General features: G+C 70.3%; 53 protein-coding genes and 2 pseudogenes (1 of these 55 cut by a window edge). 22 read left to right on the top strand and 33 right to left on the bottom strand.

The features are described 5' to 3' along the window. The 8 genes from QCN29_RS29060 to QCN29_RS29025 form a co-directional block, all read right to left on the bottom strand. Positions 1-792 carry the 5' portion of a type VI secretion protein gene (locus tag QCN29_RS29060; RefSeq protein WP_279931897.1) on the bottom strand. The gene continues 900 nt to the left of window position 1, outside the view, so 792 of the gene's 1,692 nt are visible here — the first part of the coding sequence; its start codon is at positions 790-792; its stop codon lies beyond the left edge, outside the window. 1 nt (position 793) lies between these two features. Further along, complete coding sequence (locus QCN29_RS29055) at positions 794-2,218, bottom strand: ATP-binding protein (protein WP_279931895.1); 1,425 nt, start codon at positions 2,216-2,218, stop codon at positions 794-796. Positions 2,219-2,228: 10 nt separating this feature from the next. Further along, positions 2,229-3,785, bottom strand: a complete 1,557-nt coding sequence (locus tag QCN29_RS29050) for an SCO6880 family protein (protein WP_240139249.1) — start codon at positions 3,783-3,785, stop codon at positions 2,229-2,231. Continuing rightward, a complete protein-coding gene (locus tag QCN29_RS29045) occupies positions 3,782-5,191 on the bottom strand; it encodes a hypothetical protein (protein WP_279931894.1) in 1,410 nt (469 codons plus the stop codon). Before QCN29_RS29045 ends, QCN29_RS29050 begins: the two co-directional genes overlap by 4 nt. After that, on the bottom strand, positions 5,181-6,032 hold the full coding sequence (locus tag QCN29_RS29040) for a hypothetical protein (RefSeq protein WP_279931891.1): 852 nt from the start codon (positions 6,030-6,032) through the stop codon (positions 5,181-5,183). The genes QCN29_RS29045 and QCN29_RS29040 overlap by 11 nt, the downstream gene beginning before the upstream one ends. A gap of 182 nt (positions 6,033-6,214) precedes the next feature. Beyond that, positions 6,215-6,523, bottom strand: a complete 309-nt coding sequence (locus QCN29_RS29035) for a hypothetical protein (protein WP_240139251.1) — start codon at positions 6,521-6,523, stop codon at positions 6,215-6,217. 420 nt (positions 6,524-6,943) lie between these two features. Next, positions 6,944-7,405, bottom strand: a complete 462-nt coding sequence (locus QCN29_RS29030) for a hypothetical protein (protein ID WP_279931890.1) — start codon at positions 7,403-7,405, stop codon at positions 6,944-6,946. A 98-nt stretch (positions 7,406-7,503) separates the two neighbouring features. Beyond that, complete coding sequence (locus QCN29_RS29025; RefSeq protein ID WP_279931889.1) at positions 7,504-7,869, bottom strand: hypothetical protein; 366 nt, start codon at positions 7,867-7,869, stop codon at positions 7,504-7,506. 27 nt (positions 7,870-7,896) lie between these two features. On the opposite strand from QCN29_RS29025, the gene QCN29_RS29020 reads away from it, so the two are divergent. The 5 genes from QCN29_RS29020 to QCN29_RS29000 all read left to right on the top strand — a co-directional run bounded on the left by QCN29_RS29020 (position 7,897) and on the right by QCN29_RS29000 (position 16,647). Further along, entirely contained in the window at positions 7,897-8,745 is an 849-nt protein-coding gene (locus tag QCN29_RS29020) for an SAM-dependent methyltransferase (protein ID WP_279931887.1), read from the top strand. A gap of 85 nt (positions 8,746-8,830) precedes the next feature. Then, on the top strand, positions 8,831-9,427 hold the full coding sequence (locus tag QCN29_RS29015; RefSeq protein WP_279931885.1) for an SseB family protein: 597 nt from the start codon (positions 8,831-8,833) through the stop codon (positions 9,425-9,427). Next, positions 9,424-10,068: a hypothetical protein gene (locus QCN29_RS29010; protein ID WP_279931883.1), complete on the top strand. Its 645-nt coding sequence runs from the start codon at positions 9,424-9,426 to the stop codon at positions 10,066-10,068. The genes QCN29_RS29015 and QCN29_RS29010 overlap by 4 nt, the downstream gene beginning before the upstream one ends. Further along, positions 10,068-14,840 carry a putative T7SS-secreted protein gene (locus QCN29_RS29005; protein ID WP_279931882.1) on the top strand — a complete coding sequence of 1,591 codons (4,773 nt, stop codon included), beginning with the start codon at positions 10,068-10,070 and terminating at the stop codon, positions 14,838-14,840. Before QCN29_RS29010 ends, QCN29_RS29005 begins: the two co-directional genes overlap by 1 nt. Positions 14,841-16,029: 1,189 nt before the next feature. Then, entirely contained in the window at positions 16,030-16,647 is a 618-nt protein-coding gene (locus tag QCN29_RS29000; RefSeq protein ID WP_279931881.1) for a hypothetical protein, read from the top strand. A gap of 279 nt (positions 16,648-16,926) precedes the next feature. On the opposite strand, the gene QCN29_RS28995 is transcribed toward QCN29_RS29000, so the two are convergent. The 6 genes from QCN29_RS28995 to QCN29_RS28970 all read right to left on the bottom strand — a co-directional run bounded on the left by QCN29_RS28995 (position 16,927) and on the right by QCN29_RS28970 (position 19,740). Beyond that, positions 16,927-17,823 carry a PDDEXK nuclease domain-containing protein gene (locus QCN29_RS28995; RefSeq protein ID WP_279931880.1) on the bottom strand — a complete coding sequence of 299 codons (897 nt, stop codon included), beginning with the start codon at positions 17,821-17,823 and terminating at the stop codon, positions 16,927-16,929. 115 nt (positions 17,824-17,938) lie between these two features. Next, positions 17,939-18,103 (bottom strand): hypothetical protein, encoded by a 165-nt coding sequence (locus QCN29_RS28990; protein ID WP_279931879.1) that lies wholly within the window; start codon positions 18,101-18,103, stop codon positions 17,939-17,941. A gap of 151 nt (positions 18,104-18,254) precedes the next feature. Further along, a complete protein-coding gene (locus tag QCN29_RS28985; protein WP_279931877.1) occupies positions 18,255-18,473 on the bottom strand; it encodes a DUF397 domain-containing protein in 219 nt (72 codons plus the stop codon). Continuing rightward, positions 18,466-18,654 carry a DUF397 domain-containing protein gene (locus QCN29_RS28980; RefSeq protein ID WP_279931875.1) on the bottom strand — a complete coding sequence of 63 codons (189 nt, stop codon included), beginning with the start codon at positions 18,652-18,654 and terminating at the stop codon, positions 18,466-18,468. The genes QCN29_RS28985 and QCN29_RS28980 overlap by 8 nt, the downstream gene beginning before the upstream one ends. Before the next feature lie 31 nt (positions 18,655-18,685). Then, on the bottom strand, positions 18,686-18,877 hold the full coding sequence (locus QCN29_RS28975; protein ID WP_279931874.1) for a DUF397 domain-containing protein: 192 nt from the start codon (positions 18,875-18,877) through the stop codon (positions 18,686-18,688). Positions 18,878-18,888: 11 nt separating this feature from the next. Next, positions 18,889-19,740 carry a helix-turn-helix domain-containing protein gene (locus QCN29_RS28970; RefSeq protein WP_279931873.1) on the bottom strand — a complete coding sequence of 284 codons (852 nt, stop codon included), beginning with the start codon at positions 19,738-19,740 and terminating at the stop codon, positions 18,889-18,891. A gap of 147 nt (positions 19,741-19,887) precedes the next feature. Here QCN29_RS28970 and QCN29_RS28965 point away from each other — a divergent pair, with 147 nt between their 5' ends. The 4 genes from QCN29_RS28965 (at position 19,888) to QCN29_RS28950 (ending at position 22,899) form a co-directional block, all read left to right on the top strand. Further along, positions 19,888-20,328 (top strand): ATP-binding protein, encoded by a 441-nt coding sequence (locus tag QCN29_RS28965; protein ID WP_279931872.1) that lies wholly within the window; start codon positions 19,888-19,890, stop codon positions 20,326-20,328. A gap of 57 nt (positions 20,329-20,385) precedes the next feature. Next, the gene (locus QCN29_RS28960; RefSeq protein WP_279931871.1) at positions 20,386-20,829 is read left to right on the top strand and encodes a Uma2 family endonuclease; all 444 of its coding nucleotides are present in this window, start codon (positions 20,386-20,388) and stop codon (positions 20,827-20,829) included. A gap of 173 nt (positions 20,830-21,002) precedes the next feature. After that, positions 21,003-22,028 carry a C40 family peptidase gene (locus QCN29_RS28955; RefSeq protein ID WP_279931870.1) on the top strand — a complete coding sequence of 342 codons (1,026 nt, stop codon included), beginning with the start codon at positions 21,003-21,005 and terminating at the stop codon, positions 22,026-22,028. A gap of 145 nt (positions 22,029-22,173) precedes the next feature. Further along, positions 22,174-22,899: a phosphatase PAP2 family protein gene (locus QCN29_RS28950; protein ID WP_279931868.1), complete on the top strand. Its 726-nt coding sequence runs from the start codon at positions 22,174-22,176 to the stop codon at positions 22,897-22,899. A 68-nt stretch (positions 22,900-22,967) separates the two neighbouring features. Here the strand turns inward: QCN29_RS28950 and QCN29_RS28945 are convergent, their stop codons facing one another. After that, positions 22,968-24,518, bottom strand: coding sequence for an FAD-binding oxidoreductase (locus QCN29_RS28945; protein WP_279931866.1), 1,551 nt, complete (start codon positions 24,516-24,518; stop codon positions 22,968-22,970). A gap of 430 nt (positions 24,519-24,948) precedes the next feature. Between QCN29_RS28945 and QCN29_RS28940 the strand changes: the two genes are divergently transcribed. Both QCN29_RS28940 and QCN29_RS28935 read left to right on the top strand, forming a co-directional pair. Then, positions 24,949-25,809 carry a hypothetical protein gene (locus QCN29_RS28940; protein ID WP_279931865.1) on the top strand — a complete coding sequence of 287 codons (861 nt, stop codon included), beginning with the start codon at positions 24,949-24,951 and terminating at the stop codon, positions 25,807-25,809. 195 nt (positions 25,810-26,004) lie between these two features. Then, entirely contained in the window at positions 26,005-26,184 is a 180-nt protein-coding gene (locus QCN29_RS28935) for a hypothetical protein (protein ID WP_240139271.1), read from the top strand. Positions 26,185-26,279: 95 nt separating this feature from the next. Here the strand turns inward: QCN29_RS28935 and QCN29_RS28930 are convergent, their stop codons facing one another. Beyond that, entirely contained in the window at positions 26,280-26,699 is a 420-nt protein-coding gene (locus QCN29_RS28930) for a metal-sensitive transcriptional regulator (protein ID WP_279931864.1), read from the bottom strand. 194 nt (positions 26,700-26,893) lie between these two features. On the opposite strand from QCN29_RS28930, the gene QCN29_RS28925 reads away from it, so the two are divergent. Both QCN29_RS28925 and QCN29_RS28920 read left to right on the top strand, forming a co-directional pair. Further along, positions 26,894-27,514 (top strand): DUF47 domain-containing protein, encoded by a 621-nt coding sequence (locus QCN29_RS28925; protein ID WP_240139272.1) that lies wholly within the window; start codon positions 26,894-26,896, stop codon positions 27,512-27,514. Between the two features lie 6 nt (positions 27,515-27,520). Next, a complete protein-coding gene (locus QCN29_RS28920; RefSeq protein WP_279931863.1) occupies positions 27,521-28,522 on the top strand; it encodes an inorganic phosphate transporter in 1,002 nt (333 codons plus the stop codon). A gap of 365 nt (positions 28,523-28,887) precedes the next feature. Here QCN29_RS28920 and pstB read toward each other — a convergent pair whose 3' ends face one another. The 9 genes and pseudogenes from pstB to mshD all read right to left on the bottom strand — a co-directional run bounded on the left by pstB (position 28,888) and on the right by mshD (position 39,180). Beyond that, entirely contained in the window at positions 28,888-29,664 is a 777-nt protein-coding gene (pstB, locus tag QCN29_RS28915; RefSeq protein ID WP_240139274.1) for a phosphate ABC transporter ATP-binding protein PstB, read from the bottom strand. 21 nt (positions 29,665-29,685) lie between these two features. Next, positions 29,686-30,762 carry a phosphate ABC transporter permease PstA gene (gene pstA / locus QCN29_RS28910; RefSeq protein ID WP_240139288.1) on the bottom strand — a complete coding sequence of 359 codons (1,077 nt, stop codon included), beginning with the start codon at positions 30,760-30,762 and terminating at the stop codon, positions 29,686-29,688. Beyond that, positions 30,762-31,760: a phosphate ABC transporter permease subunit PstC gene (gene pstC, locus QCN29_RS28905; protein ID WP_279931861.1), complete on the bottom strand. Its 999-nt coding sequence runs from the start codon at positions 31,758-31,760 to the stop codon at positions 30,762-30,764. The genes pstA and pstC overlap by 1 nt, the downstream gene beginning before the upstream one ends. A 110-nt stretch (positions 31,761-31,870) precedes the next feature. Then, positions 31,871-33,016 (bottom strand): phosphate ABC transporter substrate-binding protein PstS, encoded by a 1,146-nt coding sequence (gene pstS / locus QCN29_RS28900; RefSeq protein ID WP_279931860.1) that lies wholly within the window; start codon positions 33,014-33,016, stop codon positions 31,871-31,873. Positions 33,017-33,362: 346 nt separating this feature from the next. Continuing rightward, positions 33,363-33,866 (bottom strand): NUDIX hydrolase, encoded by a 504-nt coding sequence (locus QCN29_RS28895; RefSeq protein ID WP_279931858.1) that lies wholly within the window; start codon positions 33,864-33,866, stop codon positions 33,363-33,365. Further along, positions 33,863-35,077 carry a CHAD domain-containing protein gene (locus QCN29_RS28890; RefSeq protein ID WP_450170217.1) on the bottom strand — a complete coding sequence of 405 codons (1,215 nt, stop codon included), beginning with the start codon at positions 35,075-35,077 and terminating at the stop codon, positions 33,863-33,865. The genes QCN29_RS28895 and QCN29_RS28890 overlap by 4 nt, the downstream gene beginning before the upstream one ends. A gap of 66 nt (positions 35,078-35,143) precedes the next feature. Further along, positions 35,144-35,527: pseudogene (locus QCN29_RS37355) on the bottom strand (CHAD domain-containing protein); the annotation flags it as partial. After that, complete coding sequence (locus QCN29_RS28885; protein ID WP_279931856.1) at positions 35,475-37,727, bottom strand: RNA degradosome polyphosphate kinase; 2,253 nt, start codon at positions 37,725-37,727, stop codon at positions 35,475-35,477. The gene QCN29_RS28885 and the pseudogene QCN29_RS37355, both read right to left, overlap by 53 nt. Positions 37,728-38,256: 529 nt before the next feature. After that, positions 38,257-39,180 carry a mycothiol synthase gene (gene mshD / locus QCN29_RS28880; protein ID WP_279931854.1) on the bottom strand — a complete coding sequence of 308 codons (924 nt, stop codon included), beginning with the start codon at positions 39,178-39,180 and terminating at the stop codon, positions 38,257-38,259. A 124-nt stretch (positions 39,181-39,304) separates the two neighbouring features. Between mshD and QCN29_RS28875 the strand changes: the two genes are divergently transcribed. Further along, positions 39,305-41,245, top strand: a complete 1,941-nt coding sequence (locus QCN29_RS28875) for a bifunctional metallophosphatase/5'-nucleotidase (protein WP_279931852.1) — start codon at positions 39,305-39,307, stop codon at positions 41,243-41,245. On the opposite strand, the gene QCN29_RS28870 is transcribed toward QCN29_RS28875, so the two are convergent. Beyond that, positions 41,235-42,848: an isocitrate lyase/phosphoenolpyruvate mutase family protein gene (locus QCN29_RS28870; RefSeq protein WP_279931850.1), complete on the bottom strand. Its 1,614-nt coding sequence runs from the start codon at positions 42,846-42,848 to the stop codon at positions 41,235-41,237. The two genes, QCN29_RS28875 and QCN29_RS28870, sit on opposite strands and share 11 nt — an antisense overlap. 65 nt (positions 42,849-42,913) lie before the next feature. Here QCN29_RS28870 and QCN29_RS28865 point away from each other — a divergent pair, with 65 nt between their 5' ends. Next, positions 42,914-43,588 carry a winged helix-turn-helix domain-containing protein gene (locus QCN29_RS28865; protein WP_279931848.1) on the top strand — a complete coding sequence of 225 codons (675 nt, stop codon included), beginning with the start codon at positions 42,914-42,916 and terminating at the stop codon, positions 43,586-43,588. Between the two features lie 37 nt (positions 43,589-43,625). Here QCN29_RS28865 and QCN29_RS28860 read toward each other — a convergent pair whose 3' ends face one another. After that, on the bottom strand, positions 43,626-43,766 hold the full coding sequence (locus QCN29_RS28860; protein ID WP_240139284.1) for a hypothetical protein: 141 nt from the start codon (positions 43,764-43,766) through the stop codon (positions 43,626-43,628). Positions 43,767-43,783: 17 nt separating this feature from the next. On the opposite strand from QCN29_RS28860, the gene QCN29_RS28855 reads away from it, so the two are divergent. Next, on the top strand, positions 43,784-44,695 hold the full coding sequence (locus tag QCN29_RS28855; protein ID WP_398860168.1) for a phosphatidylinositol-specific phospholipase C: 912 nt from the start codon (positions 43,784-43,786) through the stop codon (positions 44,693-44,695). A gap of 166 nt (positions 44,696-44,861) precedes the next feature. Here QCN29_RS28855 and QCN29_RS28850 read toward each other — a convergent pair whose 3' ends face one another. The 4 genes from QCN29_RS28850 to QCN29_RS28835 all read right to left on the bottom strand — a co-directional run bounded on the left by QCN29_RS28850 (position 44,862) and on the right by QCN29_RS28835 (position 50,008). Next, positions 44,862-46,283, bottom strand: a complete 1,422-nt coding sequence (locus QCN29_RS28850) for a sensor histidine kinase (protein WP_279931846.1) — start codon at positions 46,281-46,283, stop codon at positions 44,862-44,864. Further along, positions 46,280-47,005: a response regulator transcription factor gene (locus QCN29_RS28845; protein ID WP_279931845.1), complete on the bottom strand. Its 726-nt coding sequence runs from the start codon at positions 47,003-47,005 to the stop codon at positions 46,280-46,282. The genes QCN29_RS28850 and QCN29_RS28845 overlap by 4 nt, the downstream gene beginning before the upstream one ends. 30 nt (positions 47,006-47,035) lie before the next feature. Then, positions 47,036-48,220 (bottom strand): S1C family serine protease, encoded by a 1,185-nt coding sequence (locus QCN29_RS28840; RefSeq protein WP_279931844.1) that lies wholly within the window; start codon positions 48,218-48,220, stop codon positions 47,036-47,038. Positions 48,221-48,787: 567 nt separating this feature from the next. After that, positions 48,788-50,008, bottom strand: coding sequence for a helix-turn-helix domain-containing protein (locus tag QCN29_RS28835; protein WP_279931842.1), 1,221 nt, complete (start codon positions 50,006-50,008; stop codon positions 48,788-48,790). Between the two features lie 294 nt (positions 50,009-50,302). Here QCN29_RS28835 and mihF point away from each other — a divergent pair, with 294 nt between their 5' ends. After that, a complete protein-coding gene (gene mihF, locus QCN29_RS28830) occupies positions 50,303-50,614 on the top strand; it encodes an integration host factor, actinobacterial type (RefSeq protein ID WP_240140235.1) in 312 nt (103 codons plus the stop codon). A gap of 353 nt (positions 50,615-50,967) precedes the next feature. Here the strand turns inward: mihF and QCN29_RS28825 are convergent, their stop codons facing one another. Together QCN29_RS28825 and QCN29_RS28820 are read right to left on the bottom strand one after the other, a co-directional pair. Beyond that, positions 50,968-51,993, bottom strand: a complete 1,026-nt coding sequence (locus QCN29_RS28825; RefSeq protein WP_279931839.1) for a LacI family DNA-binding transcriptional regulator — start codon at positions 51,991-51,993, stop codon at positions 50,968-50,970. 24 nt (positions 51,994-52,017) lie between these two features. After that, complete coding sequence (locus QCN29_RS28820) at positions 52,018-52,800, bottom strand: winged helix-turn-helix transcriptional regulator (protein WP_279931838.1); 783 nt, start codon at positions 52,798-52,800, stop codon at positions 52,018-52,020. A 544-nt stretch (positions 52,801-53,344) separates the two neighbouring features. Here QCN29_RS28820 and QCN29_RS28815 point away from each other — a divergent pair. From QCN29_RS28815 to QCN29_RS28800, 5 genes and pseudogenes are all read left to right on the top strand, one after another. Beyond that, positions 53,345-53,599 carry a MoaD/ThiS family protein gene (locus tag QCN29_RS28815; protein WP_279931836.1) on the top strand — a complete coding sequence of 85 codons (255 nt, stop codon included), beginning with the start codon at positions 53,345-53,347 and terminating at the stop codon, positions 53,597-53,599. Between the two features lie 11 nt (positions 53,600-53,610). After that, positions 53,611-54,990, top strand: coding sequence for a hypothetical protein (locus QCN29_RS28810; protein WP_279931835.1), 1,380 nt, complete (start codon positions 53,611-53,613; stop codon positions 54,988-54,990). Positions 54,991-55,206: 216 nt separating this feature from the next. Further along, positions 55,207-55,896, top strand: a complete 690-nt coding sequence (locus tag QCN29_RS28805; protein WP_240140231.1) for an LmeA family phospholipid-binding protein — start codon at positions 55,207-55,209, stop codon at positions 55,894-55,896. Between the two features lie 346 nt (positions 55,897-56,242). After that, entirely contained in the window at positions 56,243-56,326 is an 84-nt protein-coding gene (locus tag QCN29_RS37210; protein WP_350807544.1) for a putative leader peptide, read from the top strand. A 233-nt stretch (positions 56,327-56,559) separates the two neighbouring features. Further along, positions 56,560-56,662, top strand: a pseudogene (locus tag QCN29_RS28800) (sulfurtransferase); the annotation flags it as partial.

Here is a 56,662-nt window from a genome sequence, read left to right as displayed (position 1 = left end):
GCCGTAGAGGACGCGGGGGGTTCGGGGGCCCGGGACGGTGGGGAGGGGTGCGGGCGTCACCTGCCCGGCGGAGCCCGCCGGCTGGCGGTGCTGACCGGCCGGACCGGGCTCGTCTGCCTGGACCGGGCCGGGCGGGTCTGCGGTCGCGCCGTCCGGCGGGCGGTCGGACGGCGTGGCGGTCGCCGACGGCGGCGCTGCGGAGTTGCTCGCGCCGGCGGGAGCAACCTCGGAGGCGACTTCGGACGGAGATTCGAGGGCGGTCCCGGTCACGGGTTCGGCTGCGGATTTCGGTACGGGTTTGGCCGCTGGTCCTGCCGCTGGTCCTGCCGCTGGTTTGGCCGCCGGGTCGGCCTCGTACGCACCATGGGCCCCGGTCACCTCCCGCTCGTACATCTTCCGCTTCTTCGCCTGGCGGACCGCCCGCCAGCGGGCCGCCGTCCCCAGGACGAAGACGGACAGCACCACCAGCACCATCAGCTCGCCGACGGCCAGGCCCCAGAACAGCCCGTACCCGGAGAGCTGCTCCGGCGGAGTGTCGGGCCAGGCGCCGGGCAGGTCGCGCGGGTCCGAGGCCAGGGCTCGCATCGCCAGCGGCGTACGGGTGAAGGCGACCCCGCTCGGCCAGGCGCCGTGGGCGAACAGGCCGGCCAGGCCCGTCGCCGTCCACACCAGCAGTGTCAGGCCAAGGAGGAAGGCGAGCAGGCCGACCAGCAGGCCGTCGGGGATGCCCCGTTCGCCGGGGCGTGCATAGCCCGCACGCCGGGCTTCGTACTCGTCGTGCCGGTCGGGCATATCACGCCACCGTTGATTCCGAGGACTCGTCCAGTTCCAGCTGCTGTCGCTCGATGAGTGCCGCGCGGCGCTCGGCCTCCCATTCCGCGGCCTGGACGTCTTCGGGCAGCGAGCGGTTCTCCGCGGCTGATTCGGTCATCGCGCGGTCGGTGAAGACGATCGGCCTTTCGGCCTCCGTCACCAGGTGCTTGACGACCTGCACATTGCCGTTGACGTCCCAGACGGCGATGCCCGGGGTGAGGGTCGGGATGATCTCGACCGCCCAGCGGGGCAGCCCGAGAACCCGGCCCGTGGCGCGCGCCTCGTCGGCCTTCTGCGCGTAGACGGTCCTGGTGGAGGCCATCTTCAGGATGGCGGCGGCTTCACGGGCCGCCGCACCGTCCACGACGTCCGACAGATGGTGGACGACGGCGACGAAGGACAGTCCGAGACGTCGCCCGAACTTGAGCAGCCGCTGGAAGAGCTGGGCGACAAAGGGGCTGTTGATGATGTGCCAGGCCTCCTCGACCAGGAAGATGCGCTTCTTCCGGTCGGGGCGGATCCAGGTGTGCTCCAGCCAGACTCCGACGATGGCCATGAGGATGGGCATGGCGATGGAGTTGCGGTCGATATGAGAGAGGTCGAAGACGATCAGCGGGGCGTCCAGGTCGATGCCGACGGTCGTCGGCCCGTCGAACATGCCGCGCAGATCGCCGTCGACGAGACGGTCGAGGACGAGGGCGACGTCGAGCCCCCAGGCCCGTACATCGTCTATGTCGACGTTCATGGCCTCCGCGGACTCCGGCTCGGGGTGGCGGAGCTGTTCGACGATGTCCGTCAGCACGGGCTGGCGGCCGGTGATGGTGGCGTTGACATAGGCGTGCGCGACCTTGAGCGCGAAGCCGGCGCGCTCGTCGAGGCCGTGGCCCATCGCGACCTCGATGATCGTACGGAGCAGCGCGAGCTGGCCCGTGGTGGTGATCGCCGGGTCGAGGGGGTTGAGCCGGATGCCGCCGTCGAGCGCGGTCATCGGGTCCAGGCGGATGGGCGTTATCCCCAGCTCCTGTGCGATGAGGTTCCACTCGCCGACGCCGTCCTCGCCCTGGGCGTCGAGGACGACGACCTGGCGGTCGCGGAAGCGGAGCTGGCGCAGGACGTAGGTCTTCTCCAGCGCCGACTTGCCGTTGCCGGACTCGCCGAGGACCAGCCAGTGGGGTGCGGGGAGCTGCTGCCCGTACAGCTGGAAGGGGTCGTAGACATAGCCCTTGCCGCTGTATACCTCACGGCCGATGATCACGCCCGAGTCGCCCAGTCCGGGGGCCGCGGTGGGCAGATACACGGCCTGGGCCTGGCCGGTTGAGGTGCGCACGGGCGGGCGGGTCGTCTCCACCTTGCCGAAGACGAAGGAGGTGAAGGCGTCGGTGAGGACGGACAGCGGATCTCGCATGGCTGGGCCCCTATCGGCGGATGCCGGTCGCGAACGGCAGCGTGTTCACAAAGGCCCGGTGGTGCTCGCGGTCACACCACTCCAGCTTGAGGTAGGACTTGCCGGCTGAGGCCCTGATCGTGCGCTTGTCCTTGGCCAGGGCCTCGGGGGAGCGCGCCGACACGGTGATGTACCCGACGAGGTTGACGCCCGCCGCCCCGCTGGCGAGATCTTCACCCCGCTGGTCGAGTCGGCCGTGGGCGGCGATGTCGCGCGGGTCGACCGTGCGGTTCAGCTTGGCGGCGCGGCTGGCGTCCGCCTCGTCGTTGGTCTTCTCGGTGAGCATGCGCTCGATGGCGACCTCGGTGGGCTCCAAGTCCATGCAGACGGCGACCGTACGGATGACGTCGGGGGTGTGGACGAGCAGCGGGGCGAGGAAGTTGACGCCGACGGGCGTGAGCGGCCACTCCTTGACCCAGGCGGTGGCATGGCACCAGGGGGCGCGGGTGGCGGACTCGCGGGTCTTGGCCTGGAGGTAGGTGGGCTCCATGGCGTCGAGTTCGGCGGGCCAGGCGTTGCGCCTGGTCATGGCCTGGATGTGGTCGATGGGGTGGTCGGGGTCGTACATCGAGTGCACGAGGGAGGCGAGGCGGCTCTGGCCGAGCGGCTGGCGTACGCGGATGTCGGCTTCGGCGAGCCGGGCGCAGATGTCGGTGAGTTCGCGGGCCATGACGACGGCGAGGCCCGCGTCCTTGTCGAGTTTGCGGGTGCCGGTGGCCTGGCGGGCGGCGCGGGCCATGGCGTTCGCCTCGGCGGCCAGCTCGCGGGTGTAGTGCATACAGGCGACAAGATAGGCGCGGTGCTGCTCGCTGGAGGTGGAGACCATCGACTGGAGCTGGTCGTACGAGTCGCGCAGCCAGGCCGGGGCCCGTGCGTCGCCGCGCTGGGCGACGTCCTTGGCGTGGGCGTCGGGGTCGGCGGGGAGGGTGCGGGCGAGCATCTGGAGGCGGGTGACGAAGCCGTCTCCGTTGGCGACATGCTTCAGAAGCGTGCCGAAACGGTCCACCAGGGCTTCCTGGTCCTCGCTGTCGCGCAGTCCGACGCCCGGACCCTCGATCTCGATGGCGGCGGTGACGGTGCGGCGGTCCGCGTGGAGGAGTACGGCGATCTCGTCGGGCCCGAAGGGGGCGGCGAGCCAGTTGATCCGGCCGATGCCGGGGGGCGGTCCGATCTCGACCTCGCGGCCGTCGAGGCGGGTGCCGGACTCTGCGGCGGCGGAGCGGTAGACCGCGACGCCGCTGCGGACGGTACGGCGGTAGCTGCGGCTGATCTCGAACCACTTGTAGAAGGTGCGGCCCTTGAAGGGGACGTAGACGGCGGCGAGGGCGAGCATCGGAAAGCCCATCAGCAGCACGATGCGCAGGGAGAGGAGGGGGACCAGCAGTCCGCTCATCATGCCGAGGAACGCGCCGGCGATGATCAGGGCGATCTCGCCGGTCTCGCGGTTCTTGCCGATGATCGCGTTCGGCCGGGAGCGGCCGATGAGATACGTACGGCGGGGCGTGATGGGTTGGGACTGGGTCGTCAACGCCCTCCACCTCCTGTGCCTGTGCCGGTGCCTGTGGTGCTTCCGGCGCCGGTGGCGCCGAATGTGCCGTGTGTGCCTGAGCCGCCGGCCCTACGGCTGGAGTGCGGGGTGCTGCCGGACGGGCCCGAGCCCGCGCTGCGGGGCGGAGGCGCCGCCGGCGACGCACCGCCGCCGCGGGAGCTGTGGGCGGCGACGCCGCCGCTGACGGGGTTGGCGGGGCGGGCCGCGCTGCCGCCCGCGCCGTTGGAGCTGTCGCCCGCGGGGTTGCCCCGGGCGCTGTGGGTCTTGATGCCCTGGGAGACCAGGGCGGCGGGAGAGCTGATGACGGCGGCCGCGGCGTTCTCTGCGCCGTTCTGGAGACGGTTGTTGCGGGAGGCGGCGATCTCGTCGCCGAAGCCCGGTACGAAGCGGTAGATCATCACGGAGGCGAAGATGGCCAGGATGATGATGGCGAGCCCGGAGACGACGGCGGAGAAGGAGTCGGGGCCGTCCTCGGAGGCGAGCGCTCCGGCGAGACCCAGCACGATGACGATGATGGGCTTCACCAGGATCACCGCGATCATGATCCCGGCCCAGCGACGAACGTGCCCCCACATGTTCTTGTCGACGAGCCCCGAGTAGACGACGACACCCAGCAGCGCGCCGACGTACAGGAGCACCGCCCGGATGAACAGCTCCAGATAGAGGACGCCGGCGGCGAGGATCGTGACAAGCGAGACGACGATCAGCATGATCGGCCCGCCGCCGATGTCGGTGCCCTTGGTGAGCGCGGCGGAGAAGTTCCCGAAGAACATGTCCGTCTGGCCGCTGCTGCCGCCCGCGATGACTTCGGTGACGCCGTCGGTGGCGGAGACGAGGGTGTAGAGGATCAGCGGGGTGAAGGCGCAGGCGAGGACGGTCAGCCAGAGGAAGCCGACGGCCTCGGAGATCGCGGTGGTGAGAGGGACGCCGCGGATGGCGCGCTTGGCGACGGCGAGGAGCCAGAGCACGAGGGTGAGGACGGTGGCGGCGGCGAAGACGATGGCGTACTGGGCCAGGAAGGTGGTGTTGGTGAAGTCCACGGTGGCCGTGGACTTCACCGCCTTGGAGAGCGTGTCGACGGTCCAGGCGGCGGCGTCGGCGCAGCCGCGGGCGAGCGAGGAGAGCGGGTCGAGCGCGTCGGCCGGGTCGGTGACGCCGCCGGTGCGCGAGCCGCTGCCGGCGCCTTCGCCGTTCTCGCAGTAGTCGCGGGCGGGGCCGGCGATGAGCCCGCAGGGGTCGTTGCTCTCGCTGGGGCTGGGCGTCGGGGTAGGTGTGGCCGTGGGTGTCGGCTCTGCTGTGGAGCGGGCTGCGTACAGGAATCCCGTGGAGTGGATCGCCACTAGAGCGGTGAGCACGGTGCGGGCGCGACGAGGGCTACCGGGCATAGGTGAACCCTCCGAATTCGTTGACCGCGTCCGCGATTTCGTTCGACCCGGAAACGGCGTTGTCACCGGTGACCGGTGTCGGACCGGTCTTCTGGCTGGTCGCCAGAACCTTCCAGTCGGAGCCGTTCCACTTCAGCTTCACCGTTACGGTGAACCAGCCACTCGTCACCGGTTTGGTGGACTTCTCCCCGGTGAGCCCGAAGAGGCCCATGCACCACACGTCGACGTCTGCGGCGCCCTCGGTGTACTTCTGAACCTTGGTGCCCGCGGGGATGGTGCGGTTGACGAACGTCGTGTCTGCGGGGGCGGTGCCGTCTGCTTTCAACCCGAGCTGTTCGAGGAACTCGGACGAGTAGTCGGAGTCGAACCCGGACTGCAGGGTCGCGAGGGTACTGGAGTCTGCGACCGCCTCCACAATGCTGCGGCGGCGTTCCTTGTTGAACATCCCGTCAGAGCCGAGTGCCACCGCGTAGTTCGCCGCCGCGCTCTGCGCCCCCTGCTCGTCGTGGGCGTAGCCGGAAGGGATGTTTCCGGTCCCCGACCTTCCCGTCACCGGTTTGACGCCCGTGGCCGCCGTGGGGCCTGCCCCTGCCCCTGCGCCGTTGCCGCCGCGGGCGGAGGAGGAGCCGCCGTCGCCGTCCCCGCCCCGGTTGGCGAAGGCGATCGCGGCGATCAGGAGGACGACGACGCCGACCACCGCGACCAGGGAGCGTGAGCTGCGGGACGGGCGGCGGGCGCCGCCGTAGACGTCGGGGGTCGGGGCGCCCGGGAGGCGGGTGCGGGTCTGGCGCGAGGCGTCTGCCTGCTCGCCGCGGTAGCCCTGCTCGTCGCCGAGGCTCATGGTGCGTACGCCCCCTCACTCGTCTGCTGTTCCGCGTGGTACGCCGAAGCCACCGTGGGGGTGTCGTACGACGGTGGCCGTGCTGTTCTCCGCGCAGTCGCGGTGTGGTGACTCGACATCAGGGGACGCAACCTCAATGTGGCCGGGCCCGGACGCGTGGCCCGGCGATGACTGACGGGCGGTTAAACAGCCATCCCGTAGACGATGGTGAACAAGGTCCCCAGCGATCCGATGATGAAGACGCCGGTCAGTCCGGCGACGATCAGGCCCTTGCCCTGTTCCGCGCTGAACGTGTCGCGCAGTGCCGTCGCTCCGATGCGCTGCTTCGCCGCGCCCCAGATCGCGATGGCCAGGCAGAGGAGGATGGCGATCGCCATCACGACCTCGATCATCACGCGGGCTTCGTTACCCAGACTTCCGAAAGGTCCCCAGTTTGGGGCGATTCCTCCGATGATGGTGGTGATGTCGCCCTTTTCGGCTGCCAGGATCATGTAACTCACCGCCCCTGTCGGGTTGTTCGGTGCCCCTGCCCCGTGGCATGGGCCGTCGCTCTATCTTCGCTGATGAAACCGTCCGCGTACGCCGACTTGGCTGGTCTCTTTACCCGATCTCCGCACGTATGACCGACTGCATCCGCCCTGACCTGCGACGGCAGGGGTCGGGGCGGGGCGCAGGCAGGTCTATCGTCACTCTGTGTATCACGGTGCGTGACTCCGGGCAATGACTGTCGTTGTCCCACATTTGGGGCGCTGCGAAGCGCGGTGGACGGCGGGATGCCGGAGCTGCGGGCTGACGGGGGCAGTCGAAGCGTGCGCGGGGCGCAGCCGCGCGCAGGGTCGGGCGCACGTTCGAGAGGGGCGGCGGTGAGGTGAGCGGCCGTCAGCCGCCCCCTCGCCGGTACCCGGTGGACATCAGTAGACGCCGTTGAGGTCGGTGCCCTCGGGGGCGCGGAAGCAGCCGGAGACCACGTACACCGTGATACGAGGGGCTTCATCGGCCGGCCCCCCGACGTTGAGCGTCGCATTGATGGAGTACCGGTCCTTCTCGGAGTCGGCAGTCAGCTCAAGCGTCTTTGCCTTGCTGTTGTTCGGGCCGTACTCGACGATCTTCCAGCCGTTCTTCGGCAGGTTCTCTCGGAGCCTCTGGAAACCTTGCTTCAGTTCATCCTGCGAGACCTGGTAGACGGACCACGGGTGCCGTGACGTGAACAGGTGCTCTGGGTCCTCCTCGCAGGTGGAGATCCCGGGTCCCGGCTCCGTCGTCTTGCCGCCCTTGATGCCGATCACGTCGTGGATCTGACTGGAGACGGACCTCGTCCGGGATCGCAGTTCGTCGACCGCCAGCGTGGTGGGGGTGTATCCAAGGTCGTACACGTCTTTCGAGCATCCTGTCGTGAGGGCTGTCATGGCCAGGAGGGGGCGAGCGCCGCTAGAACTCGGCGTCGGCCGCCACCGTGGGTGCGTGTTGTCACTCAGTCGTCCTCTTCCACCCTGTGGTAATCCCCGACCACGATCACGGCCTGGTTGCGCAGACTCAGTGAGTCGCGCTTCCAGTAGTAGCTGTGCCCGGAGGTGTCGACATCCATCCGGTGCGCGCCGAAGGCCTCGTCCGAGGGGGCCGTCTGGACGTATCCGGCGTTGTAGGGGATGCCGTTCCAGGTGTGTACGTCCCACTTCCAGCCGCCGAGCCTGGCCAGCTTGCCTCCAGTGGGGACGAAGTCGTCGCCAGCGGCCGCGGACCAGACATGGCCCTTGGGTACGTCGAGGTCGTCCGCCTCGGCGACCATCATGCCGGGGCGGCAGGAGGTGCGTCCAGCGCGTGCCGAATGGCGCAGCAACTCCCCTTTCTTATAGGGGTTTTGGCTATGGTGTCGAAGGTGACCGAATACGCTGATGACAGCGCTCGAATCCTTTCCAGGATCGACACCTCACGACCGCATACCGCCCGAATCTGGAATTACTGGACAGGCGGCAAGGACAACTACCCCGTGGACCGCGAGGCCGGGGACCAGATCCGCAATCTGCATCCGGGCATCGTCGACTACGCCATGGCGGACCGGCACTTTCTGGGGCGTTCGGTTCATCATCTGGCGGGCGAGGCGGGGATACGCCAGTTCCTGGACATCGGCACGGGGCTGCCGAGCGCCGACAACACGCATGAGGTGGCCCAGCGGGTCGCGCCCGACGCGCGGGTCGTCTACGTGGACAACGACCCGCTCGTCCTCGCGCACGCCCGCGCGCTGCTCACCAGTTCCCCCGAGGGCCGTACGGACTACCTCGACGCGGACCTCAGGGACGTCGACTCCATCCTGGAACAGGCGGCCAAGACGCTCGATCTGAGCGAGCCGGTCGCGCTGATGCTGCTGGGCGTCGTCATCTTCATCGGGGACGACGAGGAGTCGCGCCGGATCGTCCGCCGGCTGATGGACGCCCTGCCGTCCGGCAGTCATCTGGTGCTCTCCCACACCATCACCAGCCCGGCGATGCCGGAAGTGGACCAGGCCGTCGCCTTCTGGAACGAACACGGCACGCCGAAGCTCACGCAGCGGACGCCCGAGCAGATCGTCCGCTACTTCGACGGGCTGGAGCTGCTGGAGCCGGGCCTCGTCAGCTGCACGCGGTGGCGGCCGGAGCCGGGAGAGGGCCCGGAGCCGGGAGAGGGCCTGGAGCCGGAGGAAGTGGCGATGTACTGCGGGGTTGCGCGCAAGCCGTGACGGAGGTCATGACGCAAGCCGTGACGGTATGACACGCCCGTGAATTCCGACAGAAAGGCAACCCGATCATGTGACGATATGCGCCATGGGTGAGAACGGGGACCGGGGTGGGGACCAGGACGGGATAACCGGCGAGCCGGAACGTCCGCTGCGACTCGCGGACTTGGCCGCAGCGCCTTCGAAGGCGGCGCCACCGCCCCCTGTCCAGCAGACAGCCTCCAAGGGCGAGGCGGGGACAGAGGCGGAGACAGAGGCTGGGACAGAGGCTGGGGCCGGGGCCGGGGCCGGGGCGGGGGCCGGGGCGGGGGCCGAAGCCGAAGCCGAGGCTCGACGCCGCGAGTTCGCCGCCTTGCTGGGGGAGTTCCGCCGTACGGCAGTACTGGTGCCGCTCGACGCGCACGGCAGCCTCTGGTCGGCCGAACAGGGCGGCGTGCGCTGGATCTGCGCCTTCTCGGACGAGGCGGCGCTCGCCCGGTTCGCGTACGCGCAGGGCGACCCCGGCCGCGAGTGGGAGTACCGCACCGTGCTGGGCGCGCGGCTGCTCGATGTGATGGTGCCGATGCTGGGGGTCCCGGCGGGTGTGGCGCTGGACGCGGGCAGTGAGGACGGAATGTTGTTCCCGCCGGTCGCCGGGGTGGTCCCGGACGCGGCGGCGGTCGACCTCGGGGGAGAGCAGCGGTGAGCGGGAACGATCCGGATCTGGCCGCGCCCCCGGGGGCGCTGGAGCAGATAGCCAAGGGCATCAACGGCGCGTACGCGGAGCTCAAGGATCTCGGCATGATCGGGGACGCGTCGGCCGGCCGGGGCTTCTCGGATCTGGCGCTCAGCGGCCTGGAGCTGAGCCATGCGGGCCTGACGGGGGAGTTCGAGACGTTCTGTGAGCGCTGGGAGTGGGGCGTGCGGGCGCTGATGCAGCGGGGCGCCGGGTTCGCGAGCGCGGTCGGGCTGTCGGCGGGCGCGATCCATGAGCAGGAGCAGTACGTCAAGGACACCTTCAAGATCGCTGCGAACTCCCTGAACGGAAACCCCCATCTGTCGGAGGAGGAGGTCAAGGCCAAGTCCTGGCAGGACATCAGCACTCAGAGCGTGTTCGACGACGCCGACTGGAGCGCCGAATCGTTCCAGCAGGCGCATACCGAGGTGAAGCAGACCTGGAAGGACACGGCGTACGACGTCGAGGACGCGCTGCTGGACTCCATGGAGACCTCGGGCGCACTCGATCCGAAGCTGCGCGATGCGGTCGACGAGCAGATGAAGGAGACGCTCGACCCGACCGACGAGGCGGTGCAGCGGGCTGAGGAGCCGGGCTGGGGCGGACGCTGATGGGCGGCCTCGACGATCTCGGGAACCTCGTCGGCGCCGGATACGACAAGTTCCGGGACGGCGTCGACTGGGGCAAGGAGAAGCTCGGCCAGGGCATCGACGCCGCCACCGACAAGATCGGCGACGGCCTGGAGTACGTCGGCGCGGAAGGCATCGCGGACAAGGTCGAGGACTGGGGCGACCGTACGGCCTCCTCGCTCGGCGCCCAGGTGGGAGAACAGCAGCTCGGTGAGACCGAGGACGCGGACGAGCTGATCCACGGCAACCCCTCGAAGATCACAGCGGCCGTGAAGAACCTGCGCGACTTCCGCGACGCCTTCAACAACGTCGGCCGCGGCATGAAGGGCCTGGACTCCAGCCACTGGAAGGGGGAAGCGGCCGACGCGTTCCGCGAGAAGTTCGCCACGCACCCCGGCGAGTGGATGAAGGCCGCCGACGCCTTCGACGACGCGGCCAAGGCGCTCGACTCGTACGCCTCCACCGTGCGGTGGGCACAGGGCCAGGCGAAGGAGGCGATCGCCCTCTACAAGAAGGGCCAGGAAGCCTCCAAGACCGCGGCGGACGCGTACAACGAGAAGGTCGACGCGTACAACGCCGCCCGCAACGGCCCCGATCCGCTGCCCAGGCCCGCCGCCTTCACCGACCCGGGCAACGCGCAGCGCGAGCGCGCCCACGAGATCCTCAACGAGGCCCGCCGCCAGCGCAACGAGGCCGGCGACACGGCCAAGTCCGCGGTCACGGCGGCGCTGGCGCACGCGCCGAAGGAGCCGACGGGCCTGGAGCGCGCCAAGTTCGACCTGGCGGACTTCGGCGTCGCACAGGGCGTGGAGATGATGCACTTCGGCGGCGGCATCGTGAAGGGCACCGCGGGAATCATCAACTTCGTCCGCAGCGTCAACCCGATCGACGGGTACAACCTGACGCACCCGGCGGAGTACTACAAGAGCGTCAACATGACCCTGGCGGGCCTCGCCTCCACGGCCGCCAACCCGGACCGGGCGCTGAAGAACGCCTGGGAGGCGTTCCAGGCCGACGGCTCCGAGTCTCTTGGACGTCTCATCCCGGAACTCATCGGCACCAAGGGCGCCGGCAGCATCAGAACCCTCGCCCGCGCGGGCGCCCGCAACGGCCTCAAGGAAGGCGTCGAGTCCGCCGCCCGCAAGGGAGTCGGCGACGACCCGGCCAAGCCCTCGCGCCAGTCCGATGCGGTGGAGAACGGCCCGTCGGACCCCATCGACCTGGCCACCGGCGCGATGTATCTGCCGCAGACGGACGTCACGCTGCCCGGCACGCTCCCGCTGGTCTTCCGGCGTCGCGTGGCCTCCGACTACCGGGCGGGCCGCTGGTTCGGTCCTTCCTGGTCCTCCACCGCCGACCAGCGGCTGGAAATCGACTCCCAGGGCGTCGTCTTCGTCTGCGAGGACGGGCTGCTGCTGTCCTATCCGCATCCCGCGCCGGGCGTTCCCGTGCTGCCCAGCCACGGCCCGCGCTGGCCCCTCGACCGGGACCCCGACGGCGACTACACCGTCACGGACCCGGACACCGGCCGAGTCTGGCACTTCACCCCGGCCGTCCTCCCGGATGTCTCTCCGCCCGTCACCCCGAGCGGCGTGGAACTGGCGTTGCTGGCGCAGGTCGACGACCGCAACGGCAACTGGATCACGTACGAGTACGACCCCGACACCGGCGCCCCGACCTCGATCGTCCACAGCGGCGGTTACCGACTGAACCTCACCGCCCACGACGGCCGGATCACCGCCCTCCACCTGGCCGGGGCCGCCCCCGGCGGAGGAGACCAGGAGATCCTCCGCTACGGCTATGCCGACGGCTGCCTCACCGAGGTCGTCAACTCCTCCGGTCTGCCGCTGCGCTTCACCTACGACGACCGCGCCCGCGTCACGTCCTGGACCGACACCAACGGCAGCCGCTACGACTACACATACGACGACCGGGACCGGTGCATCGCGGAAGGCGGAGTCGCCGGGCATGTCGCGCTGCGCCTCGACTACGACGGCACGGACCCCGAGACCGGTCTGCGCGTCACCACGGCCACCACGGGCAGCGGCGCGGTCCACCGCTATCTCGTCAACGACGCCCACCAGATCGTCGCCGAGATCGACCCCCTGGGTGCGGTCACCCGCTTCGAGCGGGACCGCTACAACCGGCTGCTCTCCCGCACCGACCCGCTCGGCCACACCACCCGCTTCGACTACGACGAGGCGGGCCGGCTGACCCGCGTGGTGCGCCCCGACGGGCGGGAGGCCACCGCGGAGTACAACGCCCTCGGCCTGCCGGTGCGCGTGACGAACCCGGACCGGAACTCCGTACGGCAGGAGTACGACGACCGCGGCAACCGGGTCGCGGCGACGGCGCCGTCCGGGGCGACGACGCGGTACGCGTACGACGAGGCGGGGCGGCTGATCGCCGTCACCGACCCGCTGGGCCACACCACCCGAATACGCAACGACGCGGCCGGACTGCCCGTCGAGATCACCGACCCGCTCGGCGCGGTCACCCGCTTCGAGCGGGACGCCTTCGGCCGCCCGACGGCCGTCACCGACCCCCTGGGGGCCGTGACCCGCCTGCAGTGGACGGCGGAGGGGCGGCTTGCGCGCCGGGTGGAGGCGGACGGCAGCGAGCAGTCCTGGACGTACGACGGCGAGGGCAACTGCACCAGCCACACCGACGCCATGGGCGGCGTGTCCCGGTTCGAGTACACGCACTTCGATCTGCTGACCGCCCGTACGGGCCCCGACGGCGTGCGCTACGAGTTCACGCACGACACCGATCTACGGCTCATCGGCGTCACCAACCCGCAAGGGCTGGCCTGGGCATACGAGTACGACGCCGCGGGCCGTCTGATATCCGAGACCGACTTCGACGACCGCACCCTCGCCTACGAGCACGACGCGGCGGGCAGGCTGACCGGGCGGGTCAACGGCCTGGGCCAGAGCATCCGCTTCGAGCACAACTCGCTTGGCCAGGTGGTCCGCAAGGACGCCGACGGCGCGGTCACGACCTTCGCCTACGACCTGTCCGACCAGCTGGCGGAGGCAGCAGGCCCGGACGCGACGATCGCCTACGTCCGCGACCGGTACGGCCGTCTGAAGTCCGAGACGGTGGACGGCCGTACGGTTTCCTACGGCCACGATGAGCTGGGCCGCCGCACGTCGCGGACGACGCCGTCCGGCGCGGTGAGCACATGGACATACGACGCGGCAGGCCGCCGTGCCTCCCTGACGTCCTCGGGACACGAGCTGTCCTTTGAACGGGACGCGGCCGGCCGGGAGGTGGCGCGCCGCGTCGACGAGACCGTCACGCTCGCCAGCGCCTTCGACGACCTGGGCCGGCTGACCGGCCAGACCGTGACCGGCCGCGGCCGCACCCTCCAGCGGCGCAGCTACGCCTACCAGGCCGACGGCCACCTCGTCGGCATCGACGACCTGCTCGGCGGCGCGCGCCGCTTCGACCTCGACGCAGCCGGCCGGGTCACCGCCGTCCACGCGGACGGCTGGACCGAGAGGTACGCGTACGACGAGGCGGGCAACCAGACCCAGGCGGCCTGGCCCGCCAACCACCCCGGCCAGGAGGCCGCCGGACCCCGGACCTACACCGGCACCCGCATCACCCGCGCCGGAAACGTCCGCTACGAACACGACGCCCTCGGCCGCATCACCCTCCGCCAGAAGACCCGGCTCTCGCGCAAGCCGGACACCTGGCGGTACGAATGGGACGCCGAGGACCGGCTGACAGCCGTCACCACCCCGGACGGTGCGCGCTGGCGCTACCGCTACGACCCGCTGGGCCGCCGCACCGCCAAGCAGCGCCTGGCCGCCGACGGCGAAACGATTCTGGAGCAGGTCGCCTTCGTCTGGGACGGCACCACCCTGTGCGAGGAGACCACCACCTCAGCCGCGCTGCCGAACCCGGTCACGCTGACCTGGGACCACGACGGCCTGCGCCCCATCGCCCAGACGGAACGCATCACCGCGGCGGACGCCCCTCAAGAGGAGATCGACCGCCGCTTCTTCACGATCGTCACCGACCTGGTCGGCGCCCCGACCGAACTGATCGACGAAGCCGGCACGATCGCCTGGCGCACCCGCACGACGCTCTGGGGCACCACGGCCTGGAACGCCGACGCCACGGCCCACACACCGCTGCGCTTCCCGGGCCAGTACTTCGACCCGGAAACCGGCCTCCACTACAACTACTTCCGCCACTACGACCCCGAAACGGCCCGCTACCTCACCCCGGACCCCCTGGGCCTCACCCCTGCTCCGAACCCGGCGACGTATGTCGACAATCCCCACACCTGGACGGACCCCTTGGGCTTGACTCCGGAGTGCGGGGCACAGAGACAGGATTCCTATCGGGGGCAATCTCAGGACCGCCCTGGAGGACAGCGTGGCCCTGGAGTTAGCATCGATCAATTGAAAATGGAATTGGGTCGTGCTGGTATGTCTGTCACCGATTACGATATAGTTCATGTGCCTGAGATCCGCACTCCGGACGGAATCGCATTTGGGAATAGCCCGCACACGGCTGACGGATTTCCGATGGTCGGGCCACGCGGCCTCCCGCTCATCGAGATTTCCGATATTGGTCTCCGCGATTTGGATGAAGCGATCATCACGGTGAATCACGAGATATATCATCACAGGCATTTCGAGTTGACTAGAAGGTCTGCTAATCCCTGGGGCGGGTTGGAAGATGAAGCGGAAGCGCATGGGCAGAGAATGCTTGAGAAGTTCAAACGGCACAGAGGTTAGGGTGATCTGAGCATGCCAGAGTTCAGCGCAGAGCATCAGCGGATCCTTGTGTCCGGACCGCGATTCACCGATAATCCAGTAGAGCGGACCTGCCCGGCATGTGGACTGCTGTCTTTGCGTACGTACGTCTACCGACTGGACGCCGCGCGGCGTAGGTCTCGAGCCACGTACGTTTGGTGCGCTTCATGTAGGCGATTCAAAGGGTGGACAGGTCCCGATGATGACGGTCTTGAATTCTCCGACCCGCTTAGCTCGCTGGCGAATGACCGGCGCCGGGCATTGAAGTCTGACTTCGATTCATTCCTGCGTAGGCTTGATGAACTATGGGAGGCAGGCGAACTGCCGCAGAAGTTCAATAGAAAGTGACTGGCAGGGCCGGGCGTAGTATCGGTTGGCCTGCCTTACACCTGCAGGACCAGGCGAACGATCGAAGTCGCGCAGACGTCTTGCACCGTGTCGTCAGTCGTTTGATTATGGACTACGAGTCCTGGATGCCCGGCTCAGCGGCTCATGAATGACATGCCTCCGCAACCCTCGCACCCCCCCCGCCTATATCCGGCCGGTACCGCCGCATATAGCTGCACTGCAGCCGGTGGTATGCGCCGTCGCCTGGCCGACGCGGCTTGCCTGTCGGTAGTTTCGCGGTGGCAAAAGCGACGGCAGTGCCCCTGAACGTGCTCGACTCGGTCGTCCGGGACTGTGACATCCTGTTGCGAGGCGATGCCTCCCCGTAAACGGGAAATCGCAGGGCGACCAACGAGCCGATGGCAGCCCCCCGGAGCGCATCCCCGCAGGTGGCGCTGAGTACGTGGGCCGTGGGCACTCCGGCCTGGCCACAGGCGGTTGGAGCTTGGGCGGTCCGGCGCGGGCAGTGGCCAACAAGGGGCGCTGCGCCGTCAAAAGGAACCATGCTGGCGCAGACGTCCCCTGGGCTTCAGGTGGCGACAGGCGGTGACGTAGCTTTGTGATCATGACCATTCCGACACCGCAGCAGCCCCCAGGTCCGTACGGGACGCCTCACCAGCCGAATCCGTACAACCAGCCCTCCCACCCCAACCCGTACGGTCAGCCGTACCCACAGCCTCAGCCTGGGCAGGGTGCCTGGGGTCAGCCGCCAATGGCTCCGCCTCCACGGAAGAACAGCACAGGTCTCGTTCTCGGCATCATTGCCGCAAGTATTGCCGCTGTCGTGGCTGTCGTCTTCCTTTCCTACCTCGGCAACCGAGGCAGCAGCACAGAAGCTGCGCCATCCAAGCAAGAATCAGCCTCGTTCCCCCCAGTCAAGTATCGGCTTGCCATCCCGAGGACGCTTCTGGACGGCGAGTACATGCTGATTGAAGATAATTCGCAGGAAACCGACGCCGAGATCGGTAGGAGTGGATCCGGTATCCATCCGGAGGCACGCAACGTAAAGGCGGCTGCTGGCTCCTACAATGGCACCAGCAAGGTTTCGCACAGCGGGCTCGTCGTCACGGGCATGTACGGACAATTCAAGAACCCGGAGCAGCAGCGCTACGGCCTAATGGATGGGTTGCGCAAGGCCGAGGGCATGAGTGAGCCGAAACCTCCGCAGCACATTACTCCGCAGGGATCCGAAGTCGATTTCGAGTGCACCGTGATGATGTCGGAGGACCCGGAGGGCACCGCCACTATTCCCGTGTGCGCGTGGGGCGACGATAATACAGCTGCCTATGTGGCCTTCGTGACCCCAGCCTCCGCCGAACAGCACCCCGAGTCCGTTGATCTCGACCAGATCGCACAGAAGGTGTTGGAGATACGCCGAGACATGCGGCAGCAGATCAGCTGACACGCATGCACTGGGCAGCACAGCCATCGGGTACGGATCCAGGTAGCTGCCTGACGGGCCCCTACGTTCGTCGTGTACGAGGCCTCTCGCCTTGCAGTGTACGGAAAACGACCGCCCGCAGAACGTGATCCGGAAGAGTCGCCAGACCGGCGGGATCAAACTCCACCCTCCAAGTGCCCCGTGCCGGGGGCGAGTTCAATAACACCAAGCCCGACCTGTGCGGCTGCTCCAGTTTCTCGAGGTCGTACGCGTTCCCGCATAGGACTGAACTGCCCGACTTCACGGGTGTTCGTCGAGGACGGACTGGGTGAGGCGGAGCAGGTCCGCCTCCGTGGGCATGTGGGTGCGGACGCGTGGGGGCAGGGCCGCGTAGGTGTTGACCGCCGGGGAGTGGGTTCGGCCCCGGAGGGCGATGCGGCAGGTGGGGGTGGTGCCGGCCGCGTTCAGCTGGAGGCCGAGGGTCGTCTCGTCCCGGTCCGGGTCGCGGATCAGGTGGTCGACCAGTTCGAGGTAGAACCCGAGCTTGCCGGTGTCGTCGTGGCGGGTGGGGCGATTCGTCCGGAGTTCGAAGATGACGTAGCGGCGCAGCTTGAGGTGGTAGAAGAGCAGGTCGATGTGGAACTTCTCGCCTCTGATCGTGACGGGGTGCCGTCGGCCTACGAAGGCGAAGCCGAGGCCCAGCTCGGTGAGGAAGCGGACGAGGCTGGTGGCGAGGGTGTCCGCGAGGCTGCGTGAGATGTGCAGGCGCTGGGCGATGGAGCGTTGCAGTGTGGCGCGGGTCCAGCCGTGGCGGTCGGCGGCGGTGGCGTAGAAGTCCAGTTCGGAGCGGGTCTTCAGATGGGTGACCAGGACTGTGATGTGACCCCATGGGAGTCGTGCCACGGGCTCTTGGGCGATGGGTTCCGGCCACGCTCGGGCCATCTGTTGCATATAGAGCAGGTTGCGGCGGGAGAAGCCGCGCTGACGGGGGAACGCCGTCCTCAGGTCGGCGGAGAGCCGGTCCACGGCCTTGGTGCGCCAGTCCGCCTCCAGCTTGTGGCGGAGGATGCAGCGGCCGATCTCCCAGTACGTCTCGGTTCGCGAGCGGGCATGGGGACTGGCGACGGTCTCCTTGACCTCGTTCAGCAGGTCCTCGTACCAGGAGACGCTGTCCGGCCTCTCGTTGGTGTGCGACATAAAGCAGAGCTTTGCCCAATGCTCGGCATATTCGTATGGCACTGACCCGGATGTCTACCGAATGGGTGACGTCCGGCCCGTCTATGTGACTGAGGCGGGCCGGACGTCTGCACGATTACCGGATGGCCACCATGTAGCCCAGCAGCCCCGCGGCGACCGCCAGGAGGGCGATGAACGTCAGGGTGGCTACCGTGCCGCCCGCGTCGCCGGACCGGCGCGAGGGCTTCTTCCCCGTGGTGTGCGCGTTGCTCGTGCTGGCTGCGTTCGCCAGGTTCTTCACTTGTGCTCCTGTGCTGCTTGCCCCGCCGTGGTCGCCGGTGGGTGTCTGACCTCAGCCCTTTGTGGCTGTGTGACACAGAGTAGTCGAATCTGGTCCAGACCACTCGACTGGGGTCGCAGCTTGGCCGGAAGCGGCCTGTGGCCACATCAGTCTACGGCTCGGCGAAGTGATCGAACTCCCCAGCTCGGACGCCTCGTGTGAAGGCGTCCCACTTGCGCCGGGTGGTCGTCACGACCGTGTCCGGATCGTTCGTCTCCCGCAGATAGACCGCGTCGTCCTCACCGTACGCTACCTCGATCCACGGGCCGGGTCCGGTGGCCCCCTCGGGGGCGGCGCGGATCCAGTCGAGGCCGGCGGGCACGTCAGGCATGGTTCTCCTTGACCGCGTCGAGGAGTGCGGCGAAGGCGTGGGGGGTGGCGGAGAGTATGACCCCGGCCGGGTCGCCGCTCTCGGTGAGTCTGACCGTGTGGTCGACGGCGGCGTGTGCGATGTGTATGCAGGACTCGCCTTCGCCGCAGTACGACGACTTCTGCCAGTCGGATGCGGACATCGGAACTCCTCTCGGCGTGCGCGCGGTGCTGTCAGGGAACATGGTCCTCCTTGATAGCGCGCAGCAGGCCTGCGAAGCCGCGGCGGGTGGCGGAGAGTATGACCCCGGCCGGGTCGCCGCTTTCCGTGAGTCTGACCGCGCGGTCGGCGGCGGCGTGTGCGATGTGTATGCAGGACTCGCCTGTAGCGCAGTACGAGGAGCGCTGCCAGTCGCTGATCTGCATGTCGGTTCCCCTCATAGTCCCTGTGCGATGTCGTGGATGAGGTCACGTGATGTGGCCGCCTTCAGGGCGATGGCCTCCATACGTGCGAAGAGCTGCCGGTACACCTGGAGTCCTGGTTCGGCGTCCACGAGCCGTGGGCCGTGGGCTTGGTCGAGCTGGACCGTGTCGAGCTGCGGTACCGGACCGTGTACGTAGTAGATCGACTGTCCGGCTCCCGGGTAGGCACCTGCGTCGAAGGGGATGACCTGGATGGTGATGTTGTCCCGTTCGCTCATGTCGAGCAGGTGCTGCAGTTGCTGCTTCGCCACCGTCGGGCCACCGAACTGCATGCGGAGGGCGGCCTCGTGGATGAGGGCATGAAATGGCGGCGGACCGTCCTGGAAGAGGACCCTCTGGCGCTTGATCCGGTACGAGACGAGGTCCTCGATCTCGGGCGGCGTGTAGGCCGGGACCATCTGTTCGAAGATGACCCGCGCGTGCTGTGCGATCTGGAGCAGCCCCGGAATGTGTGAGGTATGGGCCGTTCGCAAACGTACGCCGTAGGCCTCCAGCTCCGCCAGGTCCAACAGGCTGGGCGCGAGGATCTCGCGGTACTCCTCCCACCAGCCCCGCTTGCGGTCGCCGGTCATGCCGATCAGGGCCTCGATGAGCTGTTCGTCGGTGCACGAGTAGTGCCGGGCTATGGCGCGGAGCCGTTCGGCGCTCACGCCGAACCTCGCGCCCTCCATGTTGCTGACCTGCGCCTGTTTGATGCCCAGGAGCTTCGCTGCCTCCGTCGAGGACAGGCCTGCGCGCTCCCGCAGCCTGCGGAGCTCCGTGCCGAAGCGGAGTTGCCGTGCTGTGGGGTTGCTGCGCACTGGCATGTGGTGCTCCTTCTCGTCGCCCGTGTCACCCACATGGATGGCAAACCTAGAACTTCAGCCTGATGCGCTGAATAACTTATGCGCTATCGGTAGCTTGTATTGCGGACCACACGTTCCGCAACTTCCTTCTGGAACAGGAGACTTCCGATGGCAACCGTAACGCCGCCCTGGGCCTACACCCTTCAACTCCCCCACGACCCCCGCGCCCCCGGCGTCGCGCGCCAGACGCTGCGGACCGTGCTCGCCGCGCACGGCATGGGCGGCGGCTGGGTGGCCGAGGCCGCGGAGGCCGTCGCCGGGGAGATGGTGGTCAACGCGTATCTGCACTCCGACGGGCCCTATACCCTCCGGCTGCGGTCCATGGAGCCCGACCGGCTCCGCGTCAGCGTGTGGGACGGGAATCCGGACATCCCGCCGCCCTTCCGAGGCGCACCCGCGGCCGACGCGGCCCCGCACGAGGAACGAGGGCGCGGGCTGCGGATCGTCGAGGCGTACGCGGATCGGCTCGGTGCGTATCCCCTCGGGGACGGGGGTCTCTTCGGGGAGGGCGGGGGAAAGCTGCTCTGGGCAGAGTGTCGGGGCGGCTGAACCGGCCCGGGGCGTCGCTACGCTGCTGGAGCCCCTCGGCCGGCGGAAGGAGCGGACATGCACCAGCCCAGGCGCGGCAAGCACGCGGAAGTGGTGCGGGTGTTGCGGCGGCAGATCGACGCGGACGTGCACAAGGGGCTCGTCGCGTACGAGGTGGTGTCCATTCGCGGGCGCGGCGGCGGCATGGGGGACGCCGTGACCGCCGACCTCGCCGCGCTCCCCGCGGAATGGGGCGCGAGCGACGAGACTCTCGCCGACCCGCACGATGTCGCCCTCGCCGTCGAGGTGGGGGCGGACGAGCAGCAGGTCGCGCGGTATGCCGGCGACGGCGTCCCCGTGCTGCTCGTCGTCGATCCCCGGCACGGCGACTGGACGCTGTACGACCGTCCTGAGGGCGGTCGGTACCAGGGCGTGCATCAGGGGCACTACGGCGACGACATCCCCGTGCCCGAGCCCCTCTCGCTCGCCCTCGCCACCGGACTGCTGCCCCGGTACGGCTGACGGCGCGCGGGTGTGTGCGCCCGGTCCACGATCGAGCCGGGCCTCACGACGCCTCGGCTGGCGGCGCGCGGGTGTGTGCGCCTCCGCGCCGCACAGCCCCTCTCCTGCCGCGTCGGCGACCCACCTACACTGGCTTGCTGAGCTGACTCCCCTGTGACGAAGGGTGGCTGACGGTGCGTAAGGCCTGGGCAGTGGGGGGCGCCTGCGTCGGGCTGTGCCTGTGTTTCGTCGCGCTGCTTGTCGTCGGGACGTACGCGGCCGCCGCCGGGCTCATCGGCGGGGCCGGCAAGAGCGGAGCGGTGGCGCTCGCCAAGGGGGCCGTGCCCGCGCGGTACCAGGGGCTCGTGCAGACCTGGGGCAACCTGTGCCCCGCCATCAACCCCGCGCTGCTCGCCGCCCAGCTGTACCAGGAGAGCGGCTGGAACCCCCGTGCGCAGAGCCATGCCGCCGCGCAGGGCATCGCGCAGTTCATCCCCGGCACCTGGGCCGTGCACGGCGTCGACGGCGACAAGGACGGGGACCGCGATGTCTGGGACCCGGCTGACGCCATTCCGTCCGCGGCCTCGTACGACTGCAAGCTGGCCGAATATGTGAAGGACGTGCCGGGCGACCCGACGTCCAACATGCTGGCCGCCTACAACGCGGGCGCGTACGCCGTCATCAAGTACCAGGGCGTGCCCCCGTACCGCGAGACGCGGAACTATGTGAAGGTCATCCGCACCCTGGAGAAGAGCTTCGCCCGGCCCGCCGGACGGGTCCAGCCCTCGCGGCAGGCCGCCGGGGCCATCTACTTCGCGCAGCAGAAGCTCGGCACCAAGTACCTCTGGGGCGGCGAGGGCACACCTGAGGACGGCGGGCGGTTCGACTGCTCAGGGCTGACCCAGGCCGCATACCGCACCGTCGGCATCGAGCTGCCGCGCGTGGCGAACGACCAGTACAACGCCGGACCGCACCCGGGCAGGGACGAACTGCTCCCGGGCGATCTGGTCTTCTTCTCCGACGATCTGACGAACTCCCGGGCCATCCGGCATGTGGGTGTCTATGTGGGCGGGGGGTACATGATCAACGCGCCGTACACCGGAGCGGTCATCCGTTTCGACAAGATCGACACTCCCGACTACTTTGGCGCCACCAGGGTCACCGAGGACGGCGCCAAGGCGCTGCCGACGGATCTGCCGTCGTCCTCCGCGGCCGACTGACGGTCGTGAACCGAGTTTCCGTCTCTCTTGGATAACGTCATCGTGATCATTCCGTGGAGACCGGAACGCGCGGACGAGACCGGCCGTTCCGTAGAGACGGCAGCTCAGGCAAGCGAAGGCAGGGTCGCAGCAGATGTCGCAGCAGATGGCTGGACTCGCAGTCGACGGGGGCAACCCGGATGTCGGTCTGCTCTTTGACATCAACGGCCTGACCGCGGCCACGCCTTCGTGGTTCGACCGCGCCATGACGTTCGTCGGGGAGTACGGAATCCTCCTCGCCCTGGTGCTCACAGTGCTGTGGTGCTGGCTCAGCGTGCGGCGGCGCGGCACCCCCGAGGACTCGATTTCCGCGGTGGCCGGGCTGATCTGGACACCGCTGGCCGCCGGCGTCGCGCTCCTCGTCAACATCCCGATCCGCGGCTTCGTGGAACGCCCGCGACCCTTCCTCGAACACCAGGGCCTGGACGTCCTCATCGGGGGCAAGGCCGACTACTCCTTCGTCAGCGACCATGCCACGCTGGCCATGGCCGTCGGCGCCGGACTCTTCCTCGCCCACCGGAAGTTCGGCTTCGCGGGCATCGGGCTGGCCCTCGCCGAGGGCTTCTGCCGGGTCTACATGGGCGTCCACTACCCCACCGACGTCATCGGCGGCTTCGCCCTCGGCACCGCCGTCGCCCTGCTGCTCGCCCCGCTCGCGCTCGCGCTGCTGACCCCGTTCGTGTCGGCGGTCGCGGCGACCGAGCGGTTCGGGCGGCTCGTACGGTCGCGGCGGGCCGGCCCCGGCGGCGGCGGGCGTGCCGCGGAGTCCTTCGGCGTCCCGGAGCCGCGCACCGGCGGGCCCGACTCCTGCGAGAACGACCTCGCGGCGTGACGGGACGGAAGAACGGATGGGCGACCCGACTGCTATAGCGCCTGCGAGGCGGATGGACGGCCCGACTGCTAAAGCGCCTGCGCGAAGTCGAACAGCCGGTCGGGGTCGTACTGCTGCTTCAGCCGGGTCAGCCGGTCGAGCGCCGGGCCGTAGTACGCCTGCCGCCAGTCCTTCAACGAGGGGTCGGGGTAGTTCTGGTACGCGGCCCCCGACGCATACGGCTGCATCGCGGTGTGCGTGTCGCCGAGCCAGGACTGCTGAGCCGTCCCCGGAGTGCCCGCCCGCCAGGAGGCGATGTACTGGACGAGCACCCGTGAGCGGCGGTGTACGAAGGCCGTGGCCAGCGGGTCCACCCGGTTGACCGCACCGCCGAGCGCTGTGAGCAGCAGGCTGCCGGCTCCGCCGCCCTGCGCCGCGGTGATCCGGGTGAACGCCTCCGTCCGAGCGATCAGTGTGCGCAGCCCGGCGGGGGCGAGGTCGCGGTCGAAGAAGTCGGAGGCGGCGGAGTAGGTGTCGCGCCGAAGTGTTCCTTCGGGGCTGCGGCCGGGGGTGCCGCCCGGCAGCCTGCACTGGTCCTCGGTGAGCCCGAGGCAGCCGGCGTTCGCGAGCATCGCATCCTGGAAACTGCGCTTCCGGAAGGCGACGTTGGTCGCGGCCGCGCCCACCCGGTCGACGAGCCGGTCCACCTGGTTGCGCAACTCGCTCTCCGTGCCGAGGGACAGTGTGTTCACGGCGACGGTGGGGGTGACCCCGCCCGCGCCCGCCGACAGTTGCAGCGACGACCAGATCTCGTCCGGCTGGTCGGGGCCCCAGCGCTGCCAGGCGTCCAGCACGGCCTCGGCCCTGGACCAGGGCCAGGTCAGAAAGGCGGCGACGGTCGCGGGGGCCGGATGGGTGCGGAAGCGGAAGCGCGTCACCACGCCGAAGTTGCCGCCTCCCGCCCCGCGCAGCGCCCAGTACAGGTCCTTGTTCTCGTCCGCGTCCGCCGTCAGCACCCGGCCGTCGGCGGTGACGACGGTGGCCGACATGAGGCTGTCGCAGGTCAGCCCGTACGCCCGTGAGACCACGCCGTGGCCGCCGCCGAGCGCGAGGCCGGAGACGCCGACCGTCGGGCAGGTGCCGCCGGGAATGGTGCGGCCGTGGCCGGCCAGGGAGTCATAGACGCCGATCAGCTTGGCCCCCGCTCCTACGGTTCCGTCCGCCGCCACCTCGTCGAGCGAGGAGACGTCGACGATGAGCCGGCCGTCGCCGGAGGACCAACCCCCGTAGGAGTGGCCGCCGTTGCGGACCGCCACGGGGACGGCGCGGGCGCGCGCGAACGCCAGGCACTCCCTGACGTCGTCCTCGCCCGCGACATACGCCACGGCGGCCGGTTTCAGGCTGTCGAAGCGGGTGTTGTAGAGGAGGCGGGCGGTCGGGAACTCGGCGTCGCCGGGGCGGATCAGTTCGCCGTCCAGGCCGCGGGCGAGCGCGTTCCAGTCGGCGGGCGCCGACGCCCCTGGGGTGCCGGTCGGCGGAGGGGTGCGGGCGGGGGTGGCGGTGGCCGTGCCGCCGTTGGTCGCGGTGCAGCCGGTCGCGGCGGCCGCCGCGGCGGCGATGAGAAGCGTACGCCGGTCCATGGCGGCCTCCGGGGGTCAGGCGGGTGTCGGCGGGGGTGGCAGATGCAAGGCCACGTCGGCCCGGGCTCGCTCGCGCGAGCGCCGGGCCGGGCCGCGCCATCCGCAGGAGCAGCGGGCGTGGGCGAAGGAGCCGGTCTCCGCAGTCGTGGCGGAGTGCGTCGCGGCGTCGTCTCCGGCGACGTGACGAGGGTCGTGTTGCGGATCGTGTCTCGTGTCGTGTCTCGGGTCGTCCGGCGGTGCGGGCGGCGCTGCCGGGAGATCGGTGCGGGGCGCTGGCTGAGGCACGGTCCAACGGTACTCGGGCGCGCGCCCGCCGCACCCCGTCGACGCCGCGTGACGGCTTGCCCCGGGCCGTCGTTAAAGCGGGCGGGAGGGGTCTCGTACAGGAAAAGGCGGCAGACCGCGGCCGGGCGTTGGGGGTTGGCAGGCGATGGCAGTGCAGCAGCACAGGCGCAGGGGCGGGGCGGACACCCGGGCGATCACCGCCGTGGCGGCTGCCGTCCTGGGCGCGGCGGCGGCCGTCGGCTGCTCCGGCGGTGCGGACACCGTCGCCGAGGGCGCGGCGCGCGGTGACCGGTCCCGTGACGGCTCCCCCGGCGAGGTGCGTGAGGCCGCGGACAAGCTCACCGGGGCGGGCAGCGCCCTGGCCCGTACGTCCATGGAGATGGCGTCGGGAGGCACCCGGCTCACCATCCGGGGCGAGGGCGGCTACGACTTCGTACGGCGGATGGGCCGGCTGACCGTGGTGCTGCCCGAGGACCCCACGGGAGCGGAGGCGGGGCGCCCGGTCACCGAACTGCTGACGCCGGGTGCGCTGTATATGAAGAACCGCGGCGCGGGCGTGCCCGCCGACAAGTGGGTCCGGATCGACACTGCGACCCTGGAGGACGGCAACCTCGTCACGGGCGGCGCGACCGACCCGCTGGCGGCCGCCGAGCTGCTGCGCGGCGCGCGGGACATCGAGTACGTGGGCGAGGAGAAGCTGTCGGGCGCGACGGTGCGGCACTACCGCGGCACCACGGACATCGCGCTGGCGGCCGAGGCCGCGGAGCCGCATGCGCGCGCCTCGCTCGCCGCGGCGGCGAAAGGGTTCGCCAATGACGCGGTCCCGTTCGACGCGTACGTGGACGAGAAGGGTCTGCTGCGCAAAGTGCGCCACCGGTTCAGCTTTGTCAACGAGGGGCGCACGGTGGATGTCGCCTCGACGACCCTGCTCTATGACTTCGGTTCCCCTGTCACGGTGCAACTGCCGGACAAAAAGGATATTTACTCAGGGAAGATCAGGGCTTAAATGGTCCAGACGTGTCATGCGCCGCGCGTGTATCGCTCCCTACCCTGGGAAACCGGCCGTTGGCACGTCAGCGGAGCAAGTGAGCAGCGTCGTACGCCGCACGAAGGCATGGTGGGAACGCACGGCAGGAAGAGGTGAGTGCACGTGGCCCCGAGCAGCGCGACCGCAACCGCAACCGCGACCCTGACAGCAACCGTGACAGCAACCGCAACCGCGACCGTCCAGGACCATGTGGCCCTCGCCGAGATCGAGCTGTGCGGTGAGCTGATGATCGCGGCGTCGGCCGCGGACGAGGAACGGCTCAGCCCCGACCGCATCGACGAGGTCCTGAAGGTGGCGGCCGAGCGCTCCGCGCTCCTCGCGGCCCTGGAGTGACCCGGGCTGCCGGGCCCGGCAAGAGCCGGGCGGGGGCCCGGGCAGTGCCCGGCAAGGGGCCTGCAGAGGCCCGGGGTTCAAGCCCGGGCCCGTCGTCAGGTCCGCAGCAGACGGGCGATCGCCTTCGTCGCCTCCTCGACCTTCGCGTCGATCTCGTCCCCGCCCTTCAGCGCCGCATCCGCGACGCAGTGGCGCAGATGCTCCTCCAGGAGCTGGAGCGCGAAGGACTGCAGGGCCTTCGTCGACGCGGACACCTGGGTGAGTATGTCGATGCAGTAGACGTCCTCCTCGACCATCCGCTGGAGGCCGCGGATCTGGCCTTCGACCCGGCGAAGCCGCTTGAGGTGCTCGTCCTTCTGCTTGTGGTACCCGTGCACCGCGTGGTCGCCGTGCGCCGCGTCGTCGCCGTGCTCGGCGCGTTCGGCGTGGCCCGTGCGGGCGCCGTGTCCGGTGGCCTGGACGGGGCTGTCGGCTGGTTCGGTGACCGGGGGGCCGGCCGCCTTGGTGGTCGTCATCGCGTCCTCCCGTTGTCCGAAAGGGATCCGATACCCCTCGTGGGTATATCGTAACGAATCGTGCGAGAACGGGGCGGGCCCCCGTGCTGATCTCGGTGCCTGATGGGCGACACTGGGGACTTGCCGGTTACCCGTGGCCGGATGATGCGCCTAGCATCACCCTGACCCACCCCAAAGCACCCCGAGGACCCCACGTGCGTTTTCGTCTGACCCCCAGGGAGACGAGCTTCTACGACATGTTCGCCGCATCCGCGGACAACATCGTCACGGGCTCCAAGCTCCTGATGGAGATGCTCGGGGCGGACGCCTCCGCCCGGGCCGAGATCGCGGAACGGATGCGGGCAGCGGAGCACGCCGGGGACGACGCCACGCATGCGATCTTCCACCAGCTCAACTCCTCGTTCATCACGCCGTTCGACCGCGAGGACATCTACTCCCTCGCATCGTCGCTCGACGACATCATGGACTTCATGGAGGAGGCCGTCGACCTCGTCGTCCTGTACCAGATCGAGGAACTGCCCAAGGGCGTCGAGCAGCAGATCGAGGTCCTGGCGCGGGCGGCGGTGCTGACGGCGGAGGCCATGCCGCATCTGCGGACGATGGACAACCTCACCGAATACTGGATCGAGGTCAACCGGCTGGAGAACCAGGCCGACCAGATTCACCGCAAGCTGCTGGCGCACCTCTTCAACGGCAAGTACGACGCCATCGAGGTCCTCAAGCTCAAGCAGATCGTGGATGTGCTGGAAGAGGCTGCGGACGCGTTCGAGCATGTCGCGAACACGGTGGAGACCATCGCGGTCAAGGAGTCCTGAGTCCTAGTGGACACCTTTGCCCTGGTCGTGACCATCGGGGTCGCGCTCTTCTTCACGTATACCAACGGCTTTCACGACTCCGCGAACGCCATCGCCACCTCGGTGTCCACCCGCGCGCTGACGCCCCGGGCCGCGCTGCTGATGGCGGCGGTGATGAACCTCGCGGGCGCCTTCCTGGGCAGCGGGGTCGCCAAGACCGTCAGCGAGGGCCTGATCGAGACACCCGAGGCCAGCAACAAGGGGATGGGCATCCTCTTCGCGGCACTGCTCGGGGCGATCACCTGGAACCTGATCACCTGGTACTTCGGGCTGCCGTCGTCGTCCTCGCACGCGCTGTTCGGCGGCATGGTGGGCGCGGCGCTCGCGGGCGGCACGGAGGTGATCTGGAGCGGGGTGCTGGAGAAGGTCGTCATCCCGATGTTCGTCTCGCCGATCGTGGGTCTGCTGGCCGGCTATCTGGTCATGGCCGGGATCATGTGGATCTTCCGCAAGGCCAACCCGCACAAGGCGAAGCGCGGCTTCCGGATAGCTCAGACGGTCTCCGCGGCCGGCATGGCGCTCGGTCACGGTCTCCAGGACGCCCAGAAGACCATGGGCATCGTGGTGATGGCCCTGGTCATCGCGGATGTGGAGGACTTCGGCGACCCGATCCCGCTGTGGGTGAAGATCGCCAGTGCGGTGATGCTGTCCCTGGGCACGTACGCGGGCGGCTGGCGCATCATGCGGACGCTCGGACGCAAGATCATCGAGCTGGATCCGCCGCAGGGGTTCGCGGCGGAGGCCACCGGTGCGTCGATCATGTTCGGTTCGGCGTTGGTGTTCCAGGCGCCGATCTCCACGACGCATGTCATCACCTCGGCGATCATGGGCGTCGGCGCGACGAAGCGGGTGAACGCGGTGCGGTGGGGCGTCGCGAAGAACATCGTGCTCGGGTGGTTCGTCACCATGCCGATGGCGGCGGTGGTTGCTGCGTTGAGCTATGGGCTGGTGTGGCTGGTGTTCGCCTGAGCGGCGTGGTGCCGGGGCCGGGTGCTGCGGGGGGTCCGGGGGTCGTCCCCCGGGGGGGTGCAGTGTCGCCATGCCGATGGCGGCGGTGGTCGCTGCGCTGGGCTATGGGCTGGTGTGGCTGGTGTTCGCCTGAGCGGCCGGGTACGGCCGACGGACCCGTGCAGACGTACAGGAATGGGCCCGCCCCCTCTGGGAGTGAGGGGGCGGGCCCTTGTCGTCTTGCGGTGGCACCGCCATGCAGCACCGCGAGACGAGTACTTGAGGAGACCGGTGTGCCGGGAGGGGCCGGCGATGCGTCGGGGATTGCCCGCCGCCGCCGTCAGCCGTCGTGCCCCCGGCCCATCTCGGTCTCCTGACCGGGTGACTTATCCGAAGCGGCCCGAGATGTAGTCCTCGGTCGCCTGGACAGACGGGTTGGAGAAGATCCGCTCCGTCTCGTCTATCTCGATCAGCTTGCCCGGCTGGCCCACGGCCGCCAGGTTGAAGAACGCCGTGCGGTCCGAGACGCGCGCCGCCTGCTGCATGTTGTGCGTCACGATGACGATCGTGAAGCGTTCCTTCAGCTCGCCGATCAGGTCCTCGATCGCCAGCGTGGAGATCGGGTCGAGCGCCGAGCACGGCTCGTCCATCAGCAGCACGTCCGGCTCGACCGCGATCGCACGGGCGATGCACAGACGCTGCTGCTGACCGCCGGAGAGGCCCGAGCCCGGCTTGTTCAGGCGGTCCTTGACCTCGTTCCAGAGGTTCGCGCCGCGCAGCGACTTCTCGACGATGTCGTTGAGCTGGCTCTTCTTGTAGTTGCCGTTCAGCCGCAGGCCCGCCGCGACATTGTCGTAGATCGACATCGTCGGGAAGGGGTTGGGCCGCTGGAAGACCATGCCGACCGTACGGCGTACTGCGACGGGGTCGACCCCGGACGCGTACAGGTTCTCGTCGTCCAGCAGCACCTTGCCCTCGACACGGCCGCCGGGGGTGACCTCGTGCATGCGGTTCAGGGTGCGCAGAAACGTGGACTTGCCGCAGCCGGACGGGCCGATGAAGGCGGTCACGGAGCGGGGCTCCACGGTCATCGAGATGTCCTCGATCGCCTTGTGGGAGCCGTAGTAGGCGGTCAGGCCGCTGACGTCGATTCGCTTGGCCATTCAAATCACTTCCAGATGGCCTTAGCGGCCGGTCTTCGGGGCCTTCCAGCGGGCGATGCCGCGGGCCACCAGGTTGAGGAGCATGACGAAGGCGATCAGTACGAGGGCGCCGGCCCAGGCACGCGCGATGGAGGCGTCGGTGCCGACGGCGTACTGCTCGTACACATACAGCGGCAGGGACGCCTGAGCGCCTTCGAAGGGGTTCGGGTTGATCAGCTTGGTGCCGAAGACGAGCAGCAGCACGGGAGCCGTCTCACCGGTGATGCGGGCGACCGCGAGCATGACGCCCGTGGTGATGCCGCCGATCGCGGTGGGGAGCACCACCTTGAGGATAGTCCGCCACTTGGGGACGCCCAGGGCGAGCGACGCCTCGCGCAGCTCGTTCGGGACGAGCTTGAGCATCTCCTCGGTGGAGCGGACCACGACCGGCATCATCAGGATGGCGAGCGCCAGCGAGCCGGCGAATCCGGAGGGCCCGAAGCCCAGCATCAGATTCCAGGTGGCGAGGATGAACAGACCCGCGACGATCGACGGGATGCCCGTCATGACGTCGACGAAGAACGTGATGGCCTTGGCCAGCGTCCCGCCGCCGTACTCGACCAGGTAGATCGCGGTCAGCAGGCCGATCGGCGCGGCGATCAGGGCGGCGAGGGCGACCTGCTCGATGGTGCCGAGCAGCGCGTGGTAGAGACCGCCGCCGGGCGCGGCGTCGAGGACGCCGTTCATCGAGTGGGTGAGGAAGTACGGGTCGAGGACCTCGATGCCCTTGCTGATCGTGACCCAGGACAGGGAGAGCAGCGGGACGATCGCCAGGATGAAGGAGACCCAGATGACGCTGGTGGCCACCCGGTCCTTGGCCTGCCGGGCGCCCTCGACCCGGGTGGTGATCACGAAGCTGGCGAGTACGAAGATCATCGCCGCCAGCAGGCCCCACTGCACCTTGCTGTGCCAGCCGGCCGCGAGGCCGATGCCGCAGCCTGCGGCGATCGAGGCGACCGCGATGGCCGGCTGCGCCCAGCGGGGGAGACGGGCGTGCGAGAGGTGGTTGACGCGCTGGACGGCGGCCGGACGGCGTCGGTCCTGGATGGTCTGGCTCATCATGCGTTGGCCCCCGAGTACTCCTTGCGGCGGGCGATGATCATTCGGGCCGCGCCATTGACCAGCAGCGTGATGACGAACAGGACCAGACCGGAGGCGATCAGGGCGTCGCGGCCGAACTCGTCCGCCTCGTTGAACTTGGCGGCGATGTTCTGAGCGAACGTTCCGCCGCCCGGGTCGAGCAGATGCCCGGAGATCAGGAAGCTCGGGGAGAGGACGACCGCGACGGCCATGGTCTCGCCGAGCGCGCGGCCGAGGCCGAGCATGGAGGCGCTGATGATGCCGGAGCGGCCGAAGGGCAGCACCGACATGCGGATGACCTCCCAGCGGGTGGCGCCGAGAGCCAGCGCGGCCTCCTCGTGCATCCTGGGCACCTGGAGGAAGACCTCACGGGTCACGTTGGTGATGATCGGCAGGATCATGATCGCCAGCAGGATGCCGACGGTGAAGAGGTTGCGGGCGACGCCCGGGCTGGACTTGTCGAAGATGTACGTCCAGCCCATGTACTGGTCGAGCCACTTGTTGAGGCCGCCCAGATACGGGACGAGGAAGATCGCGCCCCAGAGGCCGTAGATGATCGACGGCACGGCGGCCAGCAGGTCGACGACGTACGCGAGCGGGGCGGCGAGCTTGCGCGGCGCGTAGTGCGAGATGAAAAGCGCGATGCCGACCGCGACCGGCACGGCGATCACCATGGCGATGATCGAGGAGACGACCGTGCCGAAGGCGAGGACGGCGATGCCGAAGACCGGCGGGTCGCCGGCCGGGTTCCACTCGAAGGTGGTGAAGAAGTTGCCCTCGTCCTTCGAGATCGCGAGGGCCGCGCGGTAGGTGAGGAAGGCTGCGATCGCGGCCATGATCACCAGCAGGGTGATGCCGGAGCCGCGGGAGAGGCCCAGGAACACCCGGTCGCCCGGGCGGACCTTGCTCTTGGTCTTGGTGGTCTCTATGGCCGGCCCCTTGGGGGGCGGCACTTCGCTGTGAGCAGTTGTTGCCATCGGTTTTCTCCGGTCTGCGGAGCTGTGCGGCTCCTGGCGGCGGTGCACCGGATGCCGGAGCCGGCCGGTCCCTCACGGGTGTGCGAGGAACCGGCCGGCCCCGGTCGGGGTCAGGACAGGGTGGGGACGATCTCGCGGACCTTGGCCGCGATCTCCGTCGGCAGCGGGGCGTAGCCGGCGTCGGCGAGGACCTTCTGGCCCTCCTCGCTGACGGTGTAGTTCAGGAACGCCTTCAGCGTCGGCAGGGTCTCCGCCTTGTTGCCCTTGTCGCAGGGGATCTCGTAGGTGACCAGGATGATCGGGTAAGCACCCTCGGCCTTGGTGGCGTAGTCGAGCTCCAGGGCCAGGTCGTTGCCGGTGCCCTTGACCTTGGCGGCGGCGATGGCCTTGGAGGCGTTCTCCGTGGTGGCCTCGACGGGCGCGCCGGCGCCGGTGTCGATGCTCACGGTCGGGATGGACTGGGCGGTGGCGTAGGAGAGCTCGAAGTAGCCGATCGAGTTCTCGGCGCCCTTGACGGCTGCCGCGACGCCGGAGGAGCCGTTGGCCGCCTGGCCGCCGGGGGCCAGCCACGACTTCGACTTCGGGTCGTGCTTCCACTCGTTCGGGGCGGCCGTGCTGAGGTACTTGTGCAGGTTCTGCGTGGTGCCGGACTCGTCCGAGCGGTGGAAGGCCTGGATCGCGGTGTCCGGGAGCTTCGCGTCCGGGTTGAGCTTCGCGATGGCCTCGTCGTTCCACTTGGTGATCTTCGAGTCGAAGATCTTGGCGAGGGTCGGGGCGTCGAGGACCAGGTTCTCCACGCCGGGCAGGTTGTAGCCGATGGCGACGGGGCCGCCGACCATCGGGAGGTTGATGCCCTTGCCGTCCTTGCAGACCTTCTGGGACTCGGTGACCTCGTCCGGCTTCAGGGCGGAGTCGGAGCCTGCGAAGGTGACCTGGCCCTGGGTGAACTTGGTGATGCCGCCGCCGGAGCCGATCGCCTGGTAGTTGATCTCCACGCCGGAGCAGGCGGCCTGGAAGTTCTTCACCCACAGGTCCATGGCGTTCTTCTGGGCGCTGGAGCCCGCCGCGAGCAGCTGGCCCTTGGCGTCGCCACAGTCGATGGTCGACGCGGCCGCGGTCTTCTCGCCGCTGTTGCCGCCGGTGCCGCTGCCGCCGGTGTTGTCGTCCGAACCACACGCCGTGAGAACCAGGGCGCCGGAAACGGCGAGGGCGCCAAGCGCGGTCGCGCGAAGTCCGTTCTTGCGCTGAAGCTTCACTTTCGGGTGTTCCTTCCAGGAGCCGCCGTGACGCAGACCGATGTCGGAAACGTATGGCGGCGTGCGTCGGGGTTTGGTGGTGCCGCAGTGCGCTGGTCACCGTGTACGGCTGAAATTAGGCAGATCAGGTGAAGTGGCAAACCGGGGAGAGTGAACGGAAGGTGAACCGTGCTCGGCGGCTGGGTGCTGGTGCTGGGCGGTCGAGGTCATTCGGGGTTCCGTAGCTGTTCCGTGTCCGGCCCGTTATGAGGCTGTTGTGCAGGTGTGGGCGGGCCGGAACGCGAGGGGCTCGGCGACTGCCGTCACGCCGCGGTCAAGTCGTGTCACGCGCCCCCGGGGGGCGCCGTCAGGCCGAGCGGAGCGCGTCCAGCAGCGCATCCACCAGTTTTCGGTCACGTGGCTGAGTGAGCCGGTGACGGGCCGCCGCCGGGGGGAGCCAGACGATCTGGTCGACCTCGTGGCCCGCGGCGAAGGAGCCCGTGGTGGCCTCGGCCGCCCAGTACCGGACCTCTTTGGGGCGGCCGGTCGCGACATAGCGGACCGTGGGCAGCCGGGCGCCCGGGACGCAGCGGTGGCCGGTCTCCTCAAGCACCTCGCGCAGTGCGCAGGCCAGGGCGTCCTCGCCGCGCTTCAGCTTCCCCTTCGGATGGGACCAGTCATCGTATTTCGGGCGGTGTACGAGGCAGATCTCGATGCCCTCGCCGATGTACGGGGTGCCCTGGGCGTAGCCGTGCGGGGAACGCCGCCACAGGACGCATCCGGCCGCCAGGACCGTCTCCGTGTCATGGCCCGTCTCCGCCTCATGGCCCGTCTCCGCCTCATGGCCCGTCTCGGGGCGGTGCGTGTTCATGACACCGTGGCCGTGACGGGCGTCCGCAGCCAGACCTGCTGGAACGCGAAGCGGGCGGCCTCCACCTCATGCCGCTGGTCCGCGTGCAGCACCCCCAGCGCGTAGGCGGTGGCCGGGGCGATGCGCGGAGTGCGCGCCGCCGTCGCGGCGGCCTCGGCGGCCTCGGCCGCGTCCCGGTGCCGGTCGAGAACCCGGCCCGCCTGGCCCAGCACCGGATCGGCGGCCTGCGGATGCAGCACCTCCCGCGCGTACCGGTGCAGCCGCAGCAGCTGGCGCACCTGATGCCAGGGCGCGTCCTGCGCCTCGCCCGCCGGCGCCGCGGACAGGCCGTGGACCAGCGCTTCCGCGTTGTACGGGTGGGCCGCGCGGGAGAGCGGAAGCACGGCGACCGCCTCCAGCAGCCGCCGCTCGGCGAGCTGCGCGGGACGGATGAGCGCCTCGGCGGCCGACGCTCCGGCCGCGGGGCCGAGCGGCAGCTCGGAGGCGAGGACGGCGACGGCGTCGGCGACCGCGTGGAAACGGGACGAGCCGAGCGCCTGCAGCGCGGCGGAGTGGGCGCGCGTCCGGGCGAGGGTGAGCTGTCGCTCCAGCAGCGCCCCCGCACGGGCGGCGCCGACGGTGAGCGAGCCGGTGCCGGTGGTCGTCCGGCTGGCCCGGGACGCCGGAGCGCTCGTGCGTGACGCGGCTCCCGCCGTGCGTGACGCGACTCCCGCGCGGCGGGACGATGCGGTCTGCTCCCCGTGGGCGGGATGGTCCTCGGCCGCCGCCGGGGGATCGGCGAGGGGAGGGGCAGGGGGGTGCGTGGCGGAGGCCGCCGGGGGATCGGCCTGGGCCGTGACCACCCCCCGTGCCGTCCGGGTCGTCGGATGGGCCGCCGGAGAGGTCCGCGCCCCTGAGGTGCGGGCGCCGACGGGTGCCTCGCCGGTGGGTGTTTCGGGTGCGGTGCGCGGTCCGGCGGGGACCTTGCCGTCGGGCGCTTCGCCGGTGGGTGTTTCGGGTGCGGTGCGTGGTCCGGCGGGCGCTCCGGCAGCGTCGGCCCCCGCGGCCGCGCTCCCGGCGCCGTCCGTGTCGCCGCTCTCCCCCCGGGGCGCCGCTGCCGGGTCCCGTGTGCGGGCCGCGGGGCCTTCGTCGCCCGCGCGGCCCGGGGTCGGCTCCGTGTGGCCCGGGGGCAGTGGGGGCAGTGGGGGCAGCTCCGCCCGGGCCGGGGGCAGCGGGACCGCGCCCGAAAGACGGGACAGGGCGTCCAGCAGCCGGGACAGCCGGGAGGTGCAGGCGTGCTCCTGGGCGAGCGTGGCGGACAGCCAGGAGAGCTCCGCACTCAGCTCCTCCGCCCATACGGGGTCCAGCAGCGGCCGGAACGTGTGCAGCGTCCCGCCGATGCGCCGCGCCGCCATCCGCAGCGTCAGCGCCGCCTGGGCGGTGGCAGCCGTGTCCGAACCGCTCTCGCCGTGCAGCCGCAGGCTGCGCAGAAAATCCCCCGCCTGCGCATGGAGGTACCGGGCAAGGGCCTCGCCGGCCGTGTCCGTCTCCAGGCCCGGGAACCCCGACGGGTCCCCGCCCCCCGTGGAGCGGGGTTCGATCACGGCGGCAGGGTCCTGCCGGGAAACTTCAGGTCTGTGCACGCCGGCGCCTCCGGGCGTCAATGAGCATCTCCTGTACATGCCGCAGCGGCTGGCCGTCGGGGTCCGTGGCGTGCCTGGTCCAGGCTCCGTCCGGGCCGAGGTGCCAGGAGGAGGTGGAGTCGGACATGCCCGTCTCCAGCAGCCGGCTCAGGGCCGCGCGGTGGCCCGGGTCGGTGACCCGGACGAGCGCCTCGATACGGCGGTCGAGGTTGCGGTGCATCATGTCGGCGCTGCCGAACCACACTTCGGGTTCCCCGCCGTTGCCGAAGACGAAGATCCGGGAGTGCTCCAGGAAGCGCCCGAGGACCGAGCGGACCCGGATGTTCTCCGACAGCCCGGTGACCCCGGGGCGTATCGCGCAGATCCCGCGCACCCAGATGTCCACGGGCACGCCCGCCATGGACGCCCGGTACAGGGCGTCGACGACAGCCTCGTCCACCATCGAGTTGACCTTGATGCGTACGGAGGCGGGGCGTCCGGCCCGGTGGTGCGCGATCTCCTTGTTGATGCGGGAGATCAGCCCGTCGCGCAGGGATTTGGGGGCGACCAGCAGCCTGCGGTACGTCTCCCGGCGCGAGTAGCCGGACAGCCGGTTGAACAGGTCCGACAGATCCGCGCCGACCTGCGGGTCCGCGGTGAGCAGCCCCAGGTCCTCGTACAGCCGGGCCGTCTTCGGGTGGTAGTTGCCCGTGCCGACGTGGCTGTACCGGCGCAGCGTTTCGCCCTCCTGCCGGACCACCAGCGACAGCTTGCAGTGCGTCTTCAGCCCGACCAGGCCGTAGACCACATGGCAGCCGGCCTCCTCCAGCTTCCGCGCCCACTTGATGTTGGCCTGCTCGTCGAAGCGGGCCTTGATCTCGACGAGGACCAGGACCTGCTTGCCGGACTCGGCGGCGTCTATCAGCGCGTCCACGATCGGGGACTTGCCGGAGGTGCGGTACAGCGTCTGCTTGATCGCCAGTACGTCCGGGTCGGCCGCGGCCTGCTCCAGGAAGGCCTGCACGGAGGTGGAGAAGGAGTCGTACGGGTGGTGCAGCAGGACGTCCCGCTCGCGCAGCGCCATAAAGATGTCGGGGGCGGAGGCGGACTCCACCTCGGCGAGGTCGCGGTGGGTGCCGGCGATGAACTTCGGGTACTTCAGTTCGGGCCGGTCCAGCGCGGCGATCCCGAACAGTCCGGTGAGGTCCAGCGGGCCGGGCAGCGGATAGACCTCGGACTCGGAGATCTTCAGCTCGCGGACCAGCAGGTCCAGGACGTACGGGTCGATGGACTCCTCGACCTCCAGCCGCACCGGCGGGCCGAAGCGGCGGCGCAGCAGCTCCTTCTCCAGGGCCTGGAGCAGGTTCTCGGCGTCGTCCTCCTCGACCTCCAGGTCCTCGTTCCTGGTCACCCGGAACATATGGTGCGCGAGCACCTCCATGCCGGGGAACAGCTCCTCCAGATGCGCGGCGATCACGTCCTCCAGCGGGACGTACCGCTGCGGGGAGGCCTCCAGGAAGCGGGAGAGCAGCGGCGGGACCTTCACCCGGGCGAAGTGGCGGTGGCCGCTGACCGGGTTGCGGACGACGACCGCGAGGTTGAGCGAGAGGCCGGAGATATACGGGAACGGGTGCGCGGGGTCCACGGCCAGCGGGGTGAGGACCGGGAAGATCTGCTGGCGGAACAGCGTGAACAGACGCGCCTGCTCCTTCTCGCTGAGCTCCGGCCAGCGGATGATGTGGATGCCCTCGTCGGCCAGGGCGGGGGCCACGTCCTGCTGGTAGGCGGCGGCGTGCCGGGCCATGAGCTCGCGCGAGCGGGTCCAGATCAGGTCGAGGACCTCGCGGGGCTGCAGCCCTGAGGCCGAACGGGTGGCTACTCCGGTCGCGATGCGGCGCTTCAGCCCGGCGACGCGGACCATGAAGAACTCGTCCAGGTTGGACGCGAAGATCGCGAGGAAGTTCGCCCGCTCCAGCAGCGGGGTGTTCGGGTCCTCGGCAAGCTCCAGCACCCGCTCGTTGAAGGCGAGCCAGCTCCGCTCGCGGTCCAGGAACCGGCCTTCCGGCAGGTCGCCGCTGTGCTTGGCAGCCGGCCCGTTCCCGTTGCTGACCTCGTATCCGTCCAGGTCGGCGTCGATGTCGGGCTCCAGGTCGGAGACCGTGGCGGCGGTGGCGTGCGGACGGTGCGCGGCGATCGAGCCGACGGACGGCTGCGGCGGCTGGGACTGCTGGACCGGGACCTCGGCGGGCTGCTGGCTCATGAACCCATTGTTCCGCGCCGGGGGCGGCTCAGGCGCGTCGGAGGGGGCCGACGTGAGGTGATTTCTCCCGTTGGGGGAGGCGGGCACGGCGGGCTGCATTGAGTGAGGGTCGCAAGGGAGGCTGAATGGCCGGTAACGACGACATGACGTCCTGGCAGCGCGGGGCCCGGTCTACGAGGGCGGATCCGCCCCTCAGGCCCCCTGGACCCGCACGCCCCCGGGGGCGTGCGGTGGTGGTGGGGACCCAGCGGCGGCGGCCCCTGCACGGCCCGCCGGAACCGAGCGGGTCCCGGTCCCCGCAGGCTGCGGGCTCGCCCGCGCGAGGCCAGGCCGCGGGGGTCGCCCGGCCCGGTCCCCGCAGGCCGTGGGCTCGAGGCCCGGGCTGCGGGCTCGCCCCGCGCCGGGCCGCGATCGGCGGGGCCGCGATCGGCGGGGCCAGGATCGGCGGGGGCTGCGACGGCCCGGGGCCCCAGGGGCTGCCGACGGCCCTGGCCCAGGGGCTCAGGTGGCCGCCCTGGCCCCCAGGGGATCAGGTCTCCGTGCGGTACATCAGGTCCACCTCGTGCGTGGTGAAGCCGAGCCGCTCGTAGACCGTCAGCGCGGCGGCGTTGTCCGCATCGACGTACAGCATCGCGGCGGGCATGCCCTGGGCGGCCAGATGTCGCAGGCCCAGGCTGGTGAGGGCCAGGCCGAGGCCGCCGCCCTGGGCCTCGGGCAGCACGCCGATCACGTACACCTCGCCGAGCTGCTCCTCGGCGTGGACCTTCGTCCAGTGGAAGCCGATCAGCTCCCCCTCCCGCTCCGCGAGGAAGAAGCCCTTGGGGTCAAACCAGGGCTCGGCCTTGCGGTCGTCCAGGTCGCGCTGGGTCAGCGAGCCCTGCTCGGGGTGGTGGGCGAAGGCGCGGGCGTTCACCGAGAGCCAGGCGGCGTCGTCCTCGCCGGGCACGAAGGTGCGGACGGTCACGCCGGGCGGGTAGACCGGCTCGGGGATGTCCATGGGGGTCAACGGCCGCCGCAGCTGCCGCAGTTCGCGGAAGAGGGTGAGGCCGAGGACCTGTGACAGATGGCGGGCGGCCGATTTCCCGCCGTGTGCCCAGACGCGCAGCCGCTTGCCGGATGCCCCGAGCAGCGCGGTGCCGAGCGCCCGCCCGTGCCCGCGTCCCCGGTGCGCCGGGTGCACGACCAGTTCGGCGGCCGGGGCCTCGACCGGGTCGGTGTCCTCCAGCTGTGCGTATCCCCGCAGCTCGCCCTCGACGGTGAGCAGGAAGTGCCGTACGCCTTCCCGCTTTCCGCCCCGCAGCTGCAGCCGGCCCTGCTCGGAGACGGCCTGCATGCCGTCTGCCCGGGCGGACTCGCGGAGCAGCTCGAGGACTGCCTCGGCCTGCTCGGGCGTCAGCTCGTCGAGCGTCTGGATCTGTCGGCCCGGCTCCGGAATGACTGCGTCAATGGTCATGCATCGAGAGTACGGCGGAGATCTCGCAACCTGGATGTAACCCTTACCCCCTGTTGCGCTACGCGCGTTGACTCTAGGCTGCCGCTCGCAGCCCTCACGCCACGCTGAACTGACAAGGGGACAGATGTCAGCGACAACTCCACACAGCCGCGCCCACCGGCGGTCGCGGCGCACGCGGCGGACGCTGGCCGTCGCCGCCGGGATCGCCACCGTCGGGGCGCTCGTCGCCGCCGTGCCGGCAGGTGCGCAAGACAGGGGCCAGGACGGCGACCGCGCCCGGGACCGCGGTCACTACGGGAACTGGCAGCGCTCTCGCACGGTCGATGTGCAGCTGCTGTCCTTCAACGATCTGCACGGGCACCTCGAGCCGCCGTCCGGCTCCTCCGGCGCGGTCAAGGAGACGCAGCCGGACGGGACGGTGACGTCCGTACCGGCAGGCGGGATCGAGTATCTGGCCGCCTCGCTGCGCGAGGCCCGCGAGAAGAATCGTTACTCCGTCACCGCGGCCGCGGGCGACATGGTCGGCGCGAGCCCGCTGATCTCCGGCCTCTTCCATGACGAGCCCACCATCGAGGCGCTCAACAAGCTGGACCTCGATGTGGCGGGCGTGGGCAACCACGAGTTCGACGAGGGCGCGACCGAGCTGGCCCGGCTGCAGAAGGGCGGCTGCCACCCGGTCGACGGCTGCTTCGAGGAGGGGAAGACCTTCGAGGGAGCGGACTTCCCGTACCTCGCGGCCAACGTCACCAACGAGAAGACCGGCAAGCCGATCCTCAAGCCGTACACCGTCTGGAAGAAGGGCGGTGTCAAGATCGGCTTCATCGGGGTGACCCTGGAGGGCACTCCGGACATCGTCAGTGCCAACGGCATCAAGGGCCTGAAGTTCCACGACGAGATCGAGACGATCAACAAGTACGCCCGTGAGCTGGACCGCCAGGGCGTGAAGTCGATCGTCGCGCTGATCCACGAGGGCGGCTCGCCCGCCTCGTCGTCGTACAACTACGACTGCGACTCGCCCGGCGCCGGCGACGGCATCTCCGGCCCGATCGCAGACATCGCCAAGGGCATCACCTCAAAGGTGGACGCGCTGGTCACCGGCCACACCCACCAGGCGTACGTGTGCACCATCCCGGACCCGGCCGGCAAGCCGCGCCTGGTCACCTCGGCGGCCTCGTACGGCAGGCTCTACACGGAGACCACCCTCACCTACGACCGCCGCACCAAGGACATCGTGCGCACGGCGGTGAAGACGGACAAGTGGCGGCAGGCGAAGCTGCCGAAGTGGCTGCCGTGGTGGTGGGTGCAGCAGCATGCGCAGGGGAAGAACCCGACGGCCGCCAACCATGTCGTCCGCCGGGACCAGACCCCCGCCTCCGACATGACACAGCTGATCAAGCGCTGGAACGAGCTCGCGGTGCCGATCGCGAGCCGCCCGCAGGGCCATATCTCCGCGGACATCAACGGCCGCGGCGCGACCACGCCGGAGAAGCCGCTCGGCGATCTGATCGCGGACGCCCAGCTCGAGGGGCTCGCTCCGGCCGACAAGGGCGGAGCCCAGCTGGCGCTGATGAACCCCGGCGGCATCCGCGCCGACCTGGTCCACAAGGCCTCGGGTGACGAGGGCGACGGTGTGGTGACCTACGGCGAGGCGTACACCGTGCAGCCGTTCACCAATATGATGAACGTCGTCGATCTGACCGGCGCTCAGCTGATCACCGCCCTCCAGCAGCAGGTCAGCGGCTCCAACGAGGAGTCCCCGAAGATCCTTCAGGTCTCGGAGGGCTTCACGTACACCCTGGATCTGACCAAGTCGGGCGCCGATCGGATCGTCGTCGACTCGGTGAAGCTGAACGGTGAGGCGATCGACCCGTCGAAGACCTACCGGGTCGCCATGAACGAGTTCCTGGCGGGTGGCGGCGACGGCTTCACCGTCTTCAAGGAGCACACGAACAAGCTGGTCGGCGTCTCCGACCTGGAGATGTTCAACGCGTATCTGGCGGCGCACTCGTCGCCGGAGCAGCCGCTGGACCCGCCGGCGGGCGGCCGGATCACGGTCATCGAGTAAGACGGCTCAAAGGAAACGGCTCAGGGGGCGTCGGACCGCACGGTCCGACGCCCCCTCTTTGCGTGTGACCGTCGGCTGCACGGAGTGCCGAAGTCGCCTGCACCTCGGAGTACGAGGGCGCACTGAGGTCCGTCGACAGGCCGTCGCGGATGTCGGTCGCGGTGGTCACGGCCGCCGCCAGAGCTCTGCGGTAAAGCAGCGAACCGAGACTGATCCTGCGCACGCCCAGCGCGGCCAACTCGGCAAGGTCCGGGCCGGTCGGTGTGTACAGGATGTTCAGCGGCACGACGAGGGTCCCCATCAGGGCGGCGATCCCGTCCGGATCCGACAGGCCCGGCACGAACACCCCGTCTGCCCCGGCCTGTTCGTAGACCGCGAGGCGCTCTGCGGTCTTCTCCTCCTGGCATCCGAGCCAGTGGGTGTCGGTACGGGCGTTCACGAACAGTGCGGGTACGGAGGCTTTGACGGCAGCGATCTTCGCGGCATGCAGCTCGACGGAAGCGAGGGTGCCGTCCGAGCGGCCGTCTTCGAGGTTGATCCCCGCCGCGCCGGCGTCGTACAGCCGTCGCGCCAGCTCGGCCACCTCCTTCGGGTCGTCACTGAAACCGCCTTCGGCGTCGACAGTGAACAGGAAAGTGCCCCGCCCGAGTCGGCGGGCCAGCGCCACGGTCGCCGCTGCGGTGGCGGCCGCTCCGTCCGGCAGGCCGAGGGCCGCGGCCACGCCCAGGCTGGTGGTGCCGATCGCGTTGAAGCCCCGGACCGCCAGGGCGGCGGCGGAGGCGTAGTCCCAGGCGTTGGGCAACAACAGCGGGGCGGCCTGATGGTGCAGATCGGCGAATGCGGTCAGCGGTCGCTGGAGGAGGCCGTCGGCCAGGGCGAGAGCGTGGGCCCGGCCGGGGCAGACCCTGGGCGGGGCGCCGAAAGTGAGCGGTACGGGATGCGCACTCTGTGCGGCTGCCAGATCCAGGAGCACCACATCGCCAGCGGCGATGTCCCGTCCGGCGACGCGGGTGGCACGGGCGGCGATGCGACGCATGGTTCGCACCGGTGGAGTCTCCCGGAGCACCCGCGCCAGCGGTACGCCACCGCCCGCCGCGGCATCGACCAGTGCCGCCGTCGCCGCGCACGCCTGCACCAGCAGACCGATGCGGTTGGCGGCGGCCTCCAAAGCGGACTCGTCCGCGTCCTCTGGCGCCAGCAGCGCCACCAGCCGGGCCACGGCCTCGTCCGCGGCCGGGTCCGCACCCCCGAAGTAGGCCCCGGCCACGATGGTCACCGCCTCCGCGACCTCTCTGGACTCCGGCATCTCCAGGGCCTCGGCGAGGGCATGAACCAGCCGCACCCGGACCTCCCCGTCAGCGCCGGCCGTCACCGCGCTCCGCAGCGCGGCGGGCTCCAGCCGGGCGAGTTCCGTCTCCACGAAGGCTCTGCGCCGCCGATGCGGCTCACCGGAACTGAACCGGGCCACGGTGGCTCGCAGCCACTCGACACTCGCCCCCACGGGACCGCGGTCCGCTGTCGGCAGCTCGGGGACCAGCGCCGGGTCGGCAAGCGCCGCGCGCACGTCCGTATGACGGTTGAGTTCATGCATCGTGTGCGTCATGGCCCTGACGCTAGGTGCGGAACAGTTCGGCGCTGCCCGAACCGTCCCTGCGGCATCATGGCGGCATGCCTTCGCTCGCCGAGACCGCCGGCCTGTTCGCCGACCGCACCAGGTCGGTCTTCTGCCAAGCACTGCTTGACGGACGTGCCTGGACGGCAGGCGAGCTCGCCCGGTATGCGGGAGTGCGACCCTCCACCGCCAGCGAGCAGCTTTCCCGCCTCATCGAGGGGGGAGTGCTGACCGAGGAACGCCAAGGCCGGCACCGCTACGTCCGGCTGGCAGGCCCGGAGGCTGCCGCCCTCGTCGAGGCCCTCGCCTCGTACGCCCCGGACACTCCGCGTCCGCAGAATCTGCGCGAATCGGTGCGGCTCAGCGCCGAAGCCCGCGCCCGCACCTGCTACGACCACCTGGCGGGGCAGCTGGGCGTGACCCTGGCAGACGCAATGATCGCCCGAGGGCTGGTTTCTGCCGACTCCGGGCTCGCCGTCACCGCGGCAGGCCGGGCATGGCTGGCCGACGCCCTGGGGTACGAGCAGCCCCCAGGCGCCCGGCGCCCCTTGGTACGGAACTGCCTGGACTGGACGGAGCGTCGACCACATCTCGCCGGAGCGCTGGGGGCGACCCTGTGCGCCACGGCATTGCAGCGGCAGTGGCTGCGGCGGGTCGGCTCCGGACGCGCGGTGAAGGTGACGCCGCAGGGCGCCGAGGCGTTCCGTGAGCTGCTGGCGGTGACGGTCTAGGCACGGCACGGGGGTGCCGATCCTGGCCGAGCAGGGGCTACGCCTGCAGGTAACGGGGCACGCCGGTCCGCTCGGCGAGTGCGGTGAGCATCGCGAGTGGCGGGTCGACCTTCGCTGCGGGTGAGCAGGCCCGTGCCGGATTCCGGCGGCGCACGGTCCTGCCGTTCTTGATGTGCACGCGCCATACTCCGCACCATGGGCATGGACATGCACATAGATCGACGGAGCTTCCTCGCAGGTGTCGGGGCCACGACCGCCGCCCTGACCGCCACCACCCTGATCGGCGCGCCCTTCGCGTCGGCCGCCGCACCGCCGCGACGCGTTCGGACCCTGACCACCCGGGACTGGATGGCGGGCCACGGCGACGCCACCGCCCTCCACACGCTGACCGTCCCCGGCACCCATGACTCCGGCGCGCGCCACGGCGGGCCGTGGGCCGAGTGCCAGAACACGACCATCGCGCAGCAGCTCGACGGCGGCATCCGGTTCCTCGACATCCGCTGCCGCGCCATCGACGGCTCCTTCGCCATCCACCACGGCGCGGCCTTCCAGCACATGATGTTCGGAGACGTCCTGATCGCCTGCCGCGACTTCCTGCGGGCGCATCCGTCGGAGACCGTGCTCATGCGCCTCAAGCAGGAGTACTCGAACGAGAGCGACGCCGTCTTCCGCGCCGTCTTCGACGACTACCTGGACCGGTGCGGCTGGCGCGGACTGTTCCGCATCGGCTCGGGGCTGCCCGCGCTGGGCGAGGCCCGCGGCCGGGTGGTGCTGCTCGCCGACAACGGCGGACTGCCCGGCGTACGGTACGGGGACGGCGCGCTGTTCGACATCCAGGACGACTACATGGCCGAACCCTGGGCCAAGTACCCGAAGATCGAAGCGCACTTCCGCAAGGCTGTGCGGCAGCCGGGCAGGCTGTACGTCAACTACGTCAGCACCTCGGCGTATCTGCCGCCCCGCTGGAACTCCGACCGCCTCAACCCGCGTGTCCACTCCTTCCTCGACGGCGCGGAGGCGGCCGGCTGGACGGGGCTCGGCGTCGTCCCCATGGACTACCCCAACACGCGTGCGGGTCTGGTCGAGTCGCTGATCCGCCACAACTGACCTCCCTCCTGCTGCGGGGGAGGGACCGCGCGGGCTGCCGCCCCGCGGTCCCGGAGAGGCGGCGGGGGCCGGAGAGGCGGCGGCCGGGGTACGGAGAGGCGGCGGCGGGGTCCCTCAGGGGCGGCGGCTTCGCACGGCAGCCCGGAGCCCATCGCCCGGAGGGCCCCTACGGGGTGTCCGGCGGCGGGGTCGGGGCCCCCGGGAGGCGGATAGAGGCGCGCGTGCCCCCGCCCTCCGCGCGGGTGAGGGCGATCTCCCCGCCCGCCTGGTGCACCGTACGGGCCACGATCGACAGACCGAGACCGGAGCCGGGCAGCGAGCGGGCGGACGGAGAACGCCAGAACCGCTCGAAGACGTACGGCAGTTCGTCCTCCGGGATGCCGGGGCCGTGGTCCCGCACCGTCAGCTCGCCGTCCGCGAGCCGCACCTCGACCGTGCCGCCGGGTGGGGAGAACTTCACCGCGTTGTCCAGCACATTGACCACGGCCCGTTCCAGCGCGGCCGGCTCCGCCCGCACATACCAGGGCTGCAGCTCCGCCTCGAAGACCAGCTCCGGGCCGCGCAGCCGGGCCCGCTTCAGCGCAGTGCCGGCGATCTCGTGCAGTCCGACCACCCTCAGCGGACCAGGCACGGCGGCGTCGGGCCTGGACAGTTCCTGGAGGTCGCCGATGAGCGCGGCCAGCTCCGTCATCTGCGCTTTCACCGAGGCCATCAGCGCGGCGCGGTCGGCGGCCGGGATGGCCCGGCCCGTCTCGTCGCTGCGGGCCAGCAGCTCGATGTTCGTACGCAGGGAGGTCAGCGGGGTCCGCAGCTCATGGCCGGCGTCCGCGATGAGCTGCGACTGGCGGTCCCGGGAGGACGCCAGCGCGGCGGTCATCGAGTTGAAGGAGCGGGACAGCCGGGCGATCTCGTCCTCGCCCTCGACGGGGATGCGGACGGTCAGATCCTCGGTGCGGGCGATGTGCTCGACCGCGCCCGTGAGCCGGTCGACGGGCTTCAGCCCGGTGCGGGCCACCCACAGGCCCGCCGCGCCCGCGCCTACGACGCCGACGCCGGCGACGACGCTCAGCAGGACTGCCAGCTGGTCGAGCGAGGCGTCGATCTCCGTCAGGGGGCGGGAGACGGAGACGGCGACCGGGCCCCGGGCGCCGAGCGGGATGCGCTCGGTGTGGACGCGTACCGGCACACCGCCGTCCGTGGTGCTGTTGTGCAGCGAGCTCTCCAGCGCGCCCGCGGCAACGGCGACGTCCTCCTCCTGCACCTTGACCGGCTGCTGGTACGGGGCGACGCAGCGCCGGCCGTCCGGCCAGACGACCTGGATATACGCGAAGCCGGGCGAGGCCTCCTCCGCCCGGCTGGAGTTGCACGCGGCGATGGCGGAGCGCACCGTGCCCGCCGGTGCGCTGGTGTTCTCCAGAGAGGTGTCGAGCTCGTTGTGCAGCTGGGCGCGGGTCGCCAGCCAGCAGGCGACCGACACCGCCGCGACGGCGACCGCGACCGCCGTGGCGACCAGCAGCGCAAGCCGGGAGCGCAGCGGCAGTGCACGGAAGCGCCGGACGGGACCGGAGGGCCGGACGGGACCGGTCACTCGGCGGCCGACCCCTCGCGCAGGGCGTAGCCCACCCCGCGCACCGTGTGCACCAGGCGCGGCTCGCCCGCCGCCTCAGTCTTGCGGCGCAGATACATCACATACACGTCCAGCGAGTTGGAGCTCGGCTCGAAGTCGAAGCCCCAGACCGACTTGAGGATCTGCTCCCGGGTCAGGACCTGGCGCGGATGCGCCAGAAACAGCTCCAGCAGGGTGAACTCCGTGCGGGTCAGCTCGACCCGTCGCGTGCCGCGGACGACCTCCCTGGTCGCCAGGTCCATCCGCAGATCGGCGAAGGACAGGACGTCGTCGTCCGGTGCCGTGCCCGCGTCCGCGGCGTAGGAGCTGCGGCGCAGCAGGGCGCGGATACGGGCGAACAGCTCGTCCAGCTCGAACGGCTTGACCAGATAGTCGTCCGCGCCCGCGTCGAGTCCGGTGACCCGGTCGCCGACGGTGTCGCGAGCCGTGAGCATCAGGATCGGCACCCGCGAGCCGGACGAACGCAGCCTGCGGGCCGCGGTCAGCCCGTCCATGCGGGGCATCTGGATGTCCAGGACGACCAGGTCGGGTGCGTACGACTCCGCCCGTGCGAGGGCGTCGACGCCGTCGGCGGCGACCTCGGTGTCGTACCCCTCGAAGGCGAGGCTGCGCTGGAGGGCTTCGCGTACGGCGGGCTCGTCGTCGACGATCAGGATGCGCCCGCCTTCACCGGTAGCAGTCATGCCCTCAGCCTCGCACGCCGTCCCGGCCGGTCAGGTGGAAGATCCGGAGCGGAGGGCGTCCAGGTCGGCCTTGACGTCGTTGACGGGGATGGCGAAGCCGAGGCCGACGCTGCCGGCGGTGGAGCCGGTCGCGGCGCTGGGCGAGTACATGGCGGAGTTGATCCCGATGACCTCGCCGTTCATGTTGATCAGAGCGCCGCCGGAGTTGCCGGGGTTGAGGGAGGCGTCGGTCTGGATGGCCTGGTACGTCGTCTTCGACGAGCCGGTGTCTCCGTTGAACTGCCGCCCGCCGTACTCGAACGGCCAGCCGCGCTGCCCGCCCTGGCCCTGACCGTAACCCTGCCCCTGCCGCTGGTCCTGCTCCCGGGAGACGGTGACGTCCCGGTCGAGCGCGGAGACGATGCCGCTGGTCACGGTGCCGGTCAGCCCCTCGGGGGAGCCGATCGCCACGACCTCGTCGCCGACCCGGAGCCTGTCGGAGTCGCCCAGCGCCGCCGCCTTGAGGCCTCCGGCCCCCTCCAACTTGATCAGCGCGAGGTCCTTGGCGGAGTCCGTGCCGACGATCTCGGCGTCGTAGGTCCTGCCGTCGTCGAGCCGCACCTGGATCGAGGAGGCCCCGGCCACGACGTGGTTGTTGGTGACGATCTCGCCGTCCTCGGTGATGATCACCCCGGAGCCGGTCGACTGTCCGCTCCCGGAGCTCGCGCTGATCTCCACGATGCTCGGCGACACGGCCTGGGCCACCCCGGCGACGGTGCCCTTGCTGCTCTGCGACACATTGGTCCCGGCCACCGCGTTTCCGCCGGTCCCGTCGCCGCTGCCGCCGGCCAGCCCCTGCACCAGCGCGGACGCCCCGCCGCCGATGCCGGCCGCGACGATCGCCACGGCCGCGAACAGCGCCACGGGCTGCTTGGCCCGCGCCCGCGCCCGCCGCCCGCCGCCCCCGCCGGGCGCCGGCGCGGCGGCCGAGGCCTGCACGACCTCCCCCGGCGGCTGATAACCCGCCCCGCCGTCCCCGGGCCACACGGTCACCGGGGGCGTGGCGCTCCGCGGCTCGTACGAGGGCTGGTACGGCGGCGGGGGCGTGGCGCTTCGCGGCTCGTAGGCGGGCTGGTACGGCGGCGGGGGCGGAGGCGGGTATCCACCCTGGTCGTACGGCTGCCGCTGCCGACCCTCGCTGTGCTCGTCGCCGCTTCGGCGGTAGTAGTCCGTCATGGCGGCAAGTCTTGGATTCGTAGATGAGAGCTGTCTGAGTCCGTCCTGAGAAGCGGCGCAGAAGCCTGTATGTCCCATATAAGGGCGACGGGGAGGGCTTGCGGCTCAGCGGGGACGGATGACGGTGTGCGGCTCCCGCCTAGAGGGCGAACCCGAGCGTCAGCAGCTCCGTCGGGTCCAGCCCGGCGGCGCGGGCCGGGCGGTCGTCTCCTGCTCTCACTTCCTGTCGTGGTCGAGCGCATGCGCGATCGTCAGCGGCAGCGCGGGCACTGGCAGGGTGGGAACACCAGCGAGTGGATGGGAGTGGCGCTTCCTTCGGGAAGGTCGGCCGCGGTGAACTCCTTCTCTCCCCGGGCCAATCCGTCACGGCCCGCCATAAGCTGCCGCAGCGTCTCCCGAGACGAGGAAGGGCGTGAGTGCTCGCTGTTGGTCATGGTGCGACTCCCTGAGCTATCGCGGCGACGCCGCCTGATCGACGTCTGAGCTGTGGACGCACCGTATGGCGGCACACAGTCACGCGGCAGTGACGCTGTGTGCCACTTCCCGGTGGGAGTAGGACGTCGCGTCCTACCGGTCCAGGTGCAGCCGGTCCGCGAGTTCGGTCACCGGGGAGACGCGGCGGCGCTCGCGGGCACGGAGGTCGGCGACGAGGCGACGAGCGGTTCCGTGGTAGCGCATCCATTCGGGGGCGTCCCGCTCGGCCCGCAGCAGTGCGTGGGTGGAGTGCTCGTCGCGGTCGAGGTCCGCGTAGGCGAGGGCACGGTCCACATGGAAGCGGGCCCGCCAGGTCGGCGGAAGCGAGGGGACATCCGGAACGGTCCGGGCCGCAGTGATCGCCTCGTGGCTTCTCGCCATCTCGACAAGGAAGTTCACCTTCGCGACGCCTGTGTTGGTCGGGCCGAAAGGGGTGGCGTAGTCGAGCCGGTCTCGGCCGATTCCGGCGGCCGCCGCTGTTGCCATGCGTAGCAGTTCGTCCACGCGGTCGTACTTGCGCTCGCCTTGGCGCACAGTGGCCGTCGCCGCGCGCAGCAGCAGAATCCCCCAGAGGGAGAGGGCGAGCGGCTGGGAGCGGAAACCTGGTTCGGTCCGGTTCGCGTAGTGGAGCGCGAGACGTTCGGCATCCTCCAAGCGGCCCTGTTTGGTGAAGATCCAGGCAAGCGTGGAGGCGCCGACGGTCTCCAGGTGGGGGTCGTCCGAGCGCCGTGCGGCATCTGAGGCGCGTTCCATCGCGGTGAAGGCGGCGTCTTCCTTGCCGAGTGCGGTGAGAGTTGTCGCGGCGACCTGGTATGCCTCGGCGAGCACGGCATAGGCCGACTTCTGTGAGGCTCCGTGGTGTGATCGGGCCGTCGCCCGCGCGTCGCGGATCAGTTGGGGCAGGAGCGCGCCGATTTCGCCCATCCGACCCTCACGACGGATGCGCTCCGTCGAGCGGAGTGAGGCACGCAATGCGCCTGTGGACGGCGGTTCCTCAGGGTCTGGTTCTTCGCGGAGGATGTCGGAGACTGGTGAGACGGCCCGCCGCAGGGCCAGCACTGACGGTTCATCTCCGTCGGCACCGGCCTCGAAGGTGTTCGGCTGGCCGATCAGGGCGGACGTCTCGACGTCGAGCGCGTGCGCAAGCTGGTTGAGCGTGGACAGCCGAGCCGTCAGGCGCTGGTTCTGCTCCAGCTTGCGCACGGTGTCCACGGATACGTGCGCGCGTTCGGCGAGCTGCTCCTGGGTGAGTTCGCGGCGCAGACGCAGCCGGCCGATCCGGTCGCCGATGCTTGTCTCGTCCTGGTACGGCATAAGCACCCCCGCCAGGTGATGTCGCCTCTACGCTACGACAGTTGTGGGATGCATGGGCAGCGGTCCGGACGCGGAACCATGAGGTGCCCATGGCCCGTCACTGTCCTGGAGCCGATGCAGCTGACCCTGGCCGTCGGACGGCCGTACGACGTGATCTGCGGCGGCAGGGTGTAGCGGGGACGTCGTACCGAAGGCTGGTTCAGCCGGGTGAACTCCCGGCGTGTCCGCTTTCGCGGGGGCGATGAAGTGGCACATGTCGGACATCGGATATTGCCCTCGTACCGGGAGAACACCGTGCCTCTGCCCACCATGACCCCTGAACAGCGCAAGGCCGCGCTGGCAAAGGCCGCCGAGGCCCGCAGGGCCAGGACGCAGCTTCTGGAATCCCTCCGCTCCGGCAAGAAGAAGCTGAGCCAGGTGCTGAAGAAGGCGCAGGACGACCCGGTCGTCGGAAAGACGAAGGTCTCCCAGCTGCTGAGGGCCATTCCCGGAATGGGCCCGGCCAAGGTGACCGCCCTGATGGACGAGATCGGGATCGACGACAACCGGCGGGCCGGGGGGCTGGGCGACCGGCAGCGTCAGGAGCTGATCCAGAAGGTCGGCTGACGCCCGAGCGGGACCGCCTCGGCTGACGCCCGGCGGGACCGCCCTTGGGTGGTGAGCCGCTCCCGGGCGGGAACGCCCTCCCGGGCTGGTGGGCCGCTCCTGGGCGGGAACCCCGCCCCCGAGCGGGAAGGCTCCCCAGGTGGTGAGCCGTCTCCGGGCCGGATTCCCGTCCCTGGGCGGGACCGCCCCCAGGTGGTGAGCCGTCTCCGGGCCGAGCCCCTCAGCACGGAAACCCGCCCTCGGGGCGGACCGCCCCCGCAGGTGCGCCGCTCCCGGGCCGGAAGGCCCCGCGGTCGGAAACCCGCCCTCCGGCCCGAGCGCCGCGGGCCGGAGGTGTCAGCCGTGTCGCCGTGTCATCCGTCGCAGCCGCAGGAGCGGCGGATGACCAGGCCCGAGGGGAACTGCTTGACCCGGACCCGGCGTGAGCCGGAGACCTTCAGACCGTCGTCCAGGACCAGGTCGACCGCCGCACGGGCCATCGCCGGGCGGTCGGAGGAGACCGTCGTCAGCGGTGGGTCGGTCAGCGCGGCTTCCTTTACATCGTCGAAGCCGGCCACCGCCAGCTCCGTCGGCACGTCGATCCGCAGCTCGCGGGCCGCCCGCAGCACGCCGATCGCCTGGTCGTCGGTGGAGCAGAAGATCGCCGGAGGCCGCTCCGGGCCGGAGAGGAGCTTCAGGGCGATGCGGTAGGCGTCGTAGCGGTTGTACGGGGCCTCGAAGAGCCGCCCCTCCGTCTCCCGGCCGGACTCCAGCATCGCGCGCCGCCAGCCCTCGACGTGGTCGGCCACCGGGTCGCCGACCGCCGGGGTCGACTCGACCCCGCCGAGACAGGCGACGTACGGGTGGCCGTGCTCCAGCAGATGGCGGGTGGCGAGCTGCGCGCCGCCGATGTCGTCGGTGACGACGGCCACGTCGTCGATGGCCTCGGGACGCTCGTGCAGCAGCACCACACGCGCGTCCCACGCCTCGATCTCCGCCGCGGCCCGCTCGCTCGGGCCCTGGCTGACCAGGATCAGCCCGGAGACCCGCATGCCGAGGAAGGCCCGCAGATAGTGGACCTCGCGCTCGTCTCGGTAGTCCGAGTTCCCGACGAGGACCATCTTTCCGCGCTCCGCCGCGGCCTGCTCCACGGCATGCGCCATCTCCGCGAAGAACGGCTGCCGAGCGTCGGGCACGATCATGCCTATGAGGTCCGTGCGCCGTGACGCCATCGCCTGGGCCACCCGGTCGGGCCGGTAGCCCAGCTCCTTGATCGCGGCGAGGACACGCTCGCGCGTGGCCGGGGCGACCGGCCGGGGTCCGTTGTTGATGACGTAGCTCACGACGGCGGTCGACGTACCCGCCAGTCGCGCTACATCGTCCCGCGTCACCTTGGCCACGGGCGGCAGTCTACGCGGGGTGACCTATCTCTGGGCAGGGCGTACGCTCGCTTCCTGCTTCTCATCGGCACTTCGGGGTGTGTCCTCCGAACGGGCCAGCGCGGCCGTCTTCGCCTCCTCGGCAGCCCGTTCGACCTTGTCCGGCACCACGAAGCGGTAGCCGACATTCCGGACGGTGCCGATGAGGGACTCGTGCTCCGGGCCCAGCTTGGCCCGCAGCCGCCGCACATGGACGTCGACCGTGCGGGTGCCGCCGAAGTAGTCGTATCCCCAGACCTCCTGCAGCAGCTGCGCCCGGGTGAAGACCCGCCCCGGGTGCTGCGCCAGGTACTTCAGCAGCTCGAACTCCTTGAAGGTCAGATCGAGCACCCGGCCCTTCAGCTTCGCGCTGTAGGTCGCCTCGTCCACCGACAGATCGCCGTTGCGGATCTCCATCGGCGAGTCGTCGGAGCCGATCTGCTGCCTGCCCATGGCCAGCCGCAGCCGCGCCTCGACCTCGGCGGGGCCCGCCGTGTCCAGCAGTACGTCGTCGATGCCCCAGTCCGCGGTGACGGCGGCGAGCCCGCCCTCGGTGACGACCAGGACCAGCGGGCAGCCGGGCCCGGTGGACCGCAGCAGCTGGCACAGCGACCGCACCTGCGGAAGGTCGCGGCGGCCGTCGATCAGGATGACGTCGGCTCCGGGGGTGTCGACGAGGGCCGGGCCCTCGGCCGGTGCGACGCGGACGCTGTGCAGCAGCAGGCCGAGCGCCGGAAGCACCTCCGTCGACGGCTGGAGGGCATTGGTCAGCAGCAGCAGAGAACTCATCCCCGACCACCTGCCCGGGTCGGTTTCGAGTGGTGCGTGATCAGCTCGCCCATAACGTCGTTTCCTCCTCGGTCCCTGCGAGGACGTGGATCGGCGGCACTGCTTCGTACGGTCGTTCCTTCGGTCGCTCCGCGGTGGCTCTCCGCGCCCTGAGAGCCATTGTGAGCCTTTGTTCACCTGCCTGTAACAACGGCGGGAAAACACAAAAGGACCCGGGGGCTGCGCTGCCCGGATCCTCTGCTGTGCAGGATAGCCCACCAGTGTGAGAAGGACAGAGGGTCGATTTCACACTCTGGACGTATCGCAGATCACTTTCCGTTCCCTTAGGGCTCCTTTCTGGACCCCTCCGGGCTTCTTCTCGATCATTTCCGGTTGGCTTCTGTCGTTTCCGATCCGTCGCGCGCCACCCCTTCTGCCCCGCCCGGCGGCGGAGAACCGGGGGCGGCCGGTAGCACCAGGGGCGCACGGGTGCACGGCCGCACGCGGGCCCTCAGGGCGCATGGCTCATCATGGAGGGCGACGAGGCGACGAAAGGAGTGCCGCTATGGCAGCGGGCACGATCCGCTACTGGGCCGCGGCCAAGGCCGCCGCCGGGGTAGCCGAGGAGCCGTATGCGGCGGAGAACCTCGCCGAGGCCCTCGACGCCGTCCGGGAGCGGCACCCGGGAGAGCTGGTCCGGGTACTCCGGAGGTGTTCGTTTCTCGTCGACGGCGACCCCGTGGGGACGCGCGGGCATGAGACGGTACGGCTGGCCGAGGGCGGCACGGTCGAGGTGCTCCCGCCGTTCGCAGGAGGATGAAGCGCGCAGCCATGAGCAGCAGCGATCAGCAGTATCCGTACGACGCCTACGACCCCTACACCACGGCCGGCGGCCGGCCCGACCCCCAGGCCACGCAGACGTGGCAGGGCCAGACCTGGGACACGCACCACCAGCCGACGGTCCAGCCGGCGGTTCAGCCGATCCAGCCGGAGCGGCCGGGGCATTCGGAGCAGCCGGCGCAGGGCTACGAGCCGTATCAGCCGCCTGAGCCATACGAGCCGCAGCCGTCGCATCAGCATCAGATGCAGCAGGCGTACCAGGGATACGAGACCCACGAGGCGTATCAGCCCGTGCAGCCGACGCCGCAGCACGCGGCTGCGGACACCGCCTATCTGCCGCCGCAGGCGTACCCGGATCAGACGCACTCGGGGCAGGCGTACCCGGGGCAGGGGTACCCGGGCCAGGCGCACTCGGGGCAGGCGTACCCGGGGCAGGGGTACCCGGATCAGGCGCGTCCGGCCCAGATGTACGAGCCGCAAGGCTTCCCGGCGCACTCCCAGCCGCTGCCCCCCGAGGCCCCTGCCGCCTCCGCAGCCCCCGCCGCCACGGCCGCGCCGTCCTTCGACGCAGCGGGCTACAGCGCCCCGACGACCCTCGGGAACGCCCGGATCACCGACGCCCAGCGCGCCCGCGCCGAGGGGCGGTCGCCGATCATCCCGCCCGGCATCCAGCCCGCCGGGCTGACCGCGCTGCTCGGCATGCTGCTCGCCGGCGGTGCGGCCCTCGGGACGTACGGACTGCTCCTCCCGCTGGTGCTCCTCCAGGCGGTCACCGCCGCCGGCTGGTTCCGGCTCAACGGCATGTGGCCCGCCCGGCAGGGCATCGCCCTCGCCTTCGCCGGAGGACTGGCGGCGGACGCCGTCCTGCTCGCTGTGGGCCGTGCGCACGCCACCGCCGCGATCACCGGCACGCTCGGAGTGTGGGTGCTGCTCACCCTCGTCCTCCAGCTCCGCAGCCGCGCCGCCGCGGACGAGCGGGTGTACGGGCTGATGGCCACCGTGGCCTCCGCGGCGCTGACCATCCTGGCGGCCGGGCATCTCGCGGCGGAGACGGAGGCCGTGACGATCGGCGCGATCGCCGTCGCGGCCGCCGTCGTGGCGCGGGCGCTGCCGCTGCCGCTGCCCGGTGCCGCGTCCGTCGTCGTGTCCCTGCTCGCCGCCGTCGCCGCGGGCGCCGCCGCGGGCGGGCTCGCCGGAGCGGCGGCCGACGGGGCGCTGCTGGGCTTCGCCGCGGGTGGCTGCGCGCTCATCGGACTGCGGGTGGCCAGCTACGACTACCCCTCACGCTTTGTCCACTTCACGGCGGGCGTGGCGCTGCCGCTGGCCGTCGCCGCACCGGCGGTGTATGTGCTGGGCCGCGCGCTGGGGTAGCCGGGCGGCTGAGACAGGCCGGCTGCCGCCCGGTGTCGCACGGGGCCGGCCGTTCGGGTGGACCCGGTGGGCCCGGTGGGCCCGGTGGACTCGGTGGACTCGGCGGGCCAGCCGGGCCCGCCGCCGGAACCATTCACCCCCCGCGGACGTCGATCATTGAGCGGGCGCGCAATGGGCGTACGCACGGTGCGGACGACACGTGGGGGACGACAGGGAATGCGAGCGCTGCGAGTACTGCTGATCATCGCGGTCATCCTCGGCGGGCTGTTCGTCGCCGCCGACCGCCTCGCGGTCTATGCCGCCGAGTCGCGGGCCGCGGACCGCATCTCCCTCCAGCAGTCCACGGCCGCGTCGAAGGACGTGTCCATCAAGGGCTTCCCCTTTCTGACCCAGGTCGCGGACAAGCGGCTGGACGAGGTGGAGGTCACCCTCACCGGCATCCGGACCAGCGCCTCAGGCCGACCGGTGCGGATCAGCGAACTGACCGCCGACCTCTACGACGTACGCCTGGGCGACGGCTACGGCAGCGCCGTCGCGGCGCGCGCCCAGGGCGAGGCCCGGATCTCGTACGAGGACCTGTCGGCGGTCGCCGAGGAAGGCGTCTCCGTGGCGTACGGGGAGAACGGCAAGGTCAAGGTCACCGGCTCGGTGGAGGTCCTCGGCCGCACGGTGACGCGCAGCGTGACCTCCACCGTCAGCCTGGTGGGCGACGACACGGTCCGCGTGCGGGCGGACAGCGTCCCCGGCGAGGGCATCCCGGGCATCGAAGATCTGGTCCGCAAGAAGACCGACTTCGACCGGCGGCTCGGCGGACTGCCCGCGGGCCTGAAACTGGAGAAGGTGGAGGCGAAGCCGGACGGGGTGGTCTTCACCGTGACCGGCGAGAACATCTCACTGGCCGGCTGAGCGCGGCGAAGGCCGCAATCCGTCGGTGCGAGGGCCGCAAGTCCGCGGTGCGAGGGCCGCAATCCCGCGACGCGAAGGCTGCAAGTCCGCGGTGCGAAGGCTGCAATCCCTCGGTCGGCCCAGCGCACGGCGCTGCCGGGTCTGCCCCTGCCGGGTCCGCCCAGCCGGCCTTGGCCGTATGGTGAGACGCCCCCGTCCGCTGGGTAGAAGGTCATCCGCGGCGGAGCGGCGCGGAGCCCGCGGGGCAGGGGGTTGGGGTGATCCTTATCCCGCATGTCGGACGATCGCGTCTCAGAATACGACACACCGGTGACACGGCTGCCGAGTCGTCCCTACGATCTGACCCATGAAGCAGCGACAGGCGGACCTCACGAAGCGGCGGGCAGTAGACCTGTGCCGCGTCGCCGCCATGCTCTGTCGCGCCGTCTGAGCGGGAGCCCGGCTCCCGTATCCCCGGCCCTTCGACCGACCGAGTCAGGGCCGCCGACCGTGCCTGTACGACACGCACTTCCGCGTCCCCGCACAACGCACACCGTTCTGCCCGCGATCGACGACACGACACGATCCGACACGACACGACACGCTCCGACTCGGTTCGACTCGGTCGACTCGACTTTCCATCCGCACCACCACCGCCGCACACTGCCCCGGAGGAGAAACAGCATGAGCCGCAGCGACGTCCTGGTAGACGCCGACTGGGTCGAGGCCCACCTCGACGACCCCAAGGTCGTCATCGTCGAGGTCGACGAGGACACCTCGGCGTACG

The sequence above is a fragment of the Streptomyces chengmaiensis genome (genome assembly GCF_029846775.1).
GTDB classification, from domain to species: domain Bacteria; phylum Actinomycetota; class Actinomycetes; order Streptomycetales; family Streptomycetaceae; genus Streptomyces; species Streptomyces chengmaiensis.
This window is presented reverse-complemented; position numbering and strand designations above follow the sequence as displayed.

Coding starts and splice junctions, on each gene's coding strand:
- QCN29_RS29055 (WP_279931895.1), bottom strand. CDS start 2,218: ATGCGAGATCCGCTGTCCGTCCTCACCGACGCCTTCACCTCCTTCGTC.
- QCN29_RS29045 (WP_279931894.1), bottom strand. CDS start 5,191: ATGCCCGGTAGCCCTCGTCGCGCCCGCACCGTGCTCACCGCTCTAGTG.
- QCN29_RS29040 (WP_279931891.1), bottom strand. CDS start 6,032: ATGAGCCTCGGCGACGAGCAGGGCTACCGCGGCGAGCAGGCAGACGCC.
- QCN29_RS29035 (WP_240139251.1), bottom strand. CDS start 6,523: ATGATCCTGGCAGCCGAAAAGGGCGACATCACCACCATCATCGGAGGA.
- QCN29_RS29020 (WP_279931887.1), top strand. CDS start 7,897: ATGGTGTCGAAGGTGACCGAATACGCTGATGACAGCGCTCGAATCCTT.
- QCN29_RS29015 (WP_279931885.1), top strand. CDS start 8,831: ATGGGTGAGAACGGGGACCGGGGTGGGGACCAGGACGGGATAACCGGC.
- QCN29_RS29005 (WP_279931882.1), top strand. CDS start 10,068: ATGGGCGGCCTCGACGATCTCGGGAACCTCGTCGGCGCCGGATACGAC.
- QCN29_RS28995 (WP_279931880.1), bottom strand. CDS start 17,823: ATGTCGCACACCAACGAGAGGCCGGACAGCGTCTCCTGGTACGAGGAC.
- QCN29_RS28985 (WP_279931877.1), bottom strand. CDS start 18,473: ATGCCTGACGTGCCCGCCGGCCTCGACTGGATCCGCGCCGCCCCCGAG.
- QCN29_RS28980 (WP_279931875.1), bottom strand. CDS start 18,654: ATGTCCGCATCCGACTGGCAGAAGTCGTCGTACTGCGGCGAAGGCGAG.
- QCN29_RS28975 (WP_279931874.1), bottom strand. CDS start 18,877: ATGCAGATCAGCGACTGGCAGCGCTCCTCGTACTGCGCTACAGGCGAG.
- QCN29_RS28970 (WP_279931873.1), bottom strand. CDS start 19,740: ATGCCAGTGCGCAGCAACCCCACAGCACGGCAACTCCGCTTCGGCACG.
- QCN29_RS28965 (WP_279931872.1), top strand. CDS start 19,888: ATGGCAACCGTAACGCCGCCCTGGGCCTACACCCTTCAACTCCCCCAC.
- QCN29_RS28960 (WP_279931871.1), top strand. CDS start 20,386: ATGCACCAGCCCAGGCGCGGCAAGCACGCGGAAGTGGTGCGGGTGTTG.
- QCN29_RS28950 (WP_279931868.1), top strand. CDS start 22,174: ATGGCTGGACTCGCAGTCGACGGGGGCAACCCGGATGTCGGTCTGCTC.
- QCN29_RS28945 (WP_279931866.1), bottom strand. CDS start 24,518: ATGGACCGGCGTACGCTTCTCATCGCCGCCGCGGCGGCCGCCGCGACC.
- QCN29_RS28940 (WP_279931865.1), top strand. CDS start 24,949: ATGGCAGTGCAGCAGCACAGGCGCAGGGGCGGGGCGGACACCCGGGCG.
- QCN29_RS28930 (WP_279931864.1), bottom strand. CDS start 26,699: ATGACGACCACCAAGGCGGCCGGCCCCCCGGTCACCGAACCAGCCGAC.
- pstB (WP_240139274.1), bottom strand. CDS start 29,664: ATGGCCAAGCGAATCGACGTCAGCGGCCTGACCGCCTACTACGGCTCC.
- pstA (WP_240139288.1), bottom strand. CDS start 30,762: ATGAGCCAGACCATCCAGGACCGACGCCGTCCGGCCGCCGTCCAGCGC.
- pstC (WP_279931861.1), bottom strand. CDS start 31,760: ATGGCAACAACTGCTCACAGCGAAGTGCCGCCCCCCAAGGGGCCGGCC.
- QCN29_RS28895 (WP_279931858.1), bottom strand. CDS start 33,866: ATGAACACGCACCGCCCCGAGACGGGCCATGAGGCGGAGACGGGCCAT.
- QCN29_RS28885 (WP_279931856.1), bottom strand. CDS start 37,727: ATGAGCCAGCAGCCCGCCGAGGTCCCGGTCCAGCAGTCCCAGCCGCCG.
- mshD (WP_279931854.1), bottom strand. CDS start 39,180: ATGACCATTGACGCAGTCATTCCGGAGCCGGGCCGACAGATCCAGACG.
- QCN29_RS28875 (WP_279931852.1), top strand. CDS start 39,305: ATGTCAGCGACAACTCCACACAGCCGCGCCCACCGGCGGTCGCGGCGC.
- QCN29_RS28870 (WP_279931850.1), bottom strand. CDS start 42,848: ATGACGCACACGATGCATGAACTCAACCGTCATACGGACGTGCGCGCG.
- QCN29_RS28865 (WP_279931848.1), top strand. CDS start 42,914: ATGCCTTCGCTCGCCGAGACCGCCGGCCTGTTCGCCGACCGCACCAGG.
- QCN29_RS28855 (WP_398860168.1), top strand. CDS start 43,784: ATGGGCATGGACATGCACATAGATCGACGGAGCTTCCTCGCAGGTGTC.
- QCN29_RS28845 (WP_279931845.1), bottom strand. CDS start 47,005: ATGACTGCTACCGGTGAAGGCGGGCGCATCCTGATCGTCGACGACGAG.
- QCN29_RS28840 (WP_279931844.1), bottom strand. CDS start 48,220: ATGACGGACTACTACCGCCGAAGCGGCGACGAGCACAGCGAGGGTCGG.
- QCN29_RS28835 (WP_279931842.1), bottom strand. CDS start 50,008: ATGCCGTACCAGGACGAGACAAGCATCGGCGACCGGATCGGCCGGCTG.
- QCN29_RS28820 (WP_279931838.1), bottom strand. CDS start 52,800: ATGAGTTCTCTGCTGCTGCTGACCAATGCCCTCCAGCCGTCGACGGAG.
- QCN29_RS28815 (WP_279931836.1), top strand. CDS start 53,345: ATGGCAGCGGGCACGATCCGCTACTGGGCCGCGGCCAAGGCCGCCGCC.
- QCN29_RS28810 (WP_279931835.1), top strand. CDS start 53,611: ATGAGCAGCAGCGATCAGCAGTATCCGTACGACGCCTACGACCCCTAC.
- QCN29_RS28805 (WP_240140231.1), top strand. CDS start 55,207: ATGCGAGCGCTGCGAGTACTGCTGATCATCGCGGTCATCCTCGGCGGG.
- QCN29_RS37210 (WP_350807544.1), top strand. CDS start 56,243: ATGAAGCAGCGACAGGCGGACCTCACGAAGCGGCGGGCAGTAGACCTG.